The 48742-nt window shown below is 43.9% G+C and carries 45 protein-coding genes; 10 read left to right on the top strand and 35 right to left on the bottom strand.

Going from position 1 to position 48742, the window contains the following annotated elements; genetic code table 11:
- The 10 genes from D1151_RS10210 to hutH all read right to left on the bottom strand — a co-directional run.
- The coding region (locus D1151_RS10210; RefSeq protein WP_161908840.1) for a hypothetical protein at nucleotides 1-458 on the bottom strand (458 nt) is incomplete at its 3' end.
- 539 nt (nucleotides 459-997) lie between these two features.
- Nucleotides 998-2068 (bottom strand): butyrate kinase, encoded by a 1071-nt coding sequence (gene buk, locus D1151_RS10205; RefSeq protein ID WP_161908839.1) that lies wholly within the window; start codon nucleotides 2066-2068, stop codon nucleotides 998-1000.
- A gap of 3 nt (nucleotides 2069-2071) precedes the next feature.
- On the bottom strand, nucleotides 2072-2932 hold the full coding sequence (locus D1151_RS10200) for a deoxyribonuclease IV (protein ID WP_243151200.1): 861 nt from the start codon (nucleotides 2930-2932) through the stop codon (nucleotides 2072-2074).
- Nucleotides 2933-3079: 147 nt separating this feature from the next.
- A complete protein-coding gene (locus D1151_RS10195) occupies nucleotides 3080-4444 on the bottom strand; it encodes a YjiH family protein (RefSeq protein ID WP_161908838.1) in 1365 nt (454 codons plus the stop codon).
- Between the two features lie 328 nt (nucleotides 4445-4772).
- Nucleotides 4773-5438 (bottom strand): GntR family transcriptional regulator, encoded by a 666-nt coding sequence (locus D1151_RS10190; RefSeq protein WP_161908837.1) that lies wholly within the window; start codon nucleotides 5436-5438, stop codon nucleotides 4773-4775.
- A gap of 47 nt (nucleotides 5439-5485) precedes the next feature.
- Nucleotides 5486-6394, bottom strand: a complete 909-nt coding sequence (gene ftcD / locus D1151_RS10185; protein ID WP_161908836.1) for a glutamate formimidoyltransferase — start codon at nucleotides 6392-6394, stop codon at nucleotides 5486-5488.
- A gap of 31 nt (nucleotides 6395-6425) precedes the next feature.
- Entirely contained in the window at nucleotides 6426-7052 is a 627-nt protein-coding gene (locus D1151_RS10180; protein ID WP_161908835.1) for a cyclodeaminase/cyclohydrolase family protein, read from the bottom strand.
- On the bottom strand, nucleotides 7049-8296 hold the full coding sequence (gene hutI, locus D1151_RS10175; protein ID WP_161908834.1) for an imidazolonepropionase: 1248 nt from the start codon (nucleotides 8294-8296) through the stop codon (nucleotides 7049-7051). Before hutI ends, D1151_RS10180 begins: the two co-directional genes overlap by 4 nt.
- A 285-nt stretch (nucleotides 8297-8581) precedes the next feature.
- Nucleotides 8582-10606 carry a urocanate hydratase gene (locus tag D1151_RS10170; protein WP_161908833.1) on the bottom strand — a complete coding sequence of 675 codons (2025 nt, stop codon included), beginning with the start codon at nucleotides 10604-10606 and terminating at the stop codon, nucleotides 8582-8584.
- A 15-nt stretch (nucleotides 10607-10621) separates the two neighbouring features.
- Nucleotides 10622-12163, bottom strand: coding sequence for a histidine ammonia-lyase (gene hutH / locus D1151_RS10165; protein ID WP_161908832.1), 1542 nt, complete (start codon nucleotides 12161-12163; stop codon nucleotides 10622-10624).
- A 424-nt stretch (nucleotides 12164-12587) separates the two neighbouring features.
- On the opposite strand from hutH, the gene D1151_RS10160 reads away from it, so the two are divergent.
- On the top strand, nucleotides 12588-14111 hold the full coding sequence (locus tag D1151_RS10160) for a L,D-transpeptidase (RefSeq protein WP_161908831.1): 1524 nt from the start codon (nucleotides 12588-12590) through the stop codon (nucleotides 14109-14111).
- A gap of 91 nt (nucleotides 14112-14202) precedes the next feature.
- On the top strand, nucleotides 14203-14793 hold the full coding sequence (locus tag D1151_RS10155; protein ID WP_161908830.1) for a VanZ family protein: 591 nt from the start codon (nucleotides 14203-14205) through the stop codon (nucleotides 14791-14793).
- Between the two features lie 334 nt (nucleotides 14794-15127).
- Here D1151_RS10155 and ppdK read toward each other — a convergent pair whose 3' ends face one another.
- On the bottom strand, nucleotides 15128-17755 hold the full coding sequence (ppdK, locus tag D1151_RS10150; protein WP_161908829.1) for a pyruvate, phosphate dikinase: 2628 nt from the start codon (nucleotides 17753-17755) through the stop codon (nucleotides 15128-15130).
- A 275-nt stretch (nucleotides 17756-18030) separates the two neighbouring features.
- Here ppdK and D1151_RS10145 point away from each other — a divergent pair, with 275 nt between their 5' ends.
- Nucleotides 18031-19071, top strand: a complete 1041-nt coding sequence (locus D1151_RS10145; RefSeq protein WP_161908828.1) for a hypothetical protein — start codon at nucleotides 18031-18033, stop codon at nucleotides 19069-19071.
- Nucleotides 19072-19117: 46 nt separating this feature from the next.
- On the opposite strand, the gene hisD is transcribed toward D1151_RS10145, so the two are convergent.
- The 6 genes from hisD to D1151_RS10115 all read right to left on the bottom strand — a co-directional run bounded on the left by hisD (nucleotide 19118) and on the right by D1151_RS10115 (nucleotide 24097).
- A complete protein-coding gene (hisD, locus tag D1151_RS10140; RefSeq protein ID WP_161908827.1) occupies nucleotides 19118-20377 on the bottom strand; it encodes a histidinol dehydrogenase in 1260 nt (419 codons plus the stop codon).
- Between the two features lie 270 nt (nucleotides 20378-20647).
- The gene (gene rpsR, locus D1151_RS10135; protein WP_160201059.1) at nucleotides 20648-20881 is read right to left on the bottom strand and encodes a 30S ribosomal protein S18; all 234 of its coding nucleotides are present in this window, start codon (nucleotides 20879-20881) and stop codon (nucleotides 20648-20650) included.
- Nucleotides 20882-20899: 18 nt separating this feature from the next.
- Nucleotides 20900-21352, bottom strand: coding sequence for a single-stranded DNA-binding protein (locus D1151_RS10130; RefSeq protein ID WP_160201058.1), 453 nt, complete (start codon nucleotides 21350-21352; stop codon nucleotides 20900-20902).
- A 17-nt stretch (nucleotides 21353-21369) separates the two neighbouring features.
- Nucleotides 21370-21657 (bottom strand): 30S ribosomal protein S6, encoded by a 288-nt coding sequence (rpsF, locus tag D1151_RS10125; RefSeq protein WP_161908826.1) that lies wholly within the window; start codon nucleotides 21655-21657, stop codon nucleotides 21370-21372.
- Between the two features lie 118 nt (nucleotides 21658-21775).
- Entirely contained in the window at nucleotides 21776-22696 is a 921-nt protein-coding gene (locus D1151_RS10120) for a sugar phosphate nucleotidyltransferase (protein WP_161908825.1), read from the bottom strand.
- A gap of 462 nt (nucleotides 22697-23158) precedes the next feature.
- Nucleotides 23159-24097: a LysR family transcriptional regulator gene (locus D1151_RS10115; protein WP_160201055.1), complete on the bottom strand. Its 939-nt coding sequence runs from the start codon at nucleotides 24095-24097 to the stop codon at nucleotides 23159-23161.
- A 163-nt stretch (nucleotides 24098-24260) separates the two neighbouring features.
- Here D1151_RS10115 and D1151_RS10110 point away from each other — a divergent pair, with 163 nt between their 5' ends.
- The 3 genes from D1151_RS10110 (at nucleotide 24261) to D1151_RS10100 (ending at nucleotide 27819) form a co-directional block, all read left to right on the top strand.
- Nucleotides 24261-25433 (top strand): M20 family metallopeptidase, encoded by a 1173-nt coding sequence (locus D1151_RS10110; RefSeq protein WP_160201054.1) that lies wholly within the window; start codon nucleotides 24261-24263, stop codon nucleotides 25431-25433.
- Nucleotides 25434-25461: 28 nt separating this feature from the next.
- Nucleotides 25462-26697: a hypothetical protein gene (locus tag D1151_RS10105; RefSeq protein ID WP_161908824.1), complete on the top strand. Its 1236-nt coding sequence runs from the start codon at nucleotides 25462-25464 to the stop codon at nucleotides 26695-26697.
- A 573-nt stretch (nucleotides 26698-27270) separates the two neighbouring features.
- Nucleotides 27271-27819: a ferredoxin domain-containing protein gene (locus D1151_RS10100; RefSeq protein ID WP_161908823.1), complete on the top strand. Its 549-nt coding sequence runs from the start codon at nucleotides 27271-27273 to the stop codon at nucleotides 27817-27819.
- A gap of 26 nt (nucleotides 27820-27845) precedes the next feature.
- Here the strand turns inward: D1151_RS10100 and D1151_RS10095 are convergent, their stop codons facing one another.
- From D1151_RS10095 to D1151_RS10055, 9 genes are all read right to left on the bottom strand, one after another.
- A complete protein-coding gene (locus D1151_RS10095) occupies nucleotides 27846-28079 on the bottom strand; it encodes a hypothetical protein (RefSeq protein WP_243151199.1) in 234 nt (77 codons plus the stop codon).
- Nucleotides 28080-28115: 36 nt separating this feature from the next.
- On the bottom strand, nucleotides 28116-29333 hold the full coding sequence (locus D1151_RS10090) for a dipeptidase (RefSeq protein ID WP_243151198.1): 1218 nt from the start codon (nucleotides 29331-29333) through the stop codon (nucleotides 28116-28118).
- A gap of 576 nt (nucleotides 29334-29909) precedes the next feature.
- Complete coding sequence (locus D1151_RS10085) at nucleotides 29910-30503, bottom strand: flavin reductase (RefSeq protein WP_161908822.1); 594 nt, start codon at nucleotides 30501-30503, stop codon at nucleotides 29910-29912.
- A 26-nt stretch (nucleotides 30504-30529) separates the two neighbouring features.
- Nucleotides 30530-30694 carry a rubredoxin gene (rd, locus tag D1151_RS10080; protein ID WP_161908821.1) on the bottom strand — a complete coding sequence of 55 codons (165 nt, stop codon included), beginning with the start codon at nucleotides 30692-30694 and terminating at the stop codon, nucleotides 30530-30532.
- Between the two features lie 14 nt (nucleotides 30695-30708).
- A complete protein-coding gene (locus tag D1151_RS10075; protein ID WP_161908820.1) occupies nucleotides 30709-31875 on the bottom strand; it encodes a PucR family transcriptional regulator in 1167 nt (388 codons plus the stop codon).
- Nucleotides 31876-31902: 27 nt separating this feature from the next.
- Nucleotides 31903-32829: a cysteine synthase A gene (gene cysK, locus D1151_RS10070; RefSeq protein WP_161908819.1), complete on the bottom strand. Its 927-nt coding sequence runs from the start codon at nucleotides 32827-32829 to the stop codon at nucleotides 31903-31905.
- Nucleotides 32819-33457 (bottom strand): phosphatase PAP2 family protein, encoded by a 639-nt coding sequence (locus tag D1151_RS10065; RefSeq protein ID WP_161908818.1) that lies wholly within the window; start codon nucleotides 33455-33457, stop codon nucleotides 32819-32821. The genes cysK and D1151_RS10065 overlap by 11 nt, the downstream gene beginning before the upstream one ends.
- A 13-nt stretch (nucleotides 33458-33470) precedes the next feature.
- Nucleotides 33471-33782: a YbjQ family protein gene (locus D1151_RS10060; RefSeq protein ID WP_160201046.1), complete on the bottom strand. Its 312-nt coding sequence runs from the start codon at nucleotides 33780-33782 to the stop codon at nucleotides 33471-33473.
- Between the two features lie 96 nt (nucleotides 33783-33878).
- Nucleotides 33879-34736 (bottom strand): YitT family protein, encoded by an 858-nt coding sequence (locus D1151_RS10055; RefSeq protein ID WP_161908817.1) that lies wholly within the window; start codon nucleotides 34734-34736, stop codon nucleotides 33879-33881.
- Between the two features lie 433 nt (nucleotides 34737-35169).
- Here D1151_RS10055 and D1151_RS10050 point away from each other — a divergent pair, with 433 nt between their 5' ends.
- Nucleotides 35170-35937: a 1-acyl-sn-glycerol-3-phosphate acyltransferase gene (locus D1151_RS10050; RefSeq protein ID WP_161908816.1), complete on the top strand. Its 768-nt coding sequence runs from the start codon at nucleotides 35170-35172 to the stop codon at nucleotides 35935-35937.
- Nucleotides 35934-36248, top strand: coding sequence for a thioredoxin (gene trxA / locus D1151_RS10045; RefSeq protein WP_160201043.1), 315 nt, complete (start codon nucleotides 35934-35936; stop codon nucleotides 36246-36248). Before D1151_RS10050 ends, trxA begins: the two co-directional genes overlap by 4 nt.
- A 178-nt stretch (nucleotides 36249-36426) precedes the next feature.
- Here trxA and D1151_RS10040 read toward each other — a convergent pair whose 3' ends face one another.
- The 7 genes from D1151_RS10040 to D1151_RS10010 all read right to left on the bottom strand — a co-directional run bounded on the left by D1151_RS10040 (nucleotide 36427) and on the right by D1151_RS10010 (nucleotide 45513).
- Nucleotides 36427-38778, bottom strand: a complete 2352-nt coding sequence (locus D1151_RS10040; protein ID WP_161908815.1) for a hypothetical protein — start codon at nucleotides 38776-38778, stop codon at nucleotides 36427-36429.
- The gene (locus D1151_RS10035) at nucleotides 38756-39499 is read right to left on the bottom strand and encodes an ABC transporter ATP-binding protein (RefSeq protein WP_160201041.1); all 744 of its coding nucleotides are present in this window, start codon (nucleotides 39497-39499) and stop codon (nucleotides 38756-38758) included. Before D1151_RS10035 ends, D1151_RS10040 begins: the two co-directional genes overlap by 23 nt.
- A 12-nt stretch (nucleotides 39500-39511) precedes the next feature.
- Nucleotides 39512-40891, bottom strand: coding sequence for a hypothetical protein (locus D1151_RS10030; protein ID WP_161908814.1), 1380 nt, complete (start codon nucleotides 40889-40891; stop codon nucleotides 39512-39514).
- 80 nt (nucleotides 40892-40971) lie between these two features.
- A complete protein-coding gene (locus D1151_RS10025; RefSeq protein WP_161908813.1) occupies nucleotides 40972-42252 on the bottom strand; it encodes a HAMP domain-containing sensor histidine kinase in 1281 nt (426 codons plus the stop codon).
- Complete coding sequence (locus tag D1151_RS10020; RefSeq protein WP_330588324.1) at nucleotides 42249-42932, bottom strand: response regulator transcription factor; 684 nt, start codon at nucleotides 42930-42932, stop codon at nucleotides 42249-42251. Before D1151_RS10020 ends, D1151_RS10025 begins: the two co-directional genes overlap by 4 nt.
- Nucleotides 42933-43064: 132 nt before the next feature.
- A complete protein-coding gene (locus D1151_RS10015) occupies nucleotides 43065-44216 on the bottom strand; it encodes a PepSY domain-containing protein (RefSeq protein WP_161908812.1) in 1152 nt (383 codons plus the stop codon).
- Between the two features lie 199 nt (nucleotides 44217-44415).
- The gene (locus tag D1151_RS10010) at nucleotides 44416-45513 is read right to left on the bottom strand and encodes an ATP-binding protein (RefSeq protein WP_243151197.1); all 1098 of its coding nucleotides are present in this window, start codon (nucleotides 45511-45513) and stop codon (nucleotides 44416-44418) included.
- Nucleotides 45514-45648: 135 nt separating this feature from the next.
- Here D1151_RS10010 and D1151_RS10005 point away from each other — a divergent pair, with 135 nt between their 5' ends.
- Nucleotides 45649-46326 (top strand): response regulator transcription factor, encoded by a 678-nt coding sequence (locus D1151_RS10005; RefSeq protein WP_160201036.1) that lies wholly within the window; start codon nucleotides 45649-45651, stop codon nucleotides 46324-46326.
- Nucleotides 46327-47718, top strand: coding sequence for a HAMP domain-containing sensor histidine kinase (locus D1151_RS10000; RefSeq protein WP_161908811.1), 1392 nt, complete (start codon nucleotides 46327-46329; stop codon nucleotides 47716-47718). It abuts the gene before it with no gap.
- A gap of 100 nt (nucleotides 47719-47818) precedes the next feature.
- Here D1151_RS10000 and D1151_RS09995 read toward each other — a convergent pair whose 3' ends face one another.
- Nucleotides 47819-48166, bottom strand: a complete 348-nt coding sequence (locus D1151_RS09995) for a DUF86 domain-containing protein (protein ID WP_161908810.1) — start codon at nucleotides 48164-48166, stop codon at nucleotides 47819-47821.
- Complete coding sequence (locus tag D1151_RS09990; RefSeq protein WP_161908809.1) at nucleotides 48144-48446, bottom strand: nucleotidyltransferase family protein; 303 nt, start codon at nucleotides 48444-48446, stop codon at nucleotides 48144-48146. Before D1151_RS09990 ends, D1151_RS09995 begins: the two co-directional genes overlap by 23 nt.
- Between the last annotated feature and the right edge of the window lie 296 nt (nucleotides 48447-48742).

The raw sequence follows: 48742 nt of genomic DNA, 5'->3' as shown, positions 1-48742 counted from the left end.
GGTAACTTAACTTTAACACAAAAATGAGATCTTGCAATTTTTTTATTCAGTTGTAACACATCTATTGTAAACCTACACTTCTTCTCTCGTAACTTGATGATTTCACAATAAGTTTCCGGGAGTTGCCGTAAAATATCATTAATATCTACTGCTTTATAATATCTTCGCAATTTGCGTAAAAACCGTAAGTTCGATTCACATCTCTGAGAAATTTTCTTTGCTAGCTGTTTTTCAACTAACTGCAAAACAAAACCCTTATTGTCTGTAATGTTCTTTTGTACCTGCTTTTTATTCTCCCCTCGACCATCTTCTCGATTCCAATAATAGCTGGTAATAAACTTGCGTTTTCTCGCGGAGATATACCCCTTGGGTGCAGACTCTAATTTACTATTCCATTGTTTCAAAAGCTGCTCTTCTCTTCGAATTTCTTGCTCTATTAATTGAAAAAAATTTCCCATCCTTCTCCCCTTATTATTCTCAGTTTTTTCCATTTTTATTATAAAATAACATATTCCCTTGCGCTCTGTCAATATATTTTCCGTTTTTTGATATTATTAACAATAATTTCCTTAGCTCTCCAGATGGTGAATTGTTACGCACGCCACTTTTAAGTCGTTTCTTCTGTATTATAGCGTTGGTCTCTAATAAACTGCCACATTCCTGCATATTTTCTTTTAAACTTGCACGAAACACGAACTTAGACTACTTTAGGTCTCTTCTCTCCTGTGATTCTCCGCCATAACAACAATATCTTCTTTAAAAACATGGCAGGAGACTCCGATTTTCTGCCATCATCTCCATAAATGCCTATAAAACATGGCGTTTCTTTGGCGATAAACGCCATGCATTCGAAATCGAATTAAGAATATGGCACTTTCCAGGTAGTTAATGCCATATTCTCAAAATTCTATCAAGAATATGGCACGGCAGCGAAGGTGCAAAACCTTTGCAAAACAAAACCCCATGGTTTCCCATAGGGCAGTTCACGTTACTACTATTAATATTCTTTCGCTTCCTCTTCACCCTGCAGCATGCGCAGCGCACCGGCAGCGAGGGCTTCCATTTCACTTTCACCAGCCATGACGACAATTTCTCCGATATGTCCGCAGTAGTCCGCAATCATGCCAGTCAACTTAGAAGAGTGAGCAATTCCACCAGTTAAAATGATGAAGTCCACCTTTCCTTTCAACGTGCAGGACAGCCCTGCAATAGCTTTTCCGACTTGCAGCGCCATCGCTTCATAAACAAGTGCAGCGTAATCGTCACCGGCAGCAATTCTTCGCTCAACTTCCCTGCAATCCTTTGTTCCAAGGTAGGAATAAAGGCCTCCGCGGCCACTGATGAGCGCCTCTATATCTGCCTCCGTATGCTGCCCGTCAAAGCAAAGCTTTTTCATCAGCAGAAGCGGCACGCCTCCGGAACGCTCCGGCGCCATAGGTCCGTCATCATAGGAGGCGACATCGATTACCTTTCCGTCTTTCCAGGCATTCACTGTAATACCGCCTCCCATGTGGCAGACGATGAACTGCATTTTATGGTAATCACCGCCCAGTGATGTCGCATGTTTAATCGCCTGAGCCCTAGAGTTAAGCAGATGAGTGGCACCATACTTCTCCACCTCAGCGATACCTGTAATTTTCACAGTTTCCAAAAGATCGCATCCCATAGTCGAATCGTAAATATACGATGGGGTCTCCAGTGGCTCTGCAATAGCAAATGCAAGGAGTGCACCTAGACTAGAAGCGTGCTGTGGAATATCCGCACTTGCCATTCGCGCACAGAGTTTTTCGTTGACCTGATAGCCGCCGCCTGAAAGCTCATACACCATACCACCGCGACCAACTACTGCAGACAAATTCTTTAAATCATACCCTTCTCCCTGCAAAAACTCCAAAATCATATCCTTCCGATAATCCTTCTGCGCTGCCACGCAGGAAAAAGCATTAATTGCCTCATCATCATGGACGATGTTTTTTTCCAGCAACCGCTGCTGCCCTTCTCCCCTGTAAACAGCAATTTTCGTAGAGGTAGAGCCGGGATTAATTACCAAAATATCCTTTACTTCCATCCTTTATTCTCCTTCCTCCCGCAGCATTGCAATTTCTCTGCCATAGCCCGCAAGGTCAGACTGCGGCGTTTCCAAAATACACGGCAGTCCTAAAAGCTTCGGATGATTGACCACTTGCAAAATAGCAGCCTTGCCGATTTTTCCTTCCCCAATACAAGCATGTCGGTCCTTGCGTGCTCCTACTTCATTCTGACTGTCATTAATATGCAATGCCTTTAGCTTACCCAGTCCGATGATCCGATTAAATTCCGCCAGCACTCCTTCCAAATCCGTAATAATATCATAGCCACCATCACTAATATGGCATGTATCCAAGCATACGCCTATTTTCTCTTCACACTTTACACAGTCAATAATCGCTGCCAGTTCTTCAAAACGACCGCCGATTTCGCTGCCCTTACCTGCCATAGTTTCCAGTAAAATCATGGTAGACTGCTGCGGTGTAATAATATCATTGAGCAGGTCAGCAATCATTTCGATTCCTTTCTCTACGCCCTGTCCAACGTGACTGCCTGGATGAAAATTATAATAATTTCCCGGTAAATACTCCATTCTTTTCATATCCTCAGACATTACCATATGCGCAAACTCCCTGGTTTTCGCAGTCGCAGAACACGGATTCAGCGTATAAGGTGCATGTGCCACCAGCTTGCCGAAATTATGTTCCTCCATGATAGCAAGCAGATTTTCTGCATCTTTCGGATCGATCTCCTTCGCTTTTCCGCCTCTGGGATTTCTCGTAAAGAATGCAAATGTATTGGCGCCTATGCTGCAAGCGTCTTTTCCCATGGCTGCAAAACCCTTCGAACAGGAAAGGTGACAGCCGATATATTTTTCCTGATTCATCTTATTCATAAAGTCCATTATACTCGCCCCGGTTCTTCTTGTCAAAAGAATGACCACAATATAAAGTTATAAGCTTTATTGAATTCTTGCCACTTAAAAATCCCGGCAAGATGCTTTCGCACGTGCCGGGATTTTGTTTGCCTATTTGCAGGGATAGTACATTTCCTAAAAAATCAAATGTGCCAGCGGGCAGATAATCAGTAAGCTGATAATTGTTCTCTCTAAGAACAGAATGAACAGCTCAACAATGTTTACAGGCAGCTTAGAGCCCAGAATCAGACCACCCACTTCGGATAAGTAAATCAGCTGTGTTACAGATACAGACGCTACGATAAACCTGGTCATCTCACTTGCAATACCTTCCGCAGCAATAATGGAAGGCGTAAACATATCTGTAAATCCGACAATCATTGTCTTGGACGCCTCTGCAGCTTCCGGAACCTGTAACAGTTCGAGAAGCGGCATAAACGGTTTTCCGCAAATCTCAAAGATTGGGGTATTGTTTGCAAGAACCAGCGCCAGTGTGCCGATTGCCATAACTGTAGGCAGTACGCCGAACCACATACCTACGGCGTTCTTCATGCCGTTTTCAAAGAACTGACCGATTCCCCTGAATTCACCAACCTTCTTCATAGCTAAAGCCATACCGTATTCGTGAGAAGTTTTGTACGGTGCTGGAAGTGTATCCGGCATAGCCTTTCCTTCTACAACGTATCTGTCTTTTTTCAATGAAAGAGGCGGGATTCTAGGCACAATAACCGCACAAGCGATACCGACCAGACAAATCATCAGATAGTAAAGACCAAAGTACTGCATTAACCCTACCTGCTCCAGTACTACGATACTGAATGTAATGGATACAGCAGAGAAAGTCGTTGCAATAACAGACGCTTCTCTTTCCGAGTAATATCCGCCTTCGTATTGGTTGCAGGTCAGCATAACGCCCAGAGTTCCGTCACCAATCCAGGAAGTAATACAGTCAACAGCAGCACGACCCGGAATCTTAAACAGCGGGCGCATGATCTTTGTCAGCAGGGCGCCTACGTATTCTAAAAGTCCAAAATCCAAGAGCAACGGAAGAAGAAGAGCTGCGATTAAGAAAATGATTACCAGTACAGTCAAAAGATCTCCTAATACAAATCCTCCTGCACCGCCGTCAGTAATCATACTGACGATATCCCTACCGCCTTCTGTTCCCATGCCCAGATAAGTCATCCAGATGAATACGGCTCCAATTACTCTCACCAGCACCCAAACCGGACTTGTACAAAAAGTATCTGCTAAAATTGCGCGTTCTGTCATGAACTTTGGCTTCGCCAGTCCAATTAAAGAACCAATTGCCGAAACCGTAACGATGGCAACGCAGAGAATCGGAAGAACTGAACCAAGCGCTCCGCCGATTAAGTCTGCGATAATCTTTACTGTAACCGTCCAGTTTCCATCGTACTTCACCGGAATCATAAATAAAATGATACCGACGACCGATGGGACAATAAAACCGGTCACATTTCTACCATTTTTCTTTTCCATAATAAAGTCTCCTATTTCTATTCCCTGTTAAGGCACCATTATTATAGCATATCATTTTAAATAATTCAATGTATTATGTATACACATTTTTGTGTATAAAAATTACTTCTGCTTTGCTTGCCTTTTCTCAGTTGGAAAAACGGTACAGAGCAGCATTTCCTATACAGCCACATTTCTTAATTAAACTGACATATTTGTCTCACTAATAAAGAAATTTATATTTTAAAGGTCATAAATTTGTTCATGAAAAAATCAAAACGATAATATAGCTCCCACCATATAAAAAGGCAGAAACGTCTAACTTTCGTTCCTGCCTGCTGTTCTTTATCTATTTCACATTATAGATAAACTCTGCCCGGCGCTTGGAACCGTCCAAGTGTCTTGACATGGCCGTCTTGCCCTCTTCTACGTCTCTGTTCTTGATTGCAGTAAGAATCGCCCGATGTTCTTCCAGAATCTCGTCCAAATAGTCAGGCTCATAGTAAAGCGCCTTTCTCGTCTGGTCGATGTACTCTTTATAAGAGCGCAGCACCTGCGCCATAAAACGGCTGCCGGTGGCATTATAGATGATGTCGTGAAACCCAGTGTTGATTTCCAGCACCTTCTTTTCATCCTGGCGCACCGTATAAAACTCCATCAGGTCACATTGATCCTGCAGATTCTGAATCTGTTCTTCTGTGATTCTGCTTACTGCCCATTCCACGCACAGAATTTCCAGTGCCTTACGCACCGCGTAAATATCCTCGATATCCTGCTTGGTAAAACCCTTCGCAAAACATCCTCTATTTGGAATGTAATCAATGAGCCCTTCATTTTCTAACTGCTTGAACGCTTCTCTGATTGGCGTTCTGCTGACCTTCAGCTCTGACGCAATCTGTGTTTCCTTGATCTTTTCTCCGATTTTATACTCCCCTTTGAGGATTCTATCCCGGATGATATCTGCGATTTCATCAGTCAGTGAAAATACGTTAGAATAGTTATTGCCGCCGGTCATTTGGTTCTCCTTGTTCTCGAAAAATACTCTGCCCTTTAGTTATAACACTACAGAATATGATTTTCAAGTACTTGTGTGTGGAAATCGAAATCTTTTATCTGCAGATAATATTCGGCAGAATCCACCAATGCTTTCATCGGGCAAAGTCCGATGATTTCTGTGCCGGTGACGACTACGCCATATCTGGCTGCTTCGGATTTTACCATTTCGGTAACTCTATAAAGCGGCGTCTGCTCATAATTGGTCATGTTGATGGAAACCTGGGCATATTTCTTGCCTGTCACCTCATCTTCGATTTCAAAGCCCATGGCTTTGACGCATTTCAGTCCGCCGTCCTTTTCTCTGATAACGTTTGCAATGTTCTTCGCAACCTGCACATCGTCTGTGTTCAGATTCAAATTGTATGCAACCAGCGGCGGTCTTGCTCCTACTGCCATAACCCCTGCTGTCGGGTGAACTTTTCTGCCGCCGAAATCAGGTTCCCAATCAGGCTCCTGCACTTTTTCTGCCATGCCTTCAAACTGACCCTTTCTGATTTTTACGAGATTCTGTCTTTCAGGTCTTTGTGCGGAGTACTCATAGAGGAAAACTGGCACGCCTGCTTCATCAGCGATTCTTTTGCCGACTACCTTGGAAAGTTCTACGCAATCCTCTGTGGTGCAGTCCTTGATGGCAAGGAAAGGCATGACATCTACTGCGCCCATTCTAGGGTGCTCCCCTTCGTGTTTTGTCAGGTCGATGAGTTCAGCCGCTTTCTTAACCAACTTCACACTGGCTTCTTCCACGCCTTTTGCATCACCGATATAGGTGATAACGGTTCTGTTGTGGCTCTCGTCGGAGCTGTAGTTAAGCAGGGTACAGCCCGGTGTGGTTCTAATCTGATCCACACATGCCTCTATTACATCAGTTCTTCTTCCTTCACTGATATTTGGAATACTTTCGATAATCTGTGCCATTGTTCCTCTTTCTCCTTCTATCATCTAAAAATTACAGTGCTGCAGCCACTTCGTTATACAGACCGCTAGCAATTTTATCCGCCTCATCGAACATTTTCTGTCCTTCCTGTGCGTAATACGCTGCCTTTGCCTCGTCCTTTACGCCCGGCAGATTGATTTTTACATTGAGCCATGCGCCCTTGATGCAAGCCGTCAGGTTCAAAATGGCTACGCCCAGGTCGCTTGCTGCGTTAGGATTGGACTTTCCAATCATGGTCCTTGCTGTCATCAAACCCTCATAGCCCAACTGCATGGTGCGGAAAGGCACCTCCGTTGCCACCAGAGTTCCGTCCGCAATTGCCTGTTTTCTTGCCGCCTTTTCCTTGTCAGTTTCCTTCGGCATTTTAAAGGCTGCGGAAACAAGATTGAACGCCTCGGTGTCCTTATCTACCGCCGCAGTCAATTCTTCGTAAAGGGCTGCGCCCTTTTCCTTTGCTGCTTTGCACACCTCCTGCCAGTCTGCGTACTTTTCCTTACCGATAGTAAGATCCGCCACCATCATGAACAAAGCCGCGCCCTGCGCACCTGCCAATGCACTGACAGAACCGCCGCCCGGCGCCGGTGCATCTGATTTCAAAACGTCCAAATATTCTTTTACCTGCATATCGATTAATTTCATGCTACTACCATTCCTTTCTTGATTACCTGCAATGCCAGATTAGAGCCAAATCTATAGCAAAGCATATCCATGTCAGGGGCGTCCCAGATTACCAGATCGCCCTGTTTGCCACACTCCAGCGTCCCTACTAGCTCACCTTTTCCAATAGCGCAAGCCGGATTGATGGTCACTGCAGTCAGCACTTCTTCCGGCAGCATGCGGTATTTGATACATGCCAGATTCATGACAAACTGCAGATTCAGCGACGGGCAGGATCCCGGATTAAAATCGGAGGCTGTCGCCACAGGTATGCCCATCTCAATCATTTTCCGCGCCGGCGCAAAATTTGCCCCTAAATAGAAGGAAGTTGCCGGCAGACACATAGCGGTCACACCGCCTTTTGCCAGAGACGCAAGACCCGCTTCATCGATGGCAATTAAATGCTCGCAGCTGGCTGCTCCCATTTCGCCTGCCAATACGCTGCCGCCGATTGCCTCAATTTCATCAGCATGGATTTTCAGCCCAAAACCCAGCTTCCTTGCCTTTTCCAGGTAGGTTTTGCTCTGCTCATAGTTAAATACCGAATCCTCGGTGAAGATATCCGCATAGTCAGCCAGCTGGTTTTCTTTTACATAAGGCAGCAGGTCCGTACAGAGCATATCAATAAATTGATCTGCGCCATTCTCCCGGTCCTTGTATTCTTCAGGAATGGCATGGGCTCCCATGAAAGTGCTCACAATATCCATCGGGTGATCCTCATTGAGCTTTTTCAGCACTTCCAGCATTTTCACTTCAGTGTCAAAGTCCAGACCATAGCCGCTCTTTGCTTCGCAGGTGGTAACACCCAGCCCCATCATTTCATCGAGAAAACCTTCGGTTTTGTCGTAAAGTTCCTCAAAGCTTGCAGCCCTGGTCTTTCTCACGGTATCCAGAATGCCACCGCCTGCTCTCAGAATATCCAGATATCCCGCGCCCTTCAGCTTCATAGGTATTTCATGCTGCCTGTAGCCGCCGAATACCATATGGGTATGCCCTTCCACCAGCCCTGGCGTCACCAGCCTGCCCTCTGCGTCGATGACTGTATCAGCTGTTTCTGCTCCTTTTGGCAGCACGCCGCCCTCGGTAATCTCACTGATAATTCCGTCCTCGATGAGAATAGCGGCGTCCTTCAGCTTTAGGTTCTCACCTTGCACTTTGCCGCCGTGACTGAAACTGCCAACAGGGGTCTGCAGCAATCCGATATTTTTTACAAGTACTGTTGCCATTTGGTGATCCTCCTCGTCTCTCTTTGTGTTTACTGACAAAATCTATGAATGGATCAATGTTTTGTCAGCATTTTCAGCTCAAACACTCCCATACTCATAGATTTTGCTGACAGTACTGACAAATTTCTATAATTTTGTCAGGTTTGTCAGGGTTTTCTTTCAAAATGCTGACGAAACTGACAATATTTTTGCTTTTTGTCAGGTTTGTCAGCATACGAAGACATTTCACATGATAAACCAGATTAGCCCACCCAAGGCTGCTCCGATTCTCACGATTATCCCGATTTATTTCACAAACTTATCAACTGTCGCTTCCACCAGTGCATCGTCAGCAAGGAACGGAATGGTGATATGTCCTTTTCCTGCGTAGTTCTTGTTGTATTCGATGGAAGTAGTCAGTGCGTTTTCGTTTCTCGCCCAGTTTCTTCTGGCAACGCCGCCCATGACGTCCCACATCATAGCAGATTTGATAATTTCGTCCACTCTTTCAGAGCCGTCAAGAAGCAGTCCGAAGCCGCCGTTGATGGCTTTTCCGATGCCTACACCGCCGCCATTGTGCAGTGCACAAAGAGACATACCTCTAGCTGCATTTCCTGCAAAGCATTGCACTGCCATGTCTGCCATGACATTGGAGCCATCCTTGATATTGGAAGTCTCTCTGAATGGGGAATCGGTACCGGATACGTCATGGTGATCTCTTCCCATCATAATAGGACCGCACTTGCCTTCGCGCACCAGCTTATTAAATGCTAGCGCAATATCCCTTCTGCCTTCTGCATCCTGATAAAGGATTCTCGCCTGGGTTCCAACGACCAGTTTGTTCTTCTTTGCATCGCGAATCCAAACCCAGTTGTCTCTGTCCTGCGCTCTTCTTTCCGGATTGATGCAGTCCATCGCCGCCTTGTCGGTTGCGTCGAGATCCTCCGGTTTTCCAGACAGGCAAACCCATCTGAACGGACCATAGCCGTAGTCAAAGAGTACCGGTCCCATGATATCCTCTACATAGGAAGGCCAGATAAAGCCGTCTTTGTCATCGTAACCATTCTTGGAAATTTCCTTGATACCTGCGTCGTACATAGCTTTCATAAAGGAATTGCCGTAGTCAAAGAAATAGGTTCCTTTTTCGGTCAGCGCCTTGATTGCCTTGTAATGTCTGTGGAGTGTCTTGTCAACTTCTTTGCAGAACCTGTCTCGATCCTCATGGAGCAGCTTTGTTCTTTCTTCAAAGGTCATGCCCACCGGGCAGTAGCCGCCGTTATATACGTTGTGACAGCTGGTCTGATCTGACAGCAAATCAATGTGAAAATCCTTTGCGGCAGCAGCTTCCAGGAGGTCTACGATATTACCGTGATAAGCGATGGAAATGCTTTCTTTTGCCGCAATTTTCTCGTTGGCCAGCTTGAAAATCTCGTCAATGTCGTCCATGATAACGTCAACCCATCCCTGGTCGTGCCGAGTGACAATTCTAGAATAGTCCACTTCCGCAAAAATGCCTACGGCATTTGCAATATTAGCAGCCTTCGGCTGTGCGCCGCTCATGCCGCCAAGCCCTGAGGACACGAAGGTATGCCCCTGTAAGTCCCCCTGCTCTGCCACACCCAGATATTTTCTGCCTGCATTTAAAATGGTGTTAAATGTACCGTGAACGATACCCTGCGGTCCGATATACATCCAGCCGCCTGCAGTCATCTGCCCGTAGTTGGCAACGCCCATTTCCTCGGCAATTTCCCAATCGTCCAGATTGTCATACATACCAATCATCATGGAGTTGGTGATAATAACCCTCGGCGCTTCCGGTTTGGACGGGAACAGTCCCAGTGGATGCCCCGATTCTACAACCAGGGTCTGGTCTTCGGTCAACTCTTCCAGGTATTTCTTAATCAGTCTGTACTGCAGCCAATTCTGGCAAACCTGACCAGTTTCGCCGTAAGTAACCAGTTCATATGGGTAAAGAGCAACCTCAAAGTCCAAATTGTTTTCAATCATGACCTGAAACGCTTTTCCTGCCAGGCACTTGCCCTTGTATTCGTGAATCGGCTTTCCGTAAAGTCTGCCCTCCGGTCTGTATCTATACGCATAGATTCTACCGCGGGTTGTCAGCTCCTCCATAAATTCCGGCGCCAACTTTTCGTGCAGTTCCTCCGGCACATAGCGCAGCGCATTTTTCAGCGCAATCTTAGTCTGCTCCTTGGTCAATCTGAATCCTCTGTCCGGTGCTCTTCTGATTCCTTCCGCAAAAGCCGGATAATCTGGATATTCATTTCCCAGTCTGATAGTCATAGCCCCTTCAATGGTCTTGTTATCTAACATGCTTTTCCCCTCCATCTATTTCAAAGTTACTACTTTTTCCACTACTTCAAGCAGGCTGTTATCCTTCACCATCTGCTCAAATTTTGCAAGTTCATCATGCATGATGACGTCTTCCTCAATCGGCTCGGAAATGGTTCTAATGTAATCGTAAGCCTCTCTGGTTGCCGGCGCCAGGTTGTCGATACTGCTTTCGCCGATTTCCTGTCTCAGCCAGATGCCCTGTGCCGCCGCTGCGATTTCAATACTGAGCACTTTCTGTGCATTGTCGAGCACCATTGCTGCTGTTCTTGCAGAAGTCGTTCCCATAGACACATGGTCTTCCTGATTACCGGAGGACGGAATGGAATCCACACAAGCCGGATGGTCGTAAACTTTGTTCTCGGAAACCATGGAAGCCGCTGCATACTGGGCAATCATAAAGCCGGAGCAAACGCCTCCATGCTTAGTGAGGAAGCCCGGAAGTCCCTCCGAAAGCGCCGGATTAATCAATCTTTCTGCTCTTCTTTCAGAAACATCGGCAAGCTCGGAAATCGCCATCTTCATGAAGTCAAATGCCAGTGCCATTGGCTGACCGTGGAAGTTTCCGCCAGAAATAACCTCGTCTTCATCAGGAAATACGATTGGATTATCCGTTACTGCATTAATCTCTCTGGAAACCGCATCATACACGTACTGTAGCGCGTCTCTGGAAGCCCCGTGAATCTGCGGAATGCAGCGAAGAGAATATGGATCCTGCACCTTAGTCGGCTGTACCTCCATAGCATTCTTGCTGCCATCGAGCAGGGTAAGCAAATTCTCCGCTGTAATTTTCTGCCCCTGATGTCCCCGCACATCCTGCACTTTATGGTCATACGCCTTAGTAATTCCGTGTAGCGCCTCTGCTGTCATGGCAGTGGCAAGATCTGCCACTTTCAAAAGATTCATTGCGTCCCAAAGCACGTTAACACCAACTGCTGTCATCATCTGGGTTCCGTTGTTCAGGGCAAGCCCCTCTTTGGCTGCCAGTTCCACAGGCGTAATGCCTTCTGCCACCATGGCATCCTTTGCGTCAACGATTTCCCCCTTATATTCCACTTTTCCAAGTCCAATCAGACCCAGCGCAATGTGAGAAAGCGGTGCAAGATCGCCCGAAGCGCCCAAAGAGCCTTTCCTTGGAATCACCGGATGAATGCCTGCATTCAGCATATCCAGCATAGTTTGAATGGTGGACAGTCTGATGCCGGAATTTCCCCTCGATAATGCGTTGCAGCGCAGCAGCATAGCTGCTCTTACATACTCCCTCGGATAGGGCTCTCCAAAAGTGCAAGTGTGGCTGATAATCAGATTGCGTTGTAAGTCTGTCGTCTCCTCTTTAGAAATCAGCACGTTGGAAAATTTACCAAACCCGGTAGTCAAACCATAAATCACTGCGCCCTCATCCAGCTTTCGCTCGATGTAAGCCCGTGCCTTGTTGACTGCCTCCTTCGCCTGTGGTGCGATTTCGACTTTTTCATTTCCGCGGCATACGCGAATAACCTCTTCTACCGTAAGGTCACGTCCGTTAATCAAAACTGCCATCTTCTCACTCCTATCTTTCATTATAATTATTCTAATTTTAGTATTAATATGCTTTTCTTGACTCCTATTTTTTGTATCCCTATTATACAGTTTTTTTGCTCTGCGCGCTACTCTTTTTTGTCAAAAAGCATTGATTTTTTCAGCTTTTTCTTCATTTTTTATGTAATTATTTTCCAGAAAATGTATATATTTTTTCGCGTTATTCCTTTAAAGTTGTATCCCTTTACTATGTATATTTATTAAATTCAGAATCTTGATTCTTTATTTCCGTTGAAAAATCAGGCATAAGAAAAAGTACTACTGTCCTTTTCCCTTCCGTTCAGAAAAAAAAGAAGAATTCTTGGGAAATTCTTTAGAAAATTTCATATTTATACAGAAAAAAACGTGCTATACTATAGTCACTGATTAAATTGGGAGGCAAAATATGATTAGAGAAAAAAAGGGAATTGGTATTTTGCTCGCCGTGCTTTTTACCATGGCAGTGCTATGCTTTACAGTCTCAGATGCTCATGCCAGCACCTATACAGGCAAATACTGGCTCAAAGTCAACGAACAGCAAAACGTTATAACGGCTTACAAAAAAATTGACGGCAAATGGAAACCGATTCGCGCCATGCTCTGTTCCACCGGTCTTGGCGGCACTACGCCCAAAGGGACTTTTTACACGCAGGGGAGATGGAACTGGGGCGAACTGATGAACGATGTGTATGGACAGTACTGCACCCACATCACCGATGACATTCTATTCCACTCCGTTTACTATACAGAACGCTTTGACAAGGCTTCGCAGGTCACCAGCCAGTTCAACATGCTGGGGCAGTCCGCATCCCACGGCTGCGTACGCCTTTCCGTCGTCGACGCCAAGTGGATTTATTACACCTGCAAAATCGGCACCAAGGTGACCATTTATCGCAGTGATAACCCGGGTCCGCTGGGAAAGCCTGCACCGATTAAGGTTTACACCGGTCGCTATAAATACTGGGATCCTACAGACCCGGACCCTGCCAATCCGTACTATGTTATAGATGCGCCGACCATCAGAGTTTCTCCAAAAAAACCTCTGACGGTGCAATACGGCAAGAAAAATTATAACCCCAAAAGCTACGTCTATGCGAAGGACCCGAATACCTTTATGAACTTAAAGGATTTCATCAAGGTTTCCAAGGTGGCGCGCTACTCTTCCAAGAAAGGAAAATATGTCAGCGACACTTTTTCCACAAACAAATTGGGAACTTATAAGATTACCTACACCGTCACTGCTCCTTACGGAAAAAGCGCCAGCACCACAATTAAACTCAAGGTCGTAGACAACTTAAAAGCGCCCGTCATTTCCGGCGCAAAGAGCAGGACCGTCACTTGGGGCGATAAAAACGCAGTAAAAGGTGTCACCGCAAAGCAGGCTTCCGCCATCCGCACCAGTGCTATGAAGGTCTACATCAAAGCGCCCGGCGCAAAGAAATACAAGATTTACTCCTACCAGGACGCAAAGAATTACCGGTTTGCAAAGACCGGCAAATACTCGGTAAAATACATCGTCAAAAATAAATACGCCCCTTATAAGGCGGCGAAAAAGGTCATTACGATTACTTCTAAAAAAGGGGCAGTCAACAATGACCCACAGTTGACGCTGCCGGCAGAATTTGAAGCTGCCCTGATCGACGCTGATGGCAGCTGTACTGCCCCACTTGTAGTGCAGCCAGGCATACAGATGGATTTGCTTGCCGGCGTCAGTGCGTCTCATAACGGAAAGGACGTGACTGCAAAACTGCAAATCGCAGTCAAATGCCCGTCCGATACTGATTTCCAATCTGTGACTGCCGAAGAGGCCGCAGCATGGATTTTCGACTGCGAAGGTGAATATCAAATAAAATACTCGGTGAAAAATGCTTATACCCCTTACCAAACAGTAAGTAAGATTGTGCTGGTGAAAGTCGGAGACTGCTCTTGAAGCAGCCTCCTTTTTGACTTTTTTCTGTACTTTCCATCCAATATATATTAAAATATTGATATCATATTTTTTAGGAAAGAAAGGCTTTTTTATGAACCTTAAAAAACTTCCAACCATTGCCATAGTCAGTATCGTTCCCGGTTATCTTATGCACTACTACCTATTCTGTGAACTTCTTACTCGATTTGTATCAACCGGCAATCCACTGTATTTTCCTGCCATGTGGTTTTCACTTTTCTTCTGTATCGCATGTTTTTCAGCATTAGGTTACATCGTGCTTTATCACAAAATACCGAGATATTTATATTTTTCGTTAATAGCCCTTTACGCTGTACTTCTTTTTATCACCCTTTTCGGTCGCTCCGCACTCCATGCCGAATATATTTGGAATCCAGCTGACTCTTTTGCGGCATTGGGCGAGCCGGAAATGAAACTGCAAAGTCTATTAAATTTTCTTTGCTTTGTTCCTATGGGCTATTTCTTTAGGAAAATAAAATTCCCACTCATGATTTGCAGCGCCATCTTCCTGTCTTTTGCGTTGGAGCTTTTACAAGCACTTACTGCGCGAGGATTCTTTGACACCTTTGATATTATTCTGTATGTCGCAGGAATCACTGCCGGCTATGGAGTAACAAAACTGCTAAAGCTAGAGTTGTTGGTTGAATCAAAAATGAAATCTTAACCCAAACAGCAAATTCTTTCTAAAAATGTATAAGTCCATCATCTCTCACACTCAAATTTCCTATGAACCGCGCCATATACGCCAAAAATTTGGGGAAATTATTGCATATAACGCAAGTTTTTCGCCCGCAATTTCGAGATAATCCGTTTCACTGACAACACTCTTATACATTTTTATAGCGTTTTCTATAATCTCGGTTAAGAATCGGGGAAGCTCTTATACATATTTTAAGGAAAAATTGTCTATAGGTTAAACACCAAGCCAGTGCACAATGATAAAACAAGAGCCCTAAAGATTCTGTTCTTCAGGACTCTTGCCTATTACCAATTCATATTTATTTTTCAACATCTTTAATTGCTGCCTGCGCTGCCGCAATTCTTGCAATCGGCACGCGGTAAGGGGAGCAGGAAACGTAGTCAAGTCCTGTTCTGTGGCAGAACTCAATACTTCTCGGATCCCCGCCGTGTTCACCGCAAATACCCAGTTTAATATTCGGGCGGGTCTGCCTTCCTTTTTCCACTGCCATCTGCACCAGCAAACCTACACCGTCCTGGTCAATAGTCTGGAACGGGTCGTCAGGCAGAATCCCTTTATCCACGTATTCTTTAATCAGCTTTCCTGTATCGTCACGGGAGAAACCAAAAGTCATTTGGGTCAGATCGTTGGTTCCAAAGGAGAAAAATTCTGCTTCTTCCGCAATCTCATCTGCTGTCAAAGCAGCTCTTGGCACTTCAATCATCGTGCCGATGTGGTATTTCATCTGACTGCCTGCTTCTTCTCTACAAGCGTCAGCGGTCTTTACGACAGTCGCTTTTACATCAGCGATTTCTGCCTTGCTTCCTACCAGCGGAATCATGATTTCAGGTACGATATCTACGCCTTTCTCCGCAGAAACTTCAATGGCTGCTTCCATAATAGCACGAGTCTGCATTTCTGCGATTTCCGGATAGGTCACTGCAAGTCTGCAGCCGCGATGTCCCAGCATCGGGTTGAACTCGTGAAGCTCACTGGCTGCCTGCGCCAGCTTTTCATACGGAATGCCGGTATGAGCTGCCAGTTCTCTGGTGTCTTCCTCGGTCTGCGGCAGGAACTCGTGAAGCGGCGGATCTAAAAGACGAATGGTCACCGGCTTATCCTCCATCACTTCATACATGCCCATAAAATCAGACTTCTGGAACGGCAGCAGTTTTGCCAAAGCGGCTCTTCTTTCTTCTTCGGTCTCCGCCAAAATCATTTGACGAATTGCCGGAATTCTTTCTTCTTCAAAGAACATATGCTCCGTTCTACAAAGACCAATTCCCTCTGCGCCAAACGCCAATGCTTGCGCTGCATCTTTCGGATTGTCCGCATTGGTGCGAACCTTTAACTTGCGGATTTCATCTGCCCAACTCATAATCATTCCAAAATCTCCGGAAAGTTCTGGCTGAACAGTTGCAATCTGCCCTCTATATACAGTACCAGTAGATCCGTTTAGAGAAATATAGTCGCCTTCCTCCAAACGATCATCTCCGATTGTCAAAGTTTTACCTGATTCATCTACGATAATTTCAGAGCAGCCTGCAACACAGCATTTGCCCATGCCTCTGGCTACAACTGCCGCATGGCTGGTCATACCGCCTCTGGCAGTCAAAATTCCCTCTGCTGCAACCATACCAGCAAGATCTTCTGGAGAAGTTTCCTGTCTTACAAGAATGGCCTTTTCACCGGACTCTACCGCTGCCTCCGCATCAGAGGCTGTGAAATAAATTTTTCCCGTCGCTGCGCCAGGTGAAGCAGGAAGACCCTTTGCCAGTACTTCTGCCGTTTTTTCAGCCTTTGTATCAAAGGTCGGATGCAGCAATTGGTCAATCTGCGCAGGATCAATGCGCTCTACGGCTGTCTCTTTGGTAATCAGCCCTTCATCCACCATATCAACCGCCACTTTGATCGCAGAAACCGCCGTTCTCTTTGCCGCTCTGGTCTGCAGCATAAATAGCTTACCTCTTTCTACAGTAAACTCCATATCCTGCATGTCTTTATAGTGTTTTTCCAGTATCTCTGCGATACGTTCAAAATCTTTGTATACTTCAGGGAATGCCTCAGCCATTTCTGCAATCGGCTTCGGGGTACGGATTCCTGCAACCACATCTTCGCCCTGAGCGTTCACAAGAAATTCTCCGTAAAGCTGATTGTTTCCGGTTGCCGGATCTCTGGTAAAGGCTACGCCTGTGCCGGAGGTGTCTCCCATGTTGCCAAATACCATAGACTGCACGTTGACTGCAGTGCCCAGCTTATCGGAAATTCTGTTGAGCTTTCTGTAAAGAATCGCTCTATCGTTGTTCCAGGAACGGAATACTGCCTTGATCGCCTCCATCAGCTGATCTTTTGGCTCCTGCGGAAAATCTCTGCCCACAGCTTTTTTAACCAGCGCTTTATAGCCAACGATAATTTCCTTCAAATCGTCAGTGGTTAAATCTACGTCAAAGGCTGCGCCTACTTTTTCTTTCTGTCCATCAAAGATAAAATCGAACTCGCTCTTTGGAATTTCCAGCACGACGTCGCCGAACATCTGAATAAAACGGCGATAGCTGTCATAAGCAAAACGATCGTTTTCTGTCAGCTTTGCCAGACTTTCCACAGTTTCGTCGTTGAGACCCAGATTCAGGATAGTATCCATCATGCCGGGCATGGAGAAAACAGAGCCAGAGCGAACAGAAACCAGCAGCGGATTCTCTTTGTCACCAAACTTTTTCTCAGTGACTGCTTCCAGTTCCGCCAGTTTCTCATAAATTTCCCCGATGATATCTTCGCCAATCATCTGATTTTCTTCGTAGTACCGGGTGCAGGCTTCAGTCGTTACCGTAAACCCGTAGGGAACTGGCAGTCCAATTCTGGTCATTTCCGCCAGATTCGCGCCTTTACCACCCAAAAGACTTCTCATGTCCTTGGACCCTTCACTGAATGAATAAACAAATTTTCCCATATGTTTTCCTTTCCCGCGTACTATCTCTTAATCTCCTCGACGCATTATAAATATTTACCTACATTCTAATCTTTGTATAAAGCAAAGACAATAGATTTCCCAAAAGTTTTTAGAAAAGAAAGAAATTTTAATTTTAACTTTAAAAAGGAAATATTTATTATCCATATATTAACAGTTTATCCTTATAAAGGAATTTCTTCTTGTCACTGATTGATTTTTGGAATATAATAGAAATACAGTAATAATATCCCATTAATATAGAACGGAGGAAGTAAATGACAGAAAATAAGCTGCTGACAGCAGCTGAACCTAAGAGAACTTATCAAGACAGTATCTTTCGCATGCTGTTTTCAGAAAAAGAAAATGCCATCGAACTTTTTAATGCACTGGAAGGGACTGACTATGGACCCGATACTGAAGTGAGATTTTTGACCTTAGATGACGTCATCTATCATGGCATTAAAAATGACCTTAGCTATGAGATTGCAGTTGCATATCTGGTATTTGGAGAACAGCAGAGTACTATATCTGCTAATATTCCACTCCGTATGCTTCGCTATTTGGCGAATAACATCGCAATACTACTAGACAATAGAACGTTTTTCAGACAGGGGCAGGTAAAAATCCCGACACCACAGTTTTTCGTTATCTACACGGGAAGCGAGCCATGGGACGTGGACGAACTGAGATTATCATCCAGCTTCATGGGGGAGCCAAAGGAAAATTCCGTAGAATTAGTAGTAAAAGTCATCAAAGTGGTGTACAATGAAGGAGAAGAAGAGGAAGCGGAGAAAAATCCTGTATTGCAGAAAAGTACCAAGCTGAGAGAATATGGAATGTTCGTTAGGTATGTGAAAGAAGGGCTTTCTGCAGGAAAGGACAGAAAAGAAGCAGTAGGCGCTGCCGTAGAACGCTGCCTCAAGGAAAACATCTTAGTGAATTTTTTAAGAGCTCATAGCGCGGAGGTGGAGAAGATGGCATGGCGGAGCATAACCATGGAAGAATTCATAGAGATTAGAGCAGAAGAAGCTGCGGAGATTGCTGCAGAGAAAGCCACAAAAGAAACCACGGAGAGGGTGACCAGGGAAGTGACCGAAGAAGTCACTAAAGAAGTCACTAAAGAAGTCACTAAAGAGGTCACTAAAGAAGTCACTAAAGAGGTCACTAAAAAAACCTTGGAACAGACCACACTCTCCAATATCCAATCTCTAATTAAAAATCTTCACTTAGACCTTGAACAGGTCATGGACTGCTTGGATATCCCCCAAACGGAGAAGCCAAAATATCGTAATTTAATTAACACGATAAATAACTAAAGCAAAACGCTGAGACGAGCCGTACTCTCTCAGCGTTTTATATTTTCTATGCTCTAGCCTCTGCTGCCTTTGCATGACCTTCCAACCCTTCTCCATATGCCATTCTAGCAACTAGCGGTGCAATTTTCTTCGACGCTTCGAGACTCATACTCTGGTGCGTACAGGTTTTTAGGAAAGTACCTACCCAGACGCCGCCAGTATAACGTGCTGCTTTTACTGTCGGCAGCGTATGATTGGTACCTGATGCATAGTCACCAAAGACCTCCGCTGTATTGCCACCGATAAATAAGGAGCCATAATTATACAAATCCTCTATAATCTCATCCGGATTTTCAATATTGACCTCTAAGTGTTCCGGCGCATAATCATTGGATATCGCCACGGCTTCCGCCAATGTATCTACAACTACAACTTCACCGTAGTCGTCCCAGGATTTTTTTGCAATGCCTGAAGTAGAAAGGATTTTCAGTTCTGCCTCTACATCTTCGATGACCTGTTTGCCAAAGGCTTCGTCGGTGGTTACCAGAATACCCTTAGCATTGGGATCATGCTCCGCCTGTGCCAAAAGATCGGCAGCGATAGTCTTGCTGTCTGCTTTCGCATCTGCAATGACAAGAACTTCACTAGGTCCTGCTACAAAGTCAATTCCAATCTGTCCGTAACACTGGCGCTTTGCTTCTGTTACATAGCGATTGCCTGGTCCTACAATCATGTCCACCGGTTTGATTTCTTCTGTACCGTATGAGAACGCAGCAACAGCCTGCGCCCCGCCTACTGCATAAATTTCATCTGCGCCTGCAAGATCCATAGCAACCAGCGTTTTGTAGTGAATCCTCGAAGTACCTTTTACTGTCGGTGAACATGCTGCAACCCGCTTCACGCCTGCCACTTTTGCAGGTGTAATCAACATCAGCGCAGTGGAGTAAAGAGGATAGCCACCGCCTGGCACATAACAGCAGCAGGATGTAACGGGAATAATTCTGTGCCCCAGATAAATCCCCGGCTGTGGACTGAAATTCTCTAATTCTGTCACAGTTCCTCTCTGTGCCGCTGCAAATTTTTCTATATTAGACTTTGCCATGCGAAGATCTGAGAGTTCCTGCTCTGTTATCTGTTCATAAGCCTCTTCAATTTCCTCTCTGCTGATTCGCAGCATCTGTCTATGGCAGTCATCAAATTTCTCGTTATATTCATGAAGCGCCGTATCACCGCGCTGGCATACATCATCTATAATCGCAGTTACACCATCTCGTAAAGCCCGGTTATCTTCTGCGGTTCTCTCTTTGGATTTCTTCAAAATTTTCATCTTAAATACACCTCTTGTCATTTATTACATTAACATATTAAAGCACCCACCTGTCTGTTGTCAAGAGGATTCACAATAAAACTGTAGTAGCTCCTTCGATTCTACCAACACCAACTTCGCCGCTTTTTTTCTTTATTTTTGCGTTACCCCTATGCAAAATTCTCAAAAAAAATCTTTCAAATTGGCGTCATGCAATCTTACTTGTCTTTAACAGGCTTTCTGATATAAAGAAACAGGAGCCTGGTCGGCTCCTGTATGGTTCTTTTTAAATTAGTCTGCAACGTAAGGCAGTAATGCAACGATTCTTGCTCTTTTGATTGCAGTGGTAACTTCTCTCTGATGTACAGCGCAAGTTCCAGTGATTCTCTTAGGCAGGATTTTGCCTCTCTCAGTGATATACTTCTTGAGTTTTTCTGTATCCTTGAAATCGATTACTTCTGTCTTATCAGCGCAGAACTGGCATACTTTCTTTCTTCTCATGCCACCACGTCTTCTATCCATCATGGTTCTTATCTCCTTTCCTTAGAATGGAACGTCTTCATCAATTGCCTGGAATGAATCCGGCATCTCTTCCGGCATGCTGCTGGCAGCCGGCTGATTGTTATAGCCTGAAGAAGCGTTCTGTCTCGGTGCGAAATTACCGCTGCTCTGCGGTCTGTCACCCCACTCTAAAAATTCTACTCTGTCTGCCACAACATCGGTTGTGTAAACAGTGACGCCGTCCTTGTTCTGATAGCTTCCGGTCTGGATTCTACCCTGAACGCCGACTAATCTGCCCTTTGCCAGATACTTCTCACAGTTCTCTGCCTGTTTGCCAAAAACGGTCACGCGAGGAAAATCTGTCTGCTTCTCTCCGCCTGCTCTTACAGGTCTGTCAATAGCAACGGTAAAGGTTGCAACTGCCATCTGTGTGCTTGCAGTATATCTGACTTCCGGGTCACGGGTAAGTCTTCCGATTAGAACTACACTATTCATTAACTACACCCCATTCCTTATTTTGCGTCTTTGTTGATGATGATGTGTCTCATTACATCGTCGGAAATTCTCAGTCTTCTGTCAAGTTCCTTAGGTAATTCTGTGCTTGCTGCGAATTCGATTACAACGTAGTAGCCTTCGTTCTTCTTCTGAATCGGATAAGCAAGCTTTCTCATGCCCCAAGTGTCTACTTTCTGAACTTCTCCGTCAGCTGCAATGATACCCTGTACCTTCTCAACTGTAGCTTCCTTCTTAGCATCTTCTAAAGTAGGATCGATAATGAACATAACTTCATAATTTGTCATTGGTTTCACCTCCCTATGGACTAAATGGCGTAAGCCCCATGCCTACGCAGAGATTTTGCACAAAATCGTGCCTTATTATTATACCCGCAAAGCAGCGGCCTTGCAAGTCTTTTTTGCATTATTTCCAAAGCTTTTCCGGGTACAGCCCCTTATCCTTCATGGACTGCAGCGCATCAACTACGCTCTGCTTATCTTCTTTGTATGTGACGCCATACCACTTGTCATGGGAGTGAAGCACCTTTACGGTCGCCTTATCCTCTTTAATTAGCTGATCCACAACCCCCGGCAGGAAATATTCTCCTTTAAGAGGATTCTCGACCAGCGCTTTATCCAAAAATGCCGGAAAACGTTCCTCCATTTCACGGACAAAGGACTCTGTAAAACCCCAGAAATTCATAGAAACGGTGGTTCCTTCTTCCAAAGCCTGCCAGGTTACTCCATCGTCCTCTGTAAAGGCAATGCCACCGTCACGATACATAATCTTTGTACGTTCCACGATATCCAAAAGCTGTCCATTTTCACCCACTTTGCAGACGCCGCGAGCTACATGACCGTTTTCGGTCAAAGTTTTCTCCAGATTATAGCCAACCATGCAGTAACGATATTTTCCGTCATCCTTCGCCTGGTCCAGATAGTCGTAGATGATCTGAAATGCACCTGGTCCGTAGTAATCGTCTGCGTTGATAACCGCAAAAGGTCCGTCAATGAGTTTGCGTGCACTGAGCACCGCATGACAGGTTCCCCACGGTTTCACACGCTCTGCAGGAACCTGATACCCCTGCGGAATATCTGTAAGCTCCTGAAAAGCATACTCCACCTTCATATATTTTCCCGCGCGCTGATCGATCAGTCTGCGGAAATCTTCTTCATTTTCTTTTTTAATGATAAAAATTATCTTCTCAAAGCCCGCCATCATGGCATCGTAAAGTGAAAAATCTAAAATGATTTCTCCTCTGTCGCTGATCGGATCTATCTGCTTAAGTCCTCCGTACCTGCTGCCCATGCCTGCAGCCATGATGACTAGTACTGGTTTATTCATACCGTGCCTCCTTTGTTTTTTGTGATACATCAAGTTTCTTGATAGAAGAAACTTCTTCCTTGTCAAAATTTTTTAATCAAATCTATCTTAATTAAACGATTCAATGCAACCGAAGCCTCAGCTGTTATTCATTCTGCTTCGCTAACCTAAGAACATTATACCAAATATCCTGCGATTCACAAGTGTAAAGAACAGCGAACTTTACTGCTCGTTCGCCTCTGTGCATATATCCATCAAAACAGCCAAAATATGCACAAATCCTCGAGCAAATGTGCATATTTTTGATAGTTTTTCTCCTGATATGCATTTTTTCCTATAAAAAACTATCAAACAGCAGTTTGACTATCGCCTTACAGCTCAAAATGTGCATATATAACGTAAAAACCCCGAAAATATGCAGACCGATGTGCATATTTTCGGGATTTTCTTTAAAAATATGTATTTTCCAGTGCTCTACCCCGTCTAATACAAAATATCGTTATTTTTAATCTTAATTTTCTTCGTTTCGTTCAAACTATGAGTTTCATTTACCACGTAATCTACAAAAGCTCTGTAAATTCCCCTCGGTTCTTTGTCCTGCAAATATACCAGATAAGTATTATATTTAACTGGAACTTCAAGAGGAATGGCTGTGATTTTGTCATTAACAATCTGTGCAGCTGTGGATTCTGTAGCAAAGGTAATACCCTCGCCGCTGGAAAGCATATTGATAAGCAAATCTCTATCAAATGTGTTTTCGAGGACGACCTGAAATTCAGCATTTCTATCCGCATATATCTTGTGAAAATCATCGTAAAGATTTGTCGTTTTCTCCCCTACAAGTACCGGTAAGTTTGACAGATCTTCCGCCGAAATGGCATGATGCGCCGCAATTGGATTATTCCGATTGATAATCACCAGTAAATCCTCTTCAATTAGCGGAATGTAGGTCAAGTAGTCAACCTTATCCTCCGGTCTCAGCTTGACAAGGGCAAAGTCCAAAGCCCCTTTTTTGAGGTCAGTATAAGCACAGTAATTATCAGAAATTCTTATGGTGCCGACAACATTGGTGCTTGATTTATAAAAATCTTTTACGATTGTAGATACCCCAACGGTCCATGAAAACGGAAAAACAGCGACATTAATTACCGCTTTTTCTGACTCCTCATTGCCATTGAATTCCTTCATAAGCACATCGATAGCATCCACAACCCCTCTTGCATATTTGCAAAATCGCTCTCCATCTACAGTTAAATAAATATTGTGATGATCCCTTACAAAAAGGGCCGTGTTCAGTTCAGACTCAAGTGCACTGATTTGCTGTGAAATATTGGACTGTGTGACATACAGAGCCTGCGCGGCTTTTGTGAAGTTTTTCTGCTTTGCAACCTCTAACACGTAATAAATCTGTCTAATTTCCATAGTCGTATCTCCCCTTAGTTCAAGTCACAAATATAGCTGTCATTACTTTCACTAATGATGTCCATTATAACCTTTAATTTCCTTTTCATCAATAAAAATATTACAATTTATTATGAAAAATCTCTAAATTAAAATTCAAAACTGAAGAAGGAGGGATATCGCCTTGATTATACCAGAAAAAATCAGTGAAATTCTGGAAGATGTTATCACAATAAGACGGGAAATTCATAGAAACCCAGAGATTGGATTTGAACTGCCCAAAACCTCAGCTCTGGTAAAAAAGGAACTTTCAGCCTACGGTGTCGATGAAATTATCTGCGCCGGCAAGTCTTCCGTCGTAGGCACGATAAGAGGTAAAAAAGGACCCGGAAAATGTATCGGTCTGCGATGTGATATGGACGCACTTCCGGTTTTAGAAGAAACAGGTCTTTCATTTTGCAGCCTGACCCCCGGCGCTATGCATGCCTGCGGCCATGATTTACATACTGCAATGATGCTAGGAATTGCAAGAACCCTGTGCGATATGAGAGATAAGTTTTCTGGCACGGTAAAGGTTATCTTTGAAGCAGGTGAAGAAACGCAGCCCGGCGGCGCTATTGGAATCATCGAGTCAGGTGCAGTAGACGATGTTGACGCTTTTTTCGCAACCCATGTCATTCCAAGCGATGACAACGTTGGACTGATAGGAATTAGAAAAGGCGCTGTGACAACCTCCGCCGACGAAGTAAAAATCAAAATTCACGGAAAAAGCAGTCACGGTTCACAACCGCAAAATGCAAACGACGCAATTTTAGCCGCAACGCAGATTAACCTTTTGTTGCAGCAGATTCAAGCAAGAAATATCAGCCCATTGGACACCTGCATATTGTCCATGAACCTGATTCAAGGGGGCGCAGCAATCAATATCATTGCCGACTATTGTTACATGGAAGGTGCACTTCGCGCTTATACCCAAGAAGCCCGCACCATCGCAACAGAAAAAATTCGCGAAATCTGCAAAGGTATAGAAACCCTTTCCGGCTGCAAAATAGACGCCAACATCAGCTTGGGCTATGACGCCTGCTACAACGATGAAGACCTCGTCGACCTAATCACAGGCACTCTAGGTGAGGAAAATTACTACATCCTCAAAGAGCCTATGTCCTTTAGCGAAGACTACAGCTTTTTCGGAACAAAGACCGGAAAGCCATCTGTACTTATGTTTCTAAATGCAGGGCATGCACCGGGAATGAAAGTCTCCGTACTCCATCGCTCAGACTGCACTTTTGATGAAGATGCAATGAAATATGGAATGGCGGCAATCGTTAACAGTGCACTTGCATTTCTGAAAGAATAAATTTAAATTGTAAAGGAAAGGAGTTATTATGGTACTTTATAATGCTTTCTTGGCGGTAGTAATCGTTGGTATCGCCTATGTTATCGGTGAATGGGTATCCACAATCACACGTGCATGGGTCCCTTCCGTACTGGTAACCGCAATCATCTTTTTAATCGGTTTTTGGACTGTAATTCCTAAGACAGTATCCGAAGATTCGGGACTTTCTTCCTTCGCTGGCACAATTGGCGTATTGATGTTCATCACCCACATCGGTACGGTCATCAGTCTAAAACAGCTGGTCGAACAGTGGAAAACCGTAGTCGTCTGTCTGGTCGGTCTTGTCGGTATGGTCGCACTATGCTGGTTCATCTGTCCAATCATCATGGACAAAAACCTTGTTATTGCAGGACTTCCGCCTCTAACCGGAGGTATCGTTGCTGCACTGACCATGCAGGGCGCTGCCGAAGCTGCAGGATTAAAAGAAGCCGCAGTATTTGCAATCGCAATGTACAGTGTGCAGGGACTCGCAGGATATCCTATCACCGCTTTATGCCTGCACTCAGAAGGCAGAAAGCTTCTGAAAGAGTGGCGTTCCGGCGATTTGAACCTTTCACAGAAAGAAATTGACAAAATGAAAACTGTCGGTCTTACTACCATCGCAGATGACAGCGGGACTAAGAAATTAATCCCACCACTTCCAGACAAATTTAACACTCCAGTTTTCATCATCGTAAAACTGGCTCTCAGCGTGTGGCTTTCCAGTATTGTCGGACAGCTGATTCCACAGATTCCTACAATTGTGTGGTGTCTGATTATTTCAGTCATTTTGACAAGAATTGGCTTCCTTGATACCAGTTTAATGACAAGAGCAAATACATACACAATCTTCATGTTTGCAGCTATGTTAAGCGTATTCTCCGGTCTTGCTGACTGCACGCCAAGCATGCTGAAGGCCCTGATTGTTCCAATGCTGATTATGATTGTAATCGGTGTTGCCGGTATGGCGCTGGCTGCTTTCATCATTGCAAAGCTGTTCCACATGGACTTCCAGCTTGCCTTTGCAAATGGTCTTACCGCTTTATACGGCTTCCCTTGCGATGCAATTATCACAGAAAACACTTGCAACTCACTGACTGATGACCCGGACGAACGCGGATATCTGATGAGTAAAATGTTCCCATCCATGGTCGTCGGCGGATTTGTAACAGTTACAATTACATCTGTTATCTTTGCAGGCTACTTTGCAACCTTGCTGGGTGGCGGTGGAATTACGATTTCATAGGTAAAAGGGGAGCTGCCTGCTGATGCATGCAGCTCCTTTGTTATACATGCAGCATTGCCACGCACACACCGCAGACTGCAGAAGGCGCAGCACCCTGCCCGCGCCATGGTCAGTGCGGACGTGACCGAGCCTGTTTGCTGAAATCAAGAAAATGTTTGTCGATTCGCAAACAAGCCGGCAAGAAGAAAAAGTTGCGAGTATTAGATTTTAGTACCTATTCCGTTTTTTTGCAAAAAAGGTATCAAAACTTAGAAGTTACTTTATACTAACTAAAAGGTTTTGAGCAAATTAAACGAAATAGAAATGGAATTCTTCGTTCTTTTTCGTTTTCTAAGCAGATATTTTCATAAAAACTTGCCATATTATTAAAGTAATTTCCTCAATTTCCATATAATAGATATCATGATTTAAAGAGTTTGATACCTTTTTTACAAAAAACACTTAAAAGTACTAATGACATGCTTCATGCGCCTTTCATGCGTTTTCCGTACCAATTTCCTTGTTGCCCTTGTTAAAAGATGTCCGGTCAGCTATAATATTATCATAAATGGGAAAACAAGGGAGGAACTCACTATGATAAAAGCCATGGAAGCAGCGGAAAGAGATGCTGCGCTAAAAGTTGCCGATTTGATGGCTGCAGCTGCAAGGACCGCACCTAAAGCCAGTGGAAAAGATAAAATCATCACATTCATTCTTACAGGTGATGAAAAGCAAACCCTTGCTGAAGAAATGCGCAAAGTCGCCGCCCAGCGAGGCGAAGAATTTATCGAAAGAGACTCCTATAACGTGGAAGATAGCCACTGTGTAGTTCTAATCGGCGCTGTGTCTAATCCCTTTGGACTAAGTGACTGCAAGATGTGCGGTTTTGAAAACTGTGCAGAGATGAAAAAGGCAGGCGCCAACTGCGCATTCAACATCACTGACCTGGGCATTGCCGTAGGTTCTGCAGTCTCCGTGGCGGCGGACCACAGAATCGACAATAGAGTCATGTACTCAGCAGGCGCTGGCGCTCTTAGGATGGGAATTTTCCCAAAAGACGTGCGGGTCTGCTATGGCATTCCGCTGTACACCGGCGCTAAAAGTATTTTCTTCGACCGGGGAGCTGGCGCTGTGCTGCTGTAATCTCACATGCAGAAGCGCCAGAAGTATTAATCTGTCTGCTCAAATAATTTCAGCATAATATCACAATAGTTCTGGGCGCTTTCTGTCATGATATAATCCGCTCGGCAAATCAGCGCCAGCGCCTGTTCTGTTGCACCGCTTCCAAGAATGATCCTTGCCGGATCCCCCGGTGCAAAGTCCATAATAGCAAAGACAAGGAAAGTCGCCCCAATCAATACTGGAATTGCAAGCAGCAGGCGTTTTATCACATACTTATACATACCTATATTTCCTTTCTGCTTTCTGAGGTTCCCTGCTTACACCCATACCTCTTCTAAAACTCTCAGCGTATTTCCGCCAATTACTTTGGCAATCTCTTCTTCACTGTAACCTCTGCGGATTAACTCACGTAAAATATTCCAGGAAGCCTCTGTCGGATTTTCAAGATATGCCACATACGGCACCTCATCATACGGTACACCTGGATCTGAGTCATACTTAGTAGAAAACAGCTCGTCAAAGGCATGATGCATACCAACATGGTTCCCGTAAAGCGTATCCGGTCCGAAGCTGACATGATCAATACCTACTAAATCTTTAATATACTCAAAATGCTCCATCACCGTTTCCAGAGAATGGGTCATGCTCTGATAGGACATGGTCGTGTGCGGAGATGCCTCCACCCCGATTACACCGCCGTGCTTTGCAATCTCGATGATGGTTTCATCTGGAAACATTCGCTTGATGTTCCAAACTTTCTGCGCACCAAGATGGCTTGCAATCAATGGTTTTTTTGAGTATGCCGCCACGTCGTAGGCGGTTTTCGGTCCGCAGTGAGAAACGTCGATGAGCATACCGATTTTGTTCATCCGTTCCACACAGGCTTTTCCAAAGACAGTAAGACCGCCGTCTACTTCCTCTTTTAAACCGCATCCCAGTGCATTAGCCTCAGAATAGGTAACCCCCAGCTGACGGACACCCAAACCGTAAAGTACGTCAATTCTGTCGATTTCATTTTCAATCGGTGCCGCGCCCTCTACCACAGGCACCCAGGCAATCTTGCCTTCCTTCTTGGCATCGTAAATATCCTGCACTCTTTTGCACTGTACCAGAAAGTCCTGATGCGCAATGTCTGCAAGATGCATCGCCAAATCATGAATTACATCGTTCCACTTCCAACCTGCCATAGAAGACATCAGACAAGTTCCATCTGCCAGATTGTCAAAGACGCAGTCCAGATTAGAATACGCAAGCGCCTCATACGCAATCATTTGCCGTCCACAGCGATATGCATCCATAAATTTACTCGGATGTGACATATCCTCCGGATGATAACACGGATGCTCATGCAGAGAAATCATAACATGCCGATCTAAAATTTCGCGATACATTGCCTCCTGCTCGTCGTCCAATTCTACAACATGCCTTCCTGCCCAGTCCCATTTCGGCCAAGCCAGTTTCGGATAATCAACACCTTCCTCTAAAAAAGAAAAGGCACGGTATCCTTTGTAGCCTCTTTTCATTTTTAATTCCATTGATGCACCTCCTCAGAATTTTTTCTTCATACTGCATGATTTTAATACTTTACTACATTTTACCATTGCTTTTTTGTATGCTGGTAGTTCAAAAAATAATAGGGGGTATTGCATCTTTAGCAATACCCCACTGTATTTCTTTACGGTCTATGTAATCCTCTATGCGCCTGATTCCGTTGATAAGATAGGAACTCTGTTTCAAATTGCAGGCAATCATCATCATAGAAAAAACGCAGCTATCTTTATATGTACAAAAGATAGCTGCGCTCACCATATCTATTCTATTTTATAAAACTCATATCTCGCTACAAAAAAGACGTTTGGGAATCGTCTCTGAAATTTTGATTTTATAGGATTAATTAAGTATAGGATTTTATTTTTAGGACTTTTTATGGGTAGAAACTTTTCCCAAACAGTTCTTTTCCTCTATGTTACTATTCTAGCAGAAAATAGTCCCCTTGTCTTTGTAATATTTTATAATTTTTTATAAATCTATTTGTCTTATAGATAAAAAAGAGACTCTTATCAAATACTTTTTTGTAAGAATCTCCCATTTTAATCAAAATATTTTCCTAATCAGCCGATGGGTTCAAAATCCTCTGCGCCGTGCTTGCACAGCGGACAAATATAATCTGGAGGTAATTCTTCCCCCTCATATACATACCCGCATATCTTGCAGACATAGCCTTTTACTTTCGGCTTGCTGTCCGGCGCTGGTTTGATGTGATCGAAATAATACTGATAGGTTGCTGAAGGTACATCGGAAAGTACTTTCTCTTCGGTCACTTCACCGATAAACATCAGATGAGTGCCCAAATCTACAGTCTTGTTTACTTTAACGGAAATCACAGCATTCGTCCCTCCGGTAATATACAAAAGACCGTTTTCGCTTCTTTCTGCGTCAGCATAACCGCTGCACTTATCCGTATCCTTTCCGCTGCTAAATCCAAAATGCTTAAACACTTCAAATTTCGCCGCCTCGCTGAGAATAGATATATTAAATACGCCAGTTCTTTCAATCATACCACAGGTATAATTTGCTTTATTGACGCAGATAGACAGCTGTTTCGGTGAATCAGTCACCTGCATTGCCGTATTGATGATACAGCCATTGTCTTTGTCTCCTTCTTTTGCAGTTAGGACGAAGAGTCCATAACTGAGTTTAAACATTGCACTCACTGCGTTCACCTTTTCCCTTATTCCGCTTTTTCCTCAAACACATCTTTGCCAAGTCCGCACAAAGGACACACCCAATCTTCTGGAATATCTTCAAATGCAGTACCCGGCTCGATTCCATTGTCCGGATTACCTACTGCAGGATCATACTCATATCCACATGCTCCACATACATACTTTTTCATAACATCGTCCTCCTTTAATCTTGATTGATTAATAAATAAATTTTGATGGCTGCTGCCAGATTCTGATAGAACTCCTTTTCATTACTTTCAGAATCCAGTTTTTCCTGAAGTTTTCCGATTCTGTACCGGATGGTATTCTTGTGACAATACAGCCTTTCTGCTGTCTCTATTGTGTCACCTTTTGCTAGAATATATTCGACTGCCGTACGAAACAATTCTCCATCCTTATCTTCTTCTTCAAAAAGCGGCGCCAGATAATCTTCCATATATGCTGCCATTGATTTGGTATGCATGCCAGGAATAATTAATCTGTATATACCCGTTTTTTCATAATACTTAACAGGAACTTTTTCAATTTCTGCAATTTTTTCTGTCCAGAAAGCCTGTCGCACTGCTTTATCAATATTTTCGCCTGTTGGCACAACCGCACTGACTCCCACAGTCATTTCCCTGCCAATCAGACCATATGCGATTAGCACATCATCAAACTGGGCTTTAAATCTGGACGGATTCTCCTCATCCTGAGAAAGTATTACAAAGAATCGATTCCCCAATTTCCCAATAAAGGTCTTGCTGCGCAATTTCTGATCAGGCTTTGCTCGTTTGATCATATCTGAAATCTGCGTCCCTGCGATTTCCTTTATCTTCACGCAAAGAACCAGCCTGACAGGTCTCAGCTGTGCGCTCATTTTCTCCTGGGCACACTCTGCTTCTTCCGCAGAAAATTCCCGCAGCAGCATATCAGAAAAAAGGGCTTCCGCCTGCAAAACGATATCATCTCGTTCCACCAGATTTTTTACGCTAAAAATAATATCTTCAAAATATTCGTCATGCGAAAATTCTAAAATGGGAAAATTACGCTCATCAGCATAGGCCAGTGCTTCTGCAGGAAGCTCTTTGAAAAATACCGGTTTATAGGCAAGTACCTGCACATTCTGCGAAATCAGTTTTTTTATAGTCACAAGCACCAGCGCCGGATCATCTTTGGCAAAAAGCAGACTGGAAAGCACCAAACTGTTGCCTTCAAAACTGTTGGCTCTGTACTCTTCTCCCTCCTGCATAAATTCAAAATCCAAAATTTCCGTCGCCGTAACGGCTCTATTTAAACCCTTTTCGCCTGCCACGATTTTAAAATTCTGCATGATTTCTAAATTCAGCAAGTCTTTGATTGTAACAGCCATAGGAACTCCTTTATCCTCTGTCGGACTTTACGCATCAAAAAGAACAGTTGATAAATATCTTTCTCCGGAATCCGGCAGAATCACGACAATGTTCTTCCCACAATTTTCCGCTCTTTTAGAAAGCTGCACCGCCGCCCAAAGCGCTGCGCCAGAAGTGATTCCTGCCAGATATCCCTCTTCTTTTGCAAGGCGTCTTGCAAGGTCATAAGCGTCATCTTCCAGAACAGGAATAATTTCATCAATGATGCTCCTATCCAGCACATCAGGCACAAAATTTGCGCCAATCCCCTGCAGATTATGACTGCCGGTTTTGCCTTCCGAAAGCAGCGGCGAATGCTTCGGCTCCACCGCGACTATCTTTACCTCCGGATTTTTTTCCTTCAAAAATGCTCCGCAGCCGGTAATGGTGCCGCCCGTGCCCACGCCAGCTACGAAAATATCCACCTTACCGTCCAGCTCTTCCCAAATTTCCGGACCTGTGGTATCAATATGCGCTTTCGCATTTGCCGGATTGACAAACTGTCCTGCTATGATACTTCCCTGAATTTCCTGATGCAGTTTCTCCGCTTTATCGACAGCGCCCTGCATGCCCTTTGCGCCTTCTGTCAGCACAACCTCTGCACCGTAGGCGGCAAGGAGTTTTCTCCGCTCCAAACTCATCGTCTCAGGCAGAACGAAAATTGCTCGGTAGCCCTTCGCCGCCGCAATAGCAGCAAGACCAATTCCTGTATTTCCACTGGTCGGCTCAATGATAGTGCCGCCCGGTGCCAGCAGTCCCTTCTCCTCAGCATCGGCAATCATACTCATCGCTGCCCGATCTTTGATACTGCCTGCTGGATTAAAGGCTTCTAATTTTCCATAGATTGCCGCATTTATCTGCTGGCTGTTTTCTATCTTGTGAAGCCGCATAAGCGGTGTTTTTCCGATGGTTTCGGTAATCGTGTTATAAATCATCCTTTTGTCCCCGCACTTTTTCTAAAATAATAATAGCGATACATAAATAAGCTGCGCCCAGAGACCATCCTCCGATAATATCTGTGGGATAGTGCACGCCTACATAAACTCTGCTGCAGCCGATTGCAATAATCAGAAAACCGAGCAGCCCCGTCAAAACGTTTGCAAGCTTTCTATTTTTGCAGTACCTTCGAATGAGATAAATTAAAATCCCATAGCATACCAATCCATTCATGGAATGCCCGCTGGGGAAGGAATAGCCTCCCTCTTCAATGAGACGCACCGCAAAATCCGGTCTCGGTCTTTGGAAAATCTCCTTTGCCGCTTTATAGACGACAGTAGAAGAAAGAGAAATTACCGCAAAGGGAATTCCCATATTCATTCGTGTAGATTTTACCATAAGCAAGAAAATTCCCATAAGACTGACCATCTGCCAGTTTCCCAGATAGGTTATAGTAATAAGAACTCGGTTTAGCCCTGGATTTCTGCGAGCATACACCCATTCTCTGATAGCCGTATCAAAGGATAGCACCTCGGCAGCAGAAATTTGATATGCAACATAGGCGAAGCATAACAATGCTCCGCCTATGATAACTGCTCGAATCTGTTTCTTAGATTCCGAATTCATCTAACAATCCTCTTTATTTGAACTTTACTGCTGTTCCATAAGCGATGACCTCAGCAGCGCCCTGCATAATTGCAGAAGACGCAAATCTCATACCGATTACTGCGTCTGCACCCAGGCTTTCGGCTTCGTCTACCATTCTCTTGGTAGCAATCTGTCTGGCTTCCTGCAGCATTTCTGTGTAGCCCTTCAGCTCACCGCCAACCAGTGTCTTAAAACCTGCCCCGATATCCTTTCCCAGATTCTTGGACTGTACTACATTACCTTTTACCAAGCCCAGCACATCAAACTCCTGTCCCGGGATATAGTCAATATTTATCAGTTTCATATAAAATACCTCCTACCATATCTTTTGTGTTTTGTTTATATTATACTCTTTTTTCGCAGATATTTCCACTGATTTTATTGTTTCTTCCTCTCTTTATCAGCTTTCCTTAAACCCTGCACCAACCACTTCATTAGATTCCATAATGATAATAAACGCTTCCGGGTCTATCTCCTTTGCCAGCTTCCTGATTCCGACCATTTGTTTCGTACTGCATGCGCACATTACCACATTTTTCTCCTCCGCAGAAAAACTCCCCTCCGCCTTTATCAGTGTTGCGCCTCTGCCGGCAACTTCATCAATGCGTTGCGCTATTTCTCTTGCACAGTCGGTGACGATGAGCGTCATTTTTCCGGCAGAAATACCATACATTACCCTGTCTATTACTGCAGCCATAATATAACTGATCAGCATACCGTAAATCAGCCCGTCTACGCTGCCTGATACGGTAATAGCACCCAGAATTATGATAACAGCCTCCATCATGAAAGAAATACTTCCAAAGGAAAGATGCGGCTTTAATACCTTAGCTGCCATTAAAATAAAATCCGTTCCTCCCGTAGATGACTCACGCAGATAAATCATTGCATAGCCAAAACCGGCAAGTACTGCTGTGCAAATAACGGCAAGAATCGGTTCCCCATGGTAAACAGGAAACATCGGCGCCACTACGTCCATGATAAACGAAGTAATAATAATCGTCCTTAAAGAACGCAGCAGAAAAGCCTTTCCGAGAAGCTTATAACATAGCAGTGTGATAGGTATATTCAGCACTAAGGATACGGCTCCAATAGGCAACCCAAAGAGGTGGTAAAAAATCAGACCAATTCCATTCAGTCCCACCATAGGAAATGACGCCGCCGAAGCAAAGTTGTATGCACTAAGTGCAATTAAAATTCCGCCTACAATATCTACAGCAATATCAATACAAAGTTCCTTTATATTTATTTTTTTCATTTTTTAAGTCCTCCTATTACATAAAAGTTTCAGCATACTCCCCTATACAGTGCTTACACCTAGTTGCAGCCTTCGGACTCAGGGCTGCCTTCTCTCGCTCCATACGGTATTTCTATCAAATTTTTACTGTAAGTATAAATTTCCTTGCGATTCACAGGCATCCCCCTTTCTTTTGCTCATGCGAAGATGAAAGAAAAAACGCACTGCCTATTGCAGTCCGCTTTTCAATATTTGTTAACTATATATTATCACATATTGTCACTATTTGCAATGGTCTAATATGACCAAATGACATCAGAAATTCCTGTATGGGGATTGCAGTTTTTCTTTGCTTCCTTTCTCAAAGAAAACCTTACCTTTTCTATAGATATTCTACCCCTTTATGTGGTATGATGAAAGTAACAAAAAATTTGCATCGGAGGAGGGTCAGGAATTGAAATTACTTAGAAATATACCGAAAGGATACAAGTTATTCCGTTCTGTCAGCGTGTTCAACAATTATTTAGGGAAAATCGAAGCGGCAAAGAATGCCGGCGATGTAGAAAAAGAAAAAGCTATTATCGGGGAAGGCGTTGCCCTTTGGATTCAGCGTCTTGAGGAACTCTTCGACATTACATTTCACATAGAAGGGCAAGAAAATATTCCAAAAACTGGTGCCTGCGTGTTTATTTCCAATCATCAGGGGTATGCAGATATTATAGCGATTTTAAAGATGATGGACGGTAAACAGGTCGGCTTTATTGCAAAGGACAGCCTGGAAAAAATGCCATACTTCGGAAAATGGATCAAAGCCATTCGCGGCGTTTTTATCAAACGGGGTGATGCCAGAGAAGCCTTGAAATCCATACAGGCTGGTGTGCAGACCTTGAAAGAAGGCTTTTCGCTTGTAATTTTTCCGGAGGGCACCCGAAGCCAGTCAGCAGAAATGGGCAGCTTCAAACCCGGCAGTTTTAAGCTGGCAACTAAGGCTAAAGTCCCTGTCGTACCAGTTGCCTTAAATGGCACCCGCCACCTCTTTGAAGACCGCGGCATAATCACAAATGGTGCTGTCATCGACATAAAAATCATGCCGGCAATTGATACTGCTTCCATGGACAGACACGCCCTTGCGAATATTAGCCACCAAGTAGAAGATACTATTAGAGAAGCCCTTGCCGAACTGATCGAAAGGGAAAATAACAGAAAAGAAGAGGAGAGATGAATATGATTAACTTAACAAAAGATAATTTTCAAAGGGAAGTTTTAGAATCCGATATTCCTGTTGTCGTAGATTTTTGGGCACCTTGGTGCGGTCATTGCATTAACTTGATGCCTATTATTGAAGAAATGGACGAGGAAGCAGCAGGCAAATACAAGGTCTGCAAACTTAACATCGATGAAGAGCAGCCTCTGGCAATCCAGTACGGCGTCATGACCATCCCAACCTGCGCAAAATTCGAAAATGGCGAGGTTACCGCCAAAACCGTCGGCGCGTTGCCGAAGGCGGCATTGCTTTCACAGCTGGGACTGTAATGAATAAAAGGCAAAGCTCTGTCCTGATGGGAATAACCATTAAGACAGAGCCTCTTTTTTTCTTTGATTTATCCACATGCTTGTCCATACATGTGCATAACTTTTATCACAATTTTCCCCTTATAATTGTCCCATTTTGACAAACTTATCCACATATTCCACATAGTTATCCTTTGCTTTACGCTACCAGCGTTCCGAATTGATATACAGGCAGCAGACTCCATGATTTGGCAAAATCCAATCCCATCGCGTATAGCAGCGGTGGAATAACCAGAAGCAGTCCTGCAAGGCACATGGTTATCAGCTGATTTTTCAATTTCGCTGAAATCAGTAAAACCAACATAATAAGTGCCATCACCACCAAAATCCGCATCAGCAGAACGATACCAATCCACATAATCAGCGGCATATCAAGTTCCGCACTGCGATAAGGCATTAAATTCATCGTTGAAGCACCAAGATGCTCCATCGGACAATGCATTGCCACCTGCAGAATATTGCATCCAAAAATCACTACTGTTATCAGAAGTCCTGTCAGCATCGTCACTTTTATTTTTTCGCCCTGGATTCGCCTTTTCCCGCAAGCTGTAGCAGACAACACATTCCAGGCACCGACCTGATCCTCCATGGCGAAAGTGCAGCTGAACGCCAAAATCATACACAGTGCCAAAAGAATGTAATCAGTCAGCGCGTCCGCCGCTCCTCCTTCCGAAAATCCAAGTAAAAGCAAATAGCCCGTATCATAGACGAACTGTCCGTCTCCTGTCTGGCGAATCCACTCACACTGCGCCAGGATTTTCTGAAACGCCGGATAAAACGCCGTTTCCCTGTGATAGGGTTCCAGCATAGCACTGCCCGCCTGCTGATCAATTTCCCCTTCCGCAATCAAGCCCTCAATCCGCTCAATTTCCGCGAAAGCTTTCTCATAACGCGCCTGTTCCCTTTCAATCATCGCCTCTTTTTCATCTGTCAAATCCCCAGAAAGCTCCATCATCATATCCTGATAGTAGCTTTCCGCGCCGCTGATTTCATAAGGCCTGGAAATATGCTGATAGCCGATAAACACGGTAAACAGCAGCAAAATCACGATGCTTCGATGCATGATAAAAATTTTCCAGCTCTCATGGCGAAACAATCCGCCATACGCATCCAATCCTTTTTCTTCCTGCAAGCTGCGCATCTTTTTCCCAAACTGCCGTCTGATTTCCCCATACAATTTTGCTGCCCGACTTTTCCTCTGTGCCGCGGAAAGATTTTTTCCCCTTAGAAACAAGACTATACTGCTAAAGACGCCGCCCGCGCATACCACGCACAGAAATAAAAGCGTTGCCGCAAGCCGCGATACGGGAGTCCCAAAGAAATTCAGATTCAGATATCCGCCGAGGAGTCTGTCTGTTTTCATCGTTCCATAGAAATTTAGGAATTTAAGCCAGTTGTTCCAACTGTTTGCGGGAATTACACTGTACAAAAATCCACTGATTCCAAGACACAGTCCTCCGGAAAGCAGCGACATAAAATTCTGTCTGAACGCAATCGCCGCAGCCAAAAGCAATGTGCCAAAGGTAAAAAGCACCAATGCCTTCAGCAATAAATTAAAAACTAAAAATCCCCCTATGGATAACTTTAAGGTACTTTCCATATACGGCGCCAGTGACTGGAGGGGTGCGGACAGGTCAACAAAACCTGCTGAGGCAAAACTCCAGGCAAAATCACTTCCGTATAAGCAAAAAGTAACCATTAAACAGTGTAGCGCCAGCGCGCCCGTCTTTGCTCCAATTGTGGAAAACCTTCCTCGTGCCGAGGAAAAAGTAACAAGAAACAGCTTTTTCTCCCGCTCCTCGTAAATCAGCGCGCCGCCAAAGAAAAGGACCGCCAGATATAACAGCAAATCCGATACGGGAAATTCCAAGGCAAAGGAAACCGGCGTCGCCAGCTGCGCTACAGGCGTAATTTTTTTCATCGTCTCATAGTCTTCCGACTCCTTTTCCATATTTCTCGCCGCAAAAGAGGTCGTATCCGCCGCAAAAATTGAAATTCCAGACAAATTTTCCTTCTTCTTCGCGATTTCTTTCAGGAAATCCCCATAGTTCTCTACTTTCTGAAAATCCCCATATACACCTTTAAGCATTGCCGATTCTTTTTCCAAAGAATTCGTATAACGCAGATACGTTCCGGAAAGATACTTCTCGTGGTACTTTTCAAAAACTCCCGGATGCTCCTCCGTCAGCGCTTTTTCCATCCGTTTCGCGAAGTCATCGCTGCGGGAACGCAAGTTGAGCATTTCTGCCACCACGCTATAGTTCTCAATTTCTTCATGGCGCTGAGCCAGCCACTCGCACCGCTGCCCAGCATTGACCCCCGACAAATCCTGATTCAGCTTTTTATAGTCGGAAAGCCCCGGCGAAAAATCCCCCGGTTGACTTAAAAACCATAGAAAAAATAGATTGACAAAGAAAATCAACAGCATGACCAAGCAGAAATTTTTCTTTCCCCAGAATTTGCGGATCTCAAAGGGTATCAGCTTCACCATGATCTGCTGCCTCCTCTCCGAAAATCTCCATATATATATCCTCCAAGTTCTCTGCGCCATAGCGGGCTTTTAGAGCGTCCACACTGTCCGCGTCGGCAATTTCGCCGGACTTTAGGAAAACAATTTCCCTGGCAATAGACTGCACGTCGGACACTACATGGGTCGCAATGAGGATAATTTTCCCCTTGGAAAGTTCCTGAATTTTTTCCCTGATCCGCACCCTCTCTTTGGGATCAAGTCCCGCTGTCGGTTCATCAAGAATCAGCATCGCAGGATTTCCCATCATCGCCTGAGCAATCAGCAGTCGCTGTTTCATACCGCCGGAATAGGTCCCGATAGGATAATCCAGCTTATTTGTCAAATTTACAGAAGCCGCCGCGCTTTCAATTTCCGCGGAAAGCCCCTTCTTCGGAATCTCTTTCAGCACGCCCAGATAGCTGAGAAATCTGCGGCCTGTGAAGCCCTCATAAAGCCCCTGCTGCTGGGGTGCGTACCCCAAAATCCGCCGGTAATCCACGCCCAAAGCTTTCAGCGTTTTTCCGTTCCACAGCACCTGCCCCGTATCAGGTGTCAGGTTTCCTGTAATGATATTCATCAGCGTGGATTTTCCCGCTCCGTTGGGGCCAAGCAGTCCGTAAACTCCTTCGGAAAGCTGCAGGCTTACACCCTGCAGCGCATATTTTTTCCCATATTTTTTAGTTACCTCGCATATCTCTAACATATTCCCCTCCTATTACATGCCATTACTGGTCATCTTGATTTTCTCATATTTTTCTTTACCGCTGTAAAGGTCTTCCTTATCAATTAAAGCGAATTTATTGGCGTGAATGTTATCCTGATCCGGATAGATTGGATCGATTTCCGCGTCGTAATCATAGACGACCAGGAATTGAGTCGGCGTTTCAGCCCTGATTTCCAATCCGTAATTTCCATAGTGATTTTTTAGCCCGGACTTTTCTAAAGACCCGTCGTCCAAATGGATAAAATAGTTAATTGGATCGGTCAGGACTCCATTGTCATCGCTTCCCCACGGCCAGCAAATCAGCACGTCATCATAAATATCGTTGAGATTGTTGTAAGGCGTCTTGCAAAACTCCTCTTTCTTCCCAGTTTCGATATCCATTTTCCAGATGATATCCTCCCCTTCATTGGCTATATAGAGGTACTGCCCTTTGCTGAACAAATTTCCCAGTTTATCGTTCTTGTGCCTATAAATCTCTTTTTTCTCACCGCTCTCAACATCAAAGAGCATATACACCGATTCTGATGCCAAAAGGGCCTCTCGCATCTTATCGTCATCATCCTTTTCTTCTTCCGTCAATTCGTGATCATACTGCATGTAACTGAGTAGCAGCTGATTTTCGTAACAGCCAACGATTCCACTATCTTGCTCCATATCGCAAATCTTCTCTTCTTTCCAGCTATCTATATCCACTCTGAGCAGTCGTCTACCCTCTGAGGATACGGAAGTAGTGTTTGCGTCCTTTTTCTCGCTTTTTAATTCCTTTGCGATAAAATACAGTCCGTTGTCATCATTGAGAATCGTCTTCTCTATCGTCAACCCCTCCTCAAAGGTATAAACTTTTTCCCGCTGCGTGCCATCAGGTTTCATTCTGTAAAGGACTGCCGGTTCGCACGCCAGTGAATTGTCAATTGGAGATCCGTCAGCGATAGCGCTGTCATCATAGCTGATTGTAGTCGACGTCACTCCATCATTATCATAAGAATGGGTAAATAAATACAAATAATCCTTATAATAAAACAGCGAGTTTTCCATTCCCACATTGTCTCCGCCGATATAGGAAGTACATTCCTGCGTATCGTGCTTGCAGCCGGGACTGTTGCAAAGGTATACCTCCTGCTTGCTCTCATAGTCGATGTACATCAGGTTGGTGCCTTCTCCATTGATGTAGTAATAGCCGTGGTCTGCCTCGCAGTCATTGTAAATAGATTCTGACGTTAAAAGAGATAATTCTCCCCTGATTTCGCTGTCAGCATTTCCCTTTTCTCCTACGCCTCCAGTTCCTCCGCCGCTTTTACAGCCTGTCAGCGTTCCCACCGTACCTGCTGCAAGTACTGCGCAAAGCAATGTCAAAAACAGTTTTTTCCTCATAAAAAACCTCCTCATATTTTCATCTTCTGAGGAGATTTTAATAAGAAAAAGTCAAAATTCCGTCAAGGTTTTCCTTCTTTTTATTCTTTTTTCGCGAGAATTGTTATTTCAACCTGTCCCCCGCCTTCCGGACGATTAGAAATCTTCAGCGCGCCGCCGTGCTTTTCGCAGAGAATTCGGCAAATAATCAGTCCCATTCCCATGTGAGCGCCCTCCTGATTTACCGCCAGATTATATCGATTTTTCACTTTCAACACCTCCGATGAGAACCCAGGCCCATCGTCAGAGACAGAAATCCGCAGCATTTCATCGTAAAACGCCGCATGAATCCAGATTTTTTCTTTCGCGAATCGCAATGCGTTGGTAACAATGTTTTCTAAAATACGGTAAAGAATCTGGCTATCCACCATGATAGAGCATGGTTCTATGGAAATCTCAGTTTCTACAGAAAGCCATTTTTGGTCCACCATATTGGCAAAATCCTCCGTCATGTCAGAAAGTAAATCCGGAAGTCTACAGGGTCTTTTTTGTATTTCCAAATCCTCAAGACGCTGAATATCACAGATTGATTCGGTATAGCGGCTGAGCCTCTTTGCGGCGGCGGAAAGATTCGCAAGCGTATGTCCAAGCTTCTCAGAAGATAGACTGCCGGTCTGGGCTTTCTCCTGCAAATATTCCGTATACCCTTCGATAATTGCAATCGGGTTTCGCAAATCGTGGGCAAGAGACGCCTGCAGCACTCTCCGTTCCTCCAGCATGTGCCACAAAACCCTGTTGTTTTCATACATAGCTTTCCGCATGGCTTCAAAGGAATCACAGAGCCTGCCCATCTCATCTCGGCTTTCATAGTACACCTCAAAATCCAAATTCTCCTCTGCGATATTTTCTGTCGCTTCTGTCAAAATCTTAATAGGCGGATCTAGCTTCTTCCGATAAAACCAAAGGGCGGAAATCAGCGTTCCGGCAATAGAATACAGCGCGGGCAACAATACCTTGCAGGTGGAGAGCCCAGAATACGCTACTTTCCTTTTCGGTGACAAAGAGTCATAACTTCGTTCAATTTTCTCGATGGAATAAGTAGTCACTTCTCTTCCGATTTGAACCAAAATCGCGTCAAGCTGTTCCTCTAAGGTTGGCGCTTTCACTTTTTCACCAAATTCCAACCGTAGTTTCTGTTCTTTCTGATTCCCGCTTTCATCGACAGTCAATATATGAAGATAGGCTGCGTTAGCGTCCGGCAAAATGGCCTTCTGCAGCCTACCACAACCCCATATTGTTACAACGGACAGACTGGCAATAACTGCAACTGCTATCAGCATGGTACTGATAAAGGTATGCTTCAAAGATTTTTCTTTCCTCATTTATTCCACCTGTAACCCATTCCCCAAATGGTTTCTATATACTCTTTCCCTGTCGCTTTCACAAGCTTAGCCCTGATTTTGCGAATGTGTTCCTTTACCACTGCGCTGTCACCCTCTGCTGCAAATCCCCATACTTCCTCATAAATTCTTTCCCTGTCAAAAATTTGTCCAGCATTTTCAAGCAAAAATCCTATAATTAAGAATTCCCTTTTAGAAAGAGGAATTTCTTTCCCCATATAGGTTGCTTTCTGCCCTGTCAAGTCTACCATCAGGTTTTGTGACGTCAAAAGAGAAATTTTCTTTGTTCCTCTGGCATCCCTGCGCAAATGTGCCTCCACCCGTGCCGTTAGTTCTGCCAAACTAAATGGCTTTGTAATATAATCATCCCCACCAATAGAAAGCCCATTGACCTTGTCCTGCTCTGTAATTCGTGCGGTCAGAAACAAAATCGGACAACATACCAGACCTCTGACCTGTTTACAGAACTCCAGTCCGTCGATGCCTGGCATGTTAATATCAAGTAGAATTAAATCCGGTTTTACAGAAAGCTGTGCAAGCGCCTCGTCCCCGTTTAGCGCCGTGTAAACCAGATATCCCTTTTCCCGAAAATGATTCGCAAGAAGCTCTGTCAGGCTTCTTTCATCATCTACCACTAAAAGCTTTCGTGTCATGGCTGTCATTGCTCTCTTCCTTTCCTACTCTTTTCTTTAATTTTACCAAAGAAAAGTCAAGATTTTGTCAAGAAAAAGAAAAAAATACGGTCTGCCATATAATTTCTTTGGCAGACCACACTTACTCATCTTTATTCTGTTTTAGTCATCCCAGTCGTCATCGTCCCAGTCATCATCGTCATCCCAATCATCATCCCAATCGTCATCATCATCAATGCGTTCCTTATCCCAGTCAATAATCACCCCTGAGGAAGCGTTAATTTCAAATTCATACTCATAATTACCCAAAACTGCTTCGCCTTCATAGATATAGATTCCATCGTCCCTTTCCAGCTTCAGTTCTGTGATGGTTGCACCCGGAATCTTTGCAAGAACGATAGCTTTCGCTTTTTCGAAAGAAATTTTTCCACTTTCATTTCCGCCGGAAGTACTGCTTCCCTGAGAATTTCCATTGCTGGAGTTTTGATTATTGTTTCCACCATTTCCGTTATTGGTGCTTCCGTTATTCGTATCATCACTCCAATCATCTTTGTCATCGTAGTTAAGGTAAGCGTCATGCTCATTCTCTAAGGTAACTTTTCCGGTCTTAGCGTCCACGATATAGTCGTATTCGATACCGTCCTTTACCAGCTCAACCTCGTAATAATAGGTTCCGTTCTTTTTGTCTAGGTCAATATCCTTGATAAAACCACCGCCAGCAGCTTGCAACACAGCCTTTTCAACTTCGCCGTAGGAAAGGAACTCTCCGCTCTGACTATCGTCTTTGTCATCAGTAGGAATGGTCACTGCTGTGCCGTATTTTACAGTACTTTCCAAAATAACGCCCTTCACCGGATGCACTTCAGCATCACCATAAAAGTCATTAGACTTAAAATCCGCCTGATATTCATACAGTCCATTGTCTTTCTTTAAGGTTACACTGACGCTGGTAACGCCGGCAAATTTTTCTTTAATAATCTTTTCCACATCGGCTTCCTTCAGCTCTACCTTCTCGCTACCCATGTCGTCATCCAGCTGACTTTCCACCTTTTTCACTTTTTTCGTGTTCTTGCTGACTTCTACCTCAAAGCTTTCGCTGTTGCTGTCATCGCGGAACATAACCTCGTATTTGTTCTGTTCCTCCTCGCTGGTCACAAAAGTTGCTGTTTCCGGCACGTAGCCTTTGGCAATTTCCTTCGCTTCATCTAAGGTCAGCGCCTGTGTAAAAGATGTCGATACAACGATAGCGGCAATCACGACTACAGCAACAATTGCTGCTGCAATGCCGGTTTTTTTGTTCACAAATTTATCCATACTATACCTCCATAAGAATTTTTCCCTTAGGTTTATTCTCCCGATTATGTGGATAGAATACACCCGAAAAATGAAAGGAAAATGAAATTTTTTCGAGTTTGGGAAAAATTTATAAAAGCGGTGTCATATACAGCGGTAAGAATAAAATCCCATTTTCTTCCTTTAAATCTCCTCCATGTAATACATAAGCCACATGCAGCTATTCTTTATATTTATTCTTGAATTTCTGTAAAGAAACCAAAGTATAATTTTTACCTGATTTCACCTCTATTGGTGAAATATTATGTCTTGTGCTAATTTTGCTTTTTGCAATCAGAAAATCAATTTTCATACGAGATGCCGCATCTTCTCTGGAAGAATTTGTGTAAAAATAAAGCTTATGCCCGCTTGCCGCAAGCATCTGCGCTACGATGTTTTCTACAATCATGCCTTTGTTTACTTCCAGTTTATCAAATAAAAGTTTCTTATAAATTTCCTCACTTACTATGCCGTTTTCATCAAAAGCATGGCTGATTAGAAGCCCTGTATCTGCCATATAACATTTCAGACGCAGACCAATATTGGGTTCCGTGGAATTATAGCATATGTTTACAATCATTGCGTCATTTAGCCAGAACAAAGCATCCTCATACTCCCGATAGCGAGCTTCTTTTTTTAAGGAGGGTAATTTAAATTTCTTATCATGTTTTTGCAGCTGTGCAGGAATATCGTCAAAAATTTGTGCAACTTTCATTTCATAGCCCGCCGCATGCTTCATAATGTCAGCACGATATAGCTCCAATATATCGCGCTTTATTCGATCAACTCTGTCGAAATCGCGTCCTTGCACATAAGCTGCTACCGCCTGAGGCATTCCACCAACAATAAGATACTGCCTGAAGTAATCCATTGCCTTCCGATGAAATGCCTGACCCACAGGTTTCTTCTCATTAAAACGATTTCTTATATAATCCATTATCGTTTCATTCCCCAACGCCCATAAAAATTCTTCAAAATCAAAAGGAAACATTTTCATATGGCGTTCTTCAGAAGGTATTAAAATATCCTGCACATTTTTCTTAATTGTCATCAAGGCGCCTGTTTCAATATAATCATAACGACTGTCTGCGACAAGATATTTAATCTCTTTGCTGACGTGGTTAAAGTCAATCAAAATATAGCTTTTGTATTCTGCCTTAGCAAATGCCTCTGCAATGTAACTTTTGCCAACGCGGCGTGCACCATCAATTAGCAAAGCAGTCTGTCCCTTATCAGTTTCTTTCCACTCTAAAATCTTGTTATATAGCTTCCTTTTCATGTCCTCATCTCCTTTATTTCACGAATTCAAGATTTTTTGGTTCTTTTATGGATTCTTGAAAAAAACTTGTATTTTTTCACAGATAAAATATAATAAAAGTGTAATTCTAGTGTAACTGATTTGGAGAAAACTATTATGAAATTACTTATTGTAGAAGATGAGAAAAGACTTTGCCAGACGGTCGCCAAACACCTGAAGGCAGAGGGTTATGCGGTGGATTTTTGCCATGACGGAAAAGACGCTTTCGACTATATGGCAGGAACCGAATACGACGCAGTCATTTTGGACATCATGCTGCCCGGACTTGATGGCATTTCAGTACTAAAAACCATGCGAAGCCAAAAGGTAAAAACGCCGGTGCTTTTGCTCACTGCAAAAAATACCATTGAAGATAAAGTAAAAGGTCTTGACAGTGGCGCAGACGATTACCTGACTAAACCTTTTTCGCTGGAAGAGCTTTCCGCAAGAATTCGTGTCATGATACGCAGAAGCGGAATCGAAAGGGTAGACAGTCAGATTTCCGCAGGTCCTCTGACCCTGGATACAGACAGAAAGGTTGCGCTGCGTGAAGGAAAAGAAATTCCCCTCACTGCAAAAGAATACGCCATTTTAGAATATCTCATGCACAACAAAGGCATTGTCCTTTCCAGAGACAAAATGATGAACCACATCTGGAACTACGACTACGAGGGCAGCAGCAACATCATCGATGTGTACATTCGCACTTTGCGAAACAAGATTGACGCTGACTTTGAGGTGAAGTTGATTCAGACCGTTCGCGGTCTTGGCTATGTAATAAAGGACGAAACATAAATGATAAGGATGAAAAACAGTTCCATCAAAAAACGGGTTACGCTGTACTACTCTCTCGTCCTGATTCTCATTACGTTGCTCCTGACAGGTGTATTTCTTCTCACCGCCAGCAGGCAGGTGACACTAGTTTCCAAGGACACCCTTATGGGCGCTGTACAAAACTCCTTTGATGACATCGAATGCAAAGACAATATTATTCAGGTCGACAACGATTTTGACGCTTACACCAAAGGCGTCACTCTGCTCATTTACAGTGAAGGCGGCACTCTAATAAAGGGTTCCACGCCGCGGGATTTTCCTTCCTATATGCCACTGCAAAACGGTGATTATCAGGAATTTGATTCCGGCGAGGATATCTGGCTAATTTATGATTTATATAATACTTTCGAAAATGGACAGGGCATTTGGGTCAGAGGCATTTATGCCATGGACGGCACCCTGCAAACTTTGCGTACAATTATTTATGTCACTTTGGTTGCACTTCCGCTGCTGCTTCTTGCAGCTATTTTAGCAGGGCGCAGAATTACCAATCGAGCCTTTGTTCCTGTTGCGAAAATTACCGCCGCCGCAAACACCATCGGCACTGGACAGGATCTGTCCAAACGGCTTCCGCAGGGCGAGGTGAAAGACGAGCTTTACGATTTATCACAGACTTTAAACGACATGATGGAGCGGCTGGAAAACGCCTTTCTGGCTGAGAAAGAATTTTCTTCCGACGTTTCTCATGAACTGAAAACACCGATTTCCGTTATTTTGACGGAGTGTGAATACACCTTGCAGCAAAATCGCAGTGCAGCGGAATACCAAGAATCCCTCGAAACGATTCAGAAGCAGTGTAAGCGCACCATGTCGCTGATTCAGCAGCTTTTGCAGATTTCCCGCACGATTAATCGCGCAGACGCTATCGAACAGGAAACCTTTGACCTGTCTATTCTTTGCGAAAGCATTGTCAGCGAGCTTTCTCTGATGGCAGAAGAAAAAGGAACTACCCTGCAGTGTGACATTGCTCCGGAAATTTCTATTTATGCCGATGAGACGCTACTCATGCGCATGATTATGAACCTGATTACCAACAGCATCAAATATCGCAGAGAACAAGTGGATTCCTATGTAAAGCTGACCTTGCGCCGCAGCGACAACATCGTAATTACAGTGGAAGACAATGGAATCGGAATCAAAAAAGAAGACCTGCCGAATATTTTCAACAGGTTTTATAAAGTCGATAAAGCCAGAACTGCAGACGACGGCAGTTTTGGACTGGGTCTTTCTATGGTAAAATGGATTGCTGAAACCCACGGCGGCAGCGTCAGTGCGGAGAGTAAGTTCGGCTATGGCAGCAAGTTTACAGTTGTGCTGCCCCTCGGAAGTTCTGTTACTGAGAGGGTCCTCTAAGATCGGCAAAGTTTGTTGATTTAGCAAAATATTTGCTATTTTACAAACAAATTGCCGATTTTAACAAACTCCAAACGCTATCGCTCTTGTGCAAATCTTTTTAAATAGTGATTTTTTGTAAAGCGTCTCCAAGTTCAGGGATATCTTTTATTAATGTTTCCCAAACAATTTCAAAGTTAATATTGTCATAGTCATGTGCGTGAAGATTACGCATTGCCTTGATTGCATACCAAGGGATTTCTGAATGCTTTTCCAAAAACTCTTCACTTAAACGCGAACCAAGTTCTCCAATTTGGATAATGCACATATTACAAGAATATTGATATGAGATGTCAGTTTGATATAACTCAAAATTTCTCTCATATTTATTCATTAATGCTTCAATATCCTTACAATAACTAAGCATTTTACGAATAGTTATGACATCATCCATTGGATCTCTTTTCATATAGAAAAATCTCCTCTCCCATAATTCTATTTAAAAAATCCTTATCCTTAATACATGTCGTAACTACATCAACATGACAATTCAAGGTGTCTTCCAACTCATGCACAAATGAAAAATATTGGATTAATCCTTGTAAATCCCCTTTATCTATAAGCAAATCTACATCGCTATCATCGTCCGCTTCCCCTCTTGCATAGGAGCCAAATAAACTCATGCTCTTAATGCCGTATGACTCAGCAACAGGTATGATCTTTTCTTTTATGAATTCTACCGTATACATGAAATCACTCCTTTTTATTTACTATAGCATATTTTCAGTATTTAATGCAACTCTGTCTTTTCAATACAACCACAACGATTGCAATATACACGCTACCCAGCAGCGAGCTAATCAGCCGCACCGCACCGGCGAACTTAAAGACAGACGAAATCAACAGCAGTCATACTGATTACGATTTAAAAAAAAACGACCAAACTAAATACGTCCAATAAGGTTATAAGTAGAATAATCCCCAAAAGAACAAGTAAAAAATCCCTGTAAGTGTTTTTCAAATCTCTAAAAAACATGGTCCTCTC

This window comes from Emergencia sp. 1XD21-10, from assembly GCF_009936045.1.
GTDB classification, from domain to species: Bacteria; Bacillota; Clostridia; order Peptostreptococcales; family Anaerovoracaceae; genus Senimuribacter; species Senimuribacter intestinalis.
This window is presented reverse-complemented; position numbering and strand designations above follow the sequence as displayed.

What these genes read in the sequence shown, in the direction of transcription:
- buk (WP_161908839.1), bottom strand. Translation starts at nt 2,068, where the DNA reads ATGGAAGTAAAGGATATTTTGGTAATTAATCCCGGCTCTACCTCTACG.
- D1151_RS10200 (WP_243151200.1), bottom strand. Translation starts at nt 2,932, where the DNA reads ATGGACTTTATGAATAAGATGAATCAGGAAAAATATATCGGCTGTCAC.
- D1151_RS10195 (WP_161908838.1), bottom strand. Translation starts at nt 4,444, where the DNA reads ATGGAAAAGAAAAATGGTAGAAATGTGACCGGTTTTATTGTCCCATCG.
- D1151_RS10190 (WP_161908837.1), bottom strand. Translation starts at nt 5,438, where the DNA reads ATGACCGGCGGCAATAACTATTCTAACGTATTTTCACTGACTGATGAA.
- ftcD (WP_161908836.1), bottom strand. Translation starts at nt 6,394, where the DNA reads ATGGCACAGATTATCGAAAGTATTCCAAATATCAGTGAAGGAAGAAGA.
- D1151_RS10180 (WP_161908835.1), bottom strand. Translation starts at nt 7,052, where the DNA reads ATGAAATTAATCGATATGCAGGTAAAAGAATATTTGGACGTTTTGAAA.
- hutI (WP_161908834.1), bottom strand. Translation starts at nt 8,296, where the DNA reads ATGGCAACAGTACTTGTAAAAAATATCGGATTGCTGCAGACCCCTGTT.
- D1151_RS10170 (WP_161908833.1), bottom strand. Translation starts at nt 10,606, where the DNA reads ATGTTAGATAACAAGACCATTGAAGGGGCTATGACTATCAGACTGGGA.
- hutH (WP_161908832.1), bottom strand. Translation starts at nt 12,163, where the DNA reads ATGGCAGTTTTGATTAACGGACGTGACCTTACGGTAGAAGAGGTTATT.
- D1151_RS10160 (WP_161908831.1), top strand. Translation starts at nt 12,588, where the DNA reads ATGATTAGAGAAAAAAAGGGAATTGGTATTTTGCTCGCCGTGCTTTTT.
- D1151_RS10155 (WP_161908830.1), top strand. Translation starts at nt 14,203, where the DNA reads ATGAACCTTAAAAAACTTCCAACCATTGCCATAGTCAGTATCGTTCCC.
- ppdK (WP_161908829.1), bottom strand. Translation starts at nt 17,755, where the DNA reads ATGGGAAAATTTGTTTATTCATTCAGTGAAGGGTCCAAGGACATGAGA.
- D1151_RS10145 (WP_161908828.1), top strand. Translation starts at nt 18,031, where the DNA reads ATGACAGAAAATAAGCTGCTGACAGCAGCTGAACCTAAGAGAACTTAT.
- hisD (WP_161908827.1), bottom strand. Translation starts at nt 20,377, where the DNA reads ATGAAAATTTTGAAGAAATCCAAAGAGAGAACCGCAGAAGATAACCGG.
- rpsR (WP_160201059.1), bottom strand. Translation starts at nt 20,881, where the DNA reads ATGATGGATAGAAGACGTGGTGGCATGAGAAGAAAGAAAGTATGCCAG.
- D1151_RS10130 (WP_160201058.1), bottom strand. Translation starts at nt 21,352, where the DNA reads ATGAATAGTGTAGTTCTAATCGGAAGACTTACCCGTGACCCGGAAGTC.
- rpsF (WP_161908826.1), bottom strand. Translation starts at nt 21,657, where the DNA reads ATGACAAATTATGAAGTTATGTTCATTATCGATCCTACTTTAGAAGAT.
- D1151_RS10120 (WP_161908825.1), bottom strand. Translation starts at nt 22,696, where the DNA reads ATGAATAAACCAGTACTAGTCATCATGGCTGCAGGCATGGGCAGCAGG.
- D1151_RS10115 (WP_160201055.1), bottom strand. Translation starts at nt 24,097, where the DNA reads ATGGAAATTAGACAGATTTATTACGTGTTAGAGGTTGCAAAGCAGAAA.
- D1151_RS10105 (WP_161908824.1), top strand. Translation starts at nt 25,462, where the DNA reads ATGGTACTTTATAATGCTTTCTTGGCGGTAGTAATCGTTGGTATCGCC.
- D1151_RS10100 (WP_161908823.1), top strand. Translation starts at nt 27,271, where the DNA reads ATGATAAAAGCCATGGAAGCAGCGGAAAGAGATGCTGCGCTAAAAGTT.
- D1151_RS10095 (WP_243151199.1), bottom strand. Translation starts at nt 28,079, where the DNA reads ATGTATAAGTATGTGATAAAACGCCTGCTGCTTGCAATTCCAGTATTG.
- D1151_RS10090 (WP_243151198.1), bottom strand. Translation starts at nt 29,333, where the DNA reads ATGGAATTAAAAATGAAAAGAGGCTACAAAGGATACCGTGCCTTTTCT.
- D1151_RS10085 (WP_161908822.1), bottom strand. Translation starts at nt 30,503, where the DNA reads ATGTTTAAACTCAGTTATGGACTCTTCGTCCTAACTGCAAAAGAAGGA.
- rd (WP_161908821.1), bottom strand. Translation starts at nt 30,694, where the DNA reads ATGAAAAAGTATGTATGTGGAGCATGTGGATATGAGTATGATCCTGCA.
- D1151_RS10075 (WP_161908820.1), bottom strand. Translation starts at nt 31,875, where the DNA reads ATGGCTGTTACAATCAAAGACTTGCTGAATTTAGAAATCATGCAGAAT.
- cysK (WP_161908819.1), bottom strand. Translation starts at nt 32,829, where the DNA reads ATGATTTATAACACGATTACCGAAACCATCGGAAAAACACCGCTTATG.
- D1151_RS10065 (WP_161908818.1), bottom strand. Translation starts at nt 33,457, where the DNA reads ATGAATTCGGAATCTAAGAAACAGATTCGAGCAGTTATCATAGGCGGA.
- D1151_RS10060 (WP_160201046.1), bottom strand. Translation starts at nt 33,782, where the DNA reads ATGAAACTGATAAATATTGACTATATCCCGGGACAGGAGTTTGATGTG.
- D1151_RS10055 (WP_161908817.1), bottom strand. Translation starts at nt 34,736, where the DNA reads ATGAAAAAAATAAATATAAAGGAACTTTGTATTGATATTGCTGTAGAT.
- trxA (WP_160201043.1), top strand. Translation starts at nt 35,934, where the DNA reads ATGAATATGATTAACTTAACAAAAGATAATTTTCAAAGGGAAGTTTTA.
- D1151_RS10040 (WP_161908815.1), bottom strand. Translation starts at nt 38,778, where the DNA reads ATGGTGAAGCTGATACCCTTTGAGATCCGCAAATTCTGGGGAAAGAAA.
- D1151_RS10035 (WP_160201041.1), bottom strand. Translation starts at nt 39,499, where the DNA reads ATGTTAGAGATATGCGAGGTAACTAAAAAATATGGGAAAAAATATGCG.
- D1151_RS10030 (WP_161908814.1), bottom strand. Translation starts at nt 40,891, where the DNA reads ATGAGGAAAAAACTGTTTTTGACATTGCTTTGCGCAGTACTTGCAGCA.
- D1151_RS10025 (WP_161908813.1), bottom strand. Translation starts at nt 42,252, where the DNA reads ATGAGGAAAGAAAAATCTTTGAAGCATACCTTTATCAGTACCATGCTG.
- D1151_RS10020 (WP_330588324.1), bottom strand. Translation starts at nt 42,932, where the DNA reads ATGACAGCCATGACACGAAAGCTTTTAGTGGTAGATGATGAAAGAAGC.
- D1151_RS10015 (WP_161908812.1), bottom strand. Translation starts at nt 44,216, where the DNA reads ATGGATAAATTTGTGAACAAAAAAACCGGCATTGCAGCAGCAATTGTT.
- D1151_RS10010 (WP_243151197.1), bottom strand. Translation starts at nt 45,513, where the DNA reads ATGAAAAGGAAGCTATATAACAAGATTTTAGAGTGGAAAGAAACTGAT.
- D1151_RS10005 (WP_160201036.1), top strand. Translation starts at nt 45,649, where the DNA reads ATGAAATTACTTATTGTAGAAGATGAGAAAAGACTTTGCCAGACGGTC.
- D1151_RS10000 (WP_161908811.1), top strand. Translation starts at nt 46,327, where the DNA reads ATGATAAGGATGAAAAACAGTTCCATCAAAAAACGGGTTACGCTGTAC.
- D1151_RS09995 (WP_161908810.1), bottom strand. Translation starts at nt 48,166, where the DNA reads ATGAAAAGAGATCCAATGGATGATGTCATAACTATTCGTAAAATGCTT.
- D1151_RS09990 (WP_161908809.1), bottom strand. Translation starts at nt 48,446, where the DNA reads ATGTATACGGTAGAATTCATAAAAGAAAAGATCATACCTGTTGCTGAG.